This window comes from Aneurinibacillus sp. REN35, assembly GCF_041379945.2.
GTDB lineage: Bacteria > Bacillota > Bacilli > Aneurinibacillales > Aneurinibacillaceae > Aneurinibacillus.
Genome location: NZ_JBFTXJ020000001.1, coordinates 576,227 through 633,897 on the forward strand (window position 1 = coordinate 576,227; position 57,671 = coordinate 633,897).

At 47.4% G+C, this 57,671-nt stretch carries 54 protein-coding genes and 1 riboswitch (2 of these 55 running past the window's edge); of the genes, 38 read left to right on the forward strand and 16 right to left on the reverse strand.

Features of this window, described 5'->3' with window-relative positions; translation table 11 throughout:
• The 6 genes from AB3351_RS02780 to AB3351_RS02805 all read left to right on the forward strand — a co-directional run.
• Window positions 1-172 carry the 3' portion of a DUF3900 domain-containing protein gene (locus AB3351_RS02780; RefSeq protein WP_371145587.1) on the forward strand. It extends 929 nt beyond the left edge of the window, so only the last 172 of its 1,101 coding nucleotides appear in the window; its start codon lies beyond the left edge, outside the window; the stop codon is at window positions 170-172.
• Between the two features lie 132 nt (window positions 173-304).
• Window positions 305-661 carry a hypothetical protein gene (locus AB3351_RS02785; protein ID WP_371145588.1) on the forward strand — a complete coding sequence of 119 codons (357 nt, stop codon included), beginning with the start codon at window positions 305-307 and terminating at the stop codon, window positions 659-661.
• A 162-nt stretch (window positions 662-823) separates the two neighbouring features.
• On the forward strand, window positions 824-1,138 hold the full coding sequence (locus AB3351_RS02790) for a hypothetical protein (protein WP_371145589.1): 315 nt from the start codon (window positions 824-826) through the stop codon (window positions 1,136-1,138).
• Window positions 1,139-1,406: 268 nt separating this feature from the next.
• Window positions 1,407-3,005, forward strand: coding sequence for a flavin monoamine oxidase family protein (locus AB3351_RS02795; RefSeq protein ID WP_371145590.1), 1,599 nt, complete (start codon window positions 1,407-1,409; stop codon window positions 3,003-3,005).
• A gap of 15 nt (window positions 3,006-3,020) precedes the next feature.
• Window positions 3,021-3,191, forward strand: a complete 171-nt coding sequence (locus AB3351_RS02800; protein ID WP_371145591.1) for a twin-arginine translocase TatA/TatE family subunit — start codon at window positions 3,021-3,023, stop codon at window positions 3,189-3,191.
• 222 nt (window positions 3,192-3,413) lie between these two features.
• Window positions 3,414-5,813 carry a penicillin acylase family protein gene (locus tag AB3351_RS02805; RefSeq protein ID WP_371145592.1) on the forward strand — a complete coding sequence of 800 codons (2,400 nt, stop codon included), beginning with the start codon at window positions 3,414-3,416 and terminating at the stop codon, window positions 5,811-5,813.
• Window positions 5,814-5,883: 70 nt separating this feature from the next.
• Here AB3351_RS02805 and AB3351_RS02810 read toward each other — a convergent pair whose 3' ends face one another.
• The 3 genes from AB3351_RS02810 to AB3351_RS02820 form a co-directional block, all read right to left on the reverse strand.
• Window positions 5,884-6,063 carry a hypothetical protein gene (locus tag AB3351_RS02810; RefSeq protein WP_371145593.1) on the reverse strand — a complete coding sequence of 60 codons (180 nt, stop codon included), beginning with the start codon at window positions 6,061-6,063 and terminating at the stop codon, window positions 5,884-5,886.
• A 115-nt stretch (window positions 6,064-6,178) separates the two neighbouring features.
• On the reverse strand, window positions 6,179-7,015 hold the full coding sequence (locus tag AB3351_RS02815) for an aldo/keto reductase (protein ID WP_371145594.1): 837 nt from the start codon (window positions 7,013-7,015) through the stop codon (window positions 6,179-6,181).
• A 22-nt stretch (window positions 7,016-7,037) separates the two neighbouring features.
• A complete protein-coding gene (locus AB3351_RS02820) occupies window positions 7,038-8,699 on the reverse strand; it encodes an MDR family MFS transporter (RefSeq protein ID WP_371145595.1) in 1,662 nt (553 codons plus the stop codon).
• Between the two features lie 391 nt (window positions 8,700-9,090).
• Between AB3351_RS02820 and AB3351_RS02825 the strand changes: the two genes are divergently transcribed.
• From AB3351_RS02825 to AB3351_RS02835, 3 genes are all read left to right on the forward strand, one after another.
• Window positions 9,091-9,780, forward strand: a complete 690-nt coding sequence (locus AB3351_RS02825; protein ID WP_371145596.1) for a flagellar brake protein — start codon at window positions 9,091-9,093, stop codon at window positions 9,778-9,780.
• A gap of 142 nt (window positions 9,781-9,922) precedes the next feature.
• Window positions 9,923-10,096, forward strand: coding sequence for a hypothetical protein (locus AB3351_RS02830; protein ID WP_371145597.1), 174 nt, complete (start codon window positions 9,923-9,925; stop codon window positions 10,094-10,096).
• 139 nt (window positions 10,097-10,235) lie between these two features.
• A complete protein-coding gene (locus tag AB3351_RS02835; RefSeq protein WP_371145598.1) occupies window positions 10,236-11,081 on the forward strand; it encodes a patatin-like phospholipase family protein in 846 nt (281 codons plus the stop codon).
• Window positions 11,082-11,132: 51 nt separating this feature from the next.
• On the opposite strand, the gene AB3351_RS02840 is transcribed toward AB3351_RS02835, so the two are convergent.
• A complete protein-coding gene (locus AB3351_RS02840) occupies window positions 11,133-11,342 on the reverse strand; it encodes a YrzA family protein (protein WP_371145599.1) in 210 nt (69 codons plus the stop codon).
• A gap of 164 nt (window positions 11,343-11,506) precedes the next feature.
• Between AB3351_RS02840 and AB3351_RS02845 the strand changes: the two genes are divergently transcribed.
• The 6 genes from AB3351_RS02845 to proC all read left to right on the forward strand — a co-directional run bounded on the left by AB3351_RS02845 (window position 11,507) and on the right by proC (window position 21,756).
• Window positions 11,507-12,670, forward strand: coding sequence for an exonuclease SbcCD subunit D (locus AB3351_RS02845; RefSeq protein WP_371145600.1), 1,164 nt, complete (start codon window positions 11,507-11,509; stop codon window positions 12,668-12,670).
• On the forward strand, window positions 12,667-15,762 hold the full coding sequence (locus tag AB3351_RS02850; RefSeq protein ID WP_371145601.1) for an AAA family ATPase: 3,096 nt from the start codon (window positions 12,667-12,669) through the stop codon (window positions 15,760-15,762). The genes AB3351_RS02845 and AB3351_RS02850 overlap by 4 nt, the downstream gene beginning before the upstream one ends.
• A 25-nt stretch (window positions 15,763-15,787) precedes the next feature.
• A complete protein-coding gene (locus tag AB3351_RS02855; RefSeq protein WP_371145602.1) occupies window positions 15,788-17,476 on the forward strand; it encodes a formate--tetrahydrofolate ligase in 1,689 nt (562 codons plus the stop codon).
• Window positions 17,477-17,495: 19 nt separating this feature from the next.
• Window positions 17,496-19,457, forward strand: a complete 1,962-nt coding sequence (locus AB3351_RS02860) for an McrB family protein (RefSeq protein WP_371145603.1) — start codon at window positions 17,496-17,498, stop codon at window positions 19,455-19,457.
• A complete protein-coding gene (locus AB3351_RS02865; protein WP_371145604.1) occupies window positions 19,444-20,673 on the forward strand; it encodes an McrC family protein in 1,230 nt (409 codons plus the stop codon). Before AB3351_RS02860 ends, AB3351_RS02865 begins: the two co-directional genes overlap by 14 nt.
• Window positions 20,674-20,913: 240 nt before the next feature.
• On the forward strand, window positions 20,914-21,756 hold the full coding sequence (gene proC, locus AB3351_RS02870; protein ID WP_371145605.1) for a pyrroline-5-carboxylate reductase: 843 nt from the start codon (window positions 20,914-20,916) through the stop codon (window positions 21,754-21,756).
• 61 nt (window positions 21,757-21,817) lie between these two features.
• On the opposite strand, the gene putP is transcribed toward proC, so the two are convergent.
• Window positions 21,818-23,314: a sodium/proline symporter PutP gene (gene putP / locus AB3351_RS02875; RefSeq protein ID WP_371145606.1), complete on the reverse strand. Its 1,497-nt coding sequence runs from the start codon at window positions 23,312-23,314 to the stop codon at window positions 21,818-21,820.
• 290 nt (window positions 23,315-23,604) lie between these two features.
• Window positions 23,605-24,777, reverse strand: a complete 1,173-nt coding sequence (locus tag AB3351_RS02880) for an MFS transporter (protein WP_371145607.1) — start codon at window positions 24,775-24,777, stop codon at window positions 23,605-23,607.
• Between the two features lie 273 nt (window positions 24,778-25,050).
• Between AB3351_RS02880 and AB3351_RS02885 the strand changes: the two genes are divergently transcribed.
• The 6 genes from AB3351_RS02885 to AB3351_RS02910 all read left to right on the forward strand — a co-directional run bounded on the left by AB3351_RS02885 (window position 25,051) and on the right by AB3351_RS02910 (window position 32,856).
• On the forward strand, window positions 25,051-26,490 hold the full coding sequence (locus AB3351_RS02885) for an NAD-dependent succinate-semialdehyde dehydrogenase (RefSeq protein ID WP_371145608.1): 1,440 nt from the start codon (window positions 25,051-25,053) through the stop codon (window positions 26,488-26,490).
• 135 nt (window positions 26,491-26,625) lie between these two features.
• Window positions 26,626-27,774, forward strand: coding sequence for a zinc-dependent alcohol dehydrogenase (locus tag AB3351_RS02890; protein ID WP_371145678.1), 1,149 nt, complete (start codon window positions 26,626-26,628; stop codon window positions 27,772-27,774).
• A gap of 43 nt (window positions 27,775-27,817) precedes the next feature.
• Window positions 27,818-28,585: a glucosamine-6-phosphate deaminase gene (gene nagB / locus AB3351_RS02895; protein WP_371145609.1), complete on the forward strand. Its 768-nt coding sequence runs from the start codon at window positions 27,818-27,820 to the stop codon at window positions 28,583-28,585.
• Between the two features lie 119 nt (window positions 28,586-28,704).
• Complete coding sequence (locus AB3351_RS02900; protein ID WP_371145610.1) at window positions 28,705-29,433, forward strand: AlbA family DNA-binding domain-containing protein; 729 nt, start codon at window positions 28,705-28,707, stop codon at window positions 29,431-29,433.
• 101 nt (window positions 29,434-29,534) lie between these two features.
• Window positions 29,535-30,671 carry a CapA family protein gene (locus AB3351_RS02905; RefSeq protein ID WP_371145611.1) on the forward strand — a complete coding sequence of 379 codons (1,137 nt, stop codon included), beginning with the start codon at window positions 29,535-29,537 and terminating at the stop codon, window positions 30,669-30,671.
• A 214-nt stretch (window positions 30,672-30,885) separates the two neighbouring features.
• A complete protein-coding gene (locus AB3351_RS02910) occupies window positions 30,886-32,856 on the forward strand; it encodes a methyl-accepting chemotaxis protein (RefSeq protein ID WP_371145612.1) in 1,971 nt (656 codons plus the stop codon).
• Between the two features lie 69 nt (window positions 32,857-32,925).
• On the opposite strand, the gene AB3351_RS02915 is transcribed toward AB3351_RS02910, so the two are convergent.
• A complete protein-coding gene (locus tag AB3351_RS02915; RefSeq protein WP_371145613.1) occupies window positions 32,926-34,164 on the reverse strand; it encodes a dicarboxylate/amino acid:cation symporter in 1,239 nt (412 codons plus the stop codon).
• A 239-nt stretch (window positions 34,165-34,403) separates the two neighbouring features.
• Between AB3351_RS02915 and AB3351_RS02920 the strand changes: the two genes are divergently transcribed.
• Window positions 34,404-35,180 carry a YheC/YheD family protein gene (locus tag AB3351_RS02920; protein ID WP_371145614.1) on the forward strand — a complete coding sequence of 259 codons (777 nt, stop codon included), beginning with the start codon at window positions 34,404-34,406 and terminating at the stop codon, window positions 35,178-35,180.
• A 35-nt stretch (window positions 35,181-35,215) separates the two neighbouring features.
• On the opposite strand, the gene AB3351_RS02925 is transcribed toward AB3351_RS02920, so the two are convergent.
• Window positions 35,216-35,851: a uracil-DNA glycosylase gene (locus AB3351_RS02925; RefSeq protein WP_371145615.1), complete on the reverse strand. Its 636-nt coding sequence runs from the start codon at window positions 35,849-35,851 to the stop codon at window positions 35,216-35,218.
• Between the two features lie 169 nt (window positions 35,852-36,020).
• Here AB3351_RS02925 and AB3351_RS02930 point away from each other — a divergent pair, with 169 nt between their 5' ends.
• The 5 genes from AB3351_RS02930 (at window position 36,021) to AB3351_RS02950 (ending at window position 41,629) form a co-directional block, all read left to right on the forward strand.
• Window positions 36,021-36,152, forward strand: a complete 132-nt coding sequence (locus tag AB3351_RS02930) for a hypothetical protein (protein ID WP_371145616.1) — start codon at window positions 36,021-36,023, stop codon at window positions 36,150-36,152.
• 100 nt (window positions 36,153-36,252) lie between these two features.
• Complete coding sequence (locus AB3351_RS02935; RefSeq protein WP_371145617.1) at window positions 36,253-37,554, forward strand: FAD-binding oxidoreductase; 1,302 nt, start codon at window positions 36,253-36,255, stop codon at window positions 37,552-37,554.
• A gap of 2 nt (window positions 37,555-37,556) precedes the next feature.
• Window positions 37,557-38,891 (forward strand): (Fe-S)-binding protein, encoded by a 1,335-nt coding sequence (locus tag AB3351_RS02940; RefSeq protein WP_371145618.1) that lies wholly within the window; start codon window positions 37,557-37,559, stop codon window positions 38,889-38,891.
• Window positions 38,888-40,318, forward strand: a complete 1,431-nt coding sequence (locus AB3351_RS02945) for an FAD-linked oxidase C-terminal domain-containing protein (protein ID WP_371145619.1) — start codon at window positions 38,888-38,890, stop codon at window positions 40,316-40,318. Before AB3351_RS02940 ends, AB3351_RS02945 begins: the two co-directional genes overlap by 4 nt.
• A gap of 138 nt (window positions 40,319-40,456) precedes the next feature.
• A complete protein-coding gene (locus AB3351_RS02950; protein WP_371145620.1) occupies window positions 40,457-41,629 on the forward strand; it encodes a pyridoxal-phosphate-dependent aminotransferase family protein in 1,173 nt (390 codons plus the stop codon).
• A 506-nt stretch (window positions 41,630-42,135) separates the two neighbouring features.
• On the opposite strand, the gene AB3351_RS02955 is transcribed toward AB3351_RS02950, so the two are convergent.
• Window positions 42,136-42,486, reverse strand: coding sequence for a hypothetical protein (locus tag AB3351_RS02955; RefSeq protein WP_371145621.1), 351 nt, complete (start codon window positions 42,484-42,486; stop codon window positions 42,136-42,138).
• A 73-nt stretch (window positions 42,487-42,559) separates the two neighbouring features.
• Window positions 42,560-42,700: a hypothetical protein gene (locus AB3351_RS02960; RefSeq protein WP_371145622.1), complete on the reverse strand. Its 141-nt coding sequence runs from the start codon at window positions 42,698-42,700 to the stop codon at window positions 42,560-42,562.
• A gap of 178 nt (window positions 42,701-42,878) precedes the next feature.
• Between AB3351_RS02960 and AB3351_RS02965 the strand changes: the two genes are divergently transcribed.
• Window positions 42,879-43,952, forward strand: a complete 1,074-nt coding sequence (locus AB3351_RS02965; protein WP_371145623.1) for an NAD(P)H-dependent flavin oxidoreductase — start codon at window positions 42,879-42,881, stop codon at window positions 43,950-43,952.
• 70 nt (window positions 43,953-44,022) lie between these two features.
• Here AB3351_RS02965 and AB3351_RS02970 read toward each other — a convergent pair whose 3' ends face one another.
• A complete protein-coding gene (locus AB3351_RS02970) occupies window positions 44,023-45,312 on the reverse strand; it encodes an NCS2 family permease (RefSeq protein WP_371145624.1) in 1,290 nt (429 codons plus the stop codon).
• Between the two features lie 52 nt (window positions 45,313-45,364).
• A riboswitch (purine riboswitch) is annotated at window positions 45,365-45,464 on the reverse strand.
• A 163-nt stretch (window positions 45,465-45,627) separates the two neighbouring features.
• Here AB3351_RS02970 and AB3351_RS02975 point away from each other — a divergent pair.
• From AB3351_RS02975 to AB3351_RS02985, 3 genes are read left to right on the forward strand one after another with little or no spacing between them, the layout of a single operon-like run.
• The gene (locus AB3351_RS02975) at window positions 45,628-46,731 is read left to right on the forward strand and encodes a TIGR04053 family radical SAM/SPASM domain-containing protein (protein WP_371145625.1); all 1,104 of its coding nucleotides are present in this window, start codon (window positions 45,628-45,630) and stop codon (window positions 46,729-46,731) included.
• Between the two features lie 24 nt (window positions 46,732-46,755).
• Window positions 46,756-47,475 (forward strand): YwiC-like family protein, encoded by a 720-nt coding sequence (locus AB3351_RS02980; protein ID WP_371145626.1) that lies wholly within the window; start codon window positions 46,756-46,758, stop codon window positions 47,473-47,475.
• 40 nt (window positions 47,476-47,515) lie between these two features.
• Complete coding sequence (locus AB3351_RS02985; protein WP_371145627.1) at window positions 47,516-47,749, forward strand: hypothetical protein; 234 nt, start codon at window positions 47,516-47,518, stop codon at window positions 47,747-47,749.
• 53 nt (window positions 47,750-47,802) lie between these two features.
• On the opposite strand, the gene AB3351_RS02990 is transcribed toward AB3351_RS02985, so the two are convergent.
• The 4 genes from AB3351_RS02990 to AB3351_RS03005 all read right to left on the reverse strand — a co-directional run bounded on the left by AB3351_RS02990 (window position 47,803) and on the right by AB3351_RS03005 (window position 51,120).
• Window positions 47,803-49,155, reverse strand: coding sequence for a sensor histidine kinase (locus tag AB3351_RS02990; protein WP_371145628.1), 1,353 nt, complete (start codon window positions 49,153-49,155; stop codon window positions 47,803-47,805).
• Entirely contained in the window at window positions 49,152-49,835 is a 684-nt protein-coding gene (locus AB3351_RS02995) for a response regulator transcription factor (protein WP_371145629.1), read from the reverse strand. Before AB3351_RS02995 ends, AB3351_RS02990 begins: the two co-directional genes overlap by 4 nt.
• A gap of 106 nt (window positions 49,836-49,941) precedes the next feature.
• The gene (locus tag AB3351_RS03000) at window positions 49,942-50,415 is read right to left on the reverse strand and encodes a hypothetical protein (RefSeq protein WP_371145630.1); all 474 of its coding nucleotides are present in this window, start codon (window positions 50,413-50,415) and stop codon (window positions 49,942-49,944) included.
• Window positions 50,416-50,613: 198 nt separating this feature from the next.
• Window positions 50,614-51,120, reverse strand: coding sequence for a hypothetical protein (locus AB3351_RS03005; RefSeq protein WP_371145631.1), 507 nt, complete (start codon window positions 51,118-51,120; stop codon window positions 50,614-50,616).
• A gap of 422 nt (window positions 51,121-51,542) precedes the next feature.
• On the opposite strand from AB3351_RS03005, the gene AB3351_RS03010 reads away from it, so the two are divergent.
• The 3 genes from AB3351_RS03010 (at window position 51,543) to trhA (ending at window position 53,681) form a co-directional block, all read left to right on the forward strand.
• Entirely contained in the window at window positions 51,543-52,130 is a 588-nt protein-coding gene (locus AB3351_RS03010; RefSeq protein ID WP_371145632.1) for a DUF1641 domain-containing protein, read from the forward strand.
• Window positions 52,131-52,195: 65 nt separating this feature from the next.
• Window positions 52,196-52,939, forward strand: coding sequence for an AAA family ATPase (locus tag AB3351_RS03015; protein ID WP_371145633.1), 744 nt, complete (start codon window positions 52,196-52,198; stop codon window positions 52,937-52,939).
• Window positions 52,940-53,027: 88 nt separating this feature from the next.
• Window positions 53,028-53,681 carry a PAQR family membrane homeostasis protein TrhA gene (gene trhA / locus AB3351_RS03020; RefSeq protein ID WP_371145634.1) on the forward strand — a complete coding sequence of 218 codons (654 nt, stop codon included), beginning with the start codon at window positions 53,028-53,030 and terminating at the stop codon, window positions 53,679-53,681.
• 70 nt (window positions 53,682-53,751) lie between these two features.
• Here trhA and AB3351_RS03025 read toward each other — a convergent pair whose 3' ends face one another.
• A complete protein-coding gene (locus AB3351_RS03025; RefSeq protein ID WP_371145635.1) occupies window positions 53,752-54,033 on the reverse strand; it encodes a hypothetical protein in 282 nt (93 codons plus the stop codon).
• Between the two features lie 257 nt (window positions 54,034-54,290).
• On the opposite strand from AB3351_RS03025, the gene AB3351_RS03030 reads away from it, so the two are divergent.
• The 4 genes from AB3351_RS03030 to AB3351_RS03045 all read left to right on the forward strand — a co-directional run.
• Window positions 54,291-55,220 (forward strand): hypothetical protein, encoded by a 930-nt coding sequence (locus AB3351_RS03030; RefSeq protein ID WP_371145636.1) that lies wholly within the window; start codon window positions 54,291-54,293, stop codon window positions 55,218-55,220.
• Between the two features lie 173 nt (window positions 55,221-55,393).
• Window positions 55,394-56,431, forward strand: a complete 1,038-nt coding sequence (desA, locus tag AB3351_RS03035) for a Delta(5) desaturase DesA (protein WP_371145637.1) — start codon at window positions 55,394-55,396, stop codon at window positions 56,429-56,431.
• A gap of 71 nt (window positions 56,432-56,502) precedes the next feature.
• Window positions 56,503-57,639 carry a sensor histidine kinase gene (locus tag AB3351_RS03040; protein ID WP_371145638.1) on the forward strand — a complete coding sequence of 379 codons (1,137 nt, stop codon included), beginning with the start codon at window positions 56,503-56,505 and terminating at the stop codon, window positions 57,637-57,639.
• On the forward strand, window positions 57,636-57,671 hold the start of the coding sequence (locus AB3351_RS03045; protein WP_371145639.1) for a response regulator. It continues 564 nt past the right edge of the window; the window shows 36 of its 600 coding nt (coding positions 1-36); it begins with the start codon at window positions 57,636-57,638; its stop codon lies off the right edge, out of view. Before AB3351_RS03040 ends, AB3351_RS03045 begins: the two co-directional genes overlap by 4 nt.

Genomic DNA, 57,671 nt, shown 5'->3' on the forward strand with positions numbered 1-57,671 from the left:
GAATGATCGGTATGTTCTGTTGATTGAAGGAGACACCTTCGAATTTGAGAAGGGGGTCTCTCCGGTGGAATTGCTTCGACCAGATGAACTTGAGCATGTGCTTTCACGCATTGCACAAAAGCCGGCGAGCCGCACGCATTCTGTAGAAGACGATGACCAGCCCCCGTTTTAATTGATCGCTGTATGAAGAAGAGAGAGCTGTTTGGGAAAGTGCCGAACAGCTTTTTTGCATTTTCCCGTTACTTTTTCTATGAAGATGGGTAAAAAATAAACAATTACTTACAATAAAGGAGGGAAAAGCGGCATGGTTGCATTGCCATATACAGAAATTGTTGCCCATGATTATAATTATATGCATATTACCGCCGCATACTGCCAGGATCAGCACTCCCCTCTCTACCTTATACATACCCGTCGCAATGACATTGCTCAGCGTTATGAGCTATTGAAGCTGGAGAGATGGAATAATACCAAGCATACATACGAATGTGTAGCGGAACCGGTTGAGAATACCCCTTATGAATGGGAGGCATTTATCGCTTTTTATCTTGCGTTAGGTGAGGTGGAAGCAGATGAGCAGTTCTATGACATTATGCGCAGGTTGCGCATAAAACCTACGCAAGATGGACTGCCTATTTCGATGGCGCACGGACATAAATAAACAGGGACAGTATGGGCAGGAGGCACAGAAGAGCCTCCTGCCTATTTTGCTGCGCACCCAAATTTATTCTTTTGCCCGAATTGTCTGCAACAATTACCTGTCCTTTGCTTACCATACTAGTAAGGAAATTTGAAATGGTCATACAGGTAAGGGGATGGAGGTATGGAGCACTTTAGCGTAGGCGAATGGGTGAAATTTCCTTATAATGATAAGGGAAAGGCACTGCTTCTTACCGGTTATGTCAAGGAAATAAATAAAGCCCAGATGATGATGACAGTGTTCGTGCCGACAGTCAAAGATGGTTCTTCAGCTGCTGCGGCGCGCAGCGGTCATTTTCGTGTACCTCTCGATGTAGCAGAAAAGCTTATGGATGTTCAGTTAGAGGCCGAAGATTATGATGCACTTGTAGATATTGCGCTTGATAGTAAGGATGAAGATTGGTTTGAAAATCTTGTATGCAGGCGAAATAAAATGTAGCGGGGTGACTCGCTGCATTTTTAATTGGCTATGTATATAAAGGACTATGGTAGTATCATACAGAGATAGTCAGTGCTTTTTTATCGAGCGGGAAGAAATGTTTATGCTATTTTGCATCGGATATTCAATAATGCATAATATCTGAATTTATAAATCAGAATATTATAATATTTCTTGCGATTTTTACTTGGTATTTTTCTTGCTTGTATTACTTTTGACAGCAAGAATGTGCCTTCGATTCGATTACAAATAGGGAGCTGATGAAGACGTGGCGCGCACGCCATTATTGAACCGACTACAAGCAGCGGTTTCTGTCGTTAAAGAAGCATCTTCAAGGAATGTAACAGTCGAACAAGTCTTGCAGGAGAAAGAGGAGGCCGCCATATCTAGAAGGGAATTCTTGCAGCGTGCAGCTTTTGCAACGGCAGCGCTGGCAGTACCTCCGGCTGTATGGAGCCTTGGCACACGGATGGCGCAAGCTGCCCTGGCTCCTCGAATTGCTGTGGTAGGCGCAGGGCTCGCCGGTTTAACCTGTGCGTATCGCTTACAACAAGCAGGTATCAGGGCGGAAGTATATGAAGCTTCCAATAGGATAGGAGGCCGCTGCTTTAGTATTCGAAATGTATTCGATGAAGGACAGATTGCCGAGCATGGGGGTGAATTGATCGATACTGATCATACAGCCATTCTCCGGCTTGTTCAAGAATGTGGGCTGGAAGTCGATCATCTACTTACAGCAGAGAAGCCAGGCACCGAAGATTTTTATCACTTTTTTGGTGCGCCGTATACGTTTCGTGAGGCAACAGCAGCTTTTACAGAGATTTGGAACAAGCTTCATAACGATGTGACCCATGCGGGCTATCCTACTACATATAAGAAGCATACACCGCGCGGCCTGCAGTTGGATCAGATGGCGATTACGGACTGGATTAACGAGACCGTATCAGGTGGAACGCTCTCTCCATTCGGCAAATTGCTCGATATTGCCTATACGATTGAATACGGAGCGGAAGCGAGTGAACAGAGCGCTCTTAATCTATTGTATTTACTCGGCTACTCGGAGAAGAAGACATTCCAGATTTTCGGCCCTTCAGACGAAGCGTATCATGTGCGCGGGGGAAATGACCAGATCGTTACCCACTTGGCTGAATCACTTGCAGGTCAGATTCATATGCAGCATGCATTGACTGCGATTCAAAAAAATATGGATGATACGTATACCCTGCTTTTTGAGGGGGGAGGCGTTCATGAAGTAATAGCGGATTATGTAGTGCTTGCGCTGCCGTTTTCGATTCTGCGTGAGATTGATTACAGGCAGGCGGGCTTTAAGGGATTAAAAGAGACGGCCATCAAAGAACTTGGTATGGGAACCAATTCGAAGTTTGCTTTACAGTTTAAGGATCGCCACTGGGAAGCGCTTGGCTGTAACGGGGCTACGTATGCAGATACCGGCTATCAGAATACATGGGAAGTATCACGAGCACAGCCCGGTACATCGGGGATACTTGTTAATTTTACCGGCGGAGCCGTCGGAAGTTCATTCTCTCAAGGCAGTACCACAAGTCATGCCGCAGAGTTCTTGCGCGGAATTGAACCTGTGCTGCCCGGTTTAGGGACGAAGTGGAATGGGAAAGCCACGATTGACTATTGGCCAGGCTATCGCTGGACAAAAGGTTCGTATGCCTATTATAAAGTCGGGCAATATACGAGATTTGCCGGGGTTGAAGGTGAGGTAGAGGGGCGCTGCTATTTTGCGGGCGATCATGCATCTTTGGATTTTCAAGGGTATATGAACGGAGCGGTAGAGACCGGGGAAGCGGTCGCAAAGGCTCTGGCGAAGAGCGTGAAAGCAAAAGTACTTGTATAGCGGGGAGGTTGGGATATGCTGAGCAACATTGGAACACCTGGTGTCATTCTTATTTTCTTGCTTGCCTTGCTTGTTTTTGGACCAAAGAAGCTGCCGGAGATTGGGCGTGCATTCGGTCAGACGATTAAAGAAGTGAAGAAATCGGCCCGTGAATGGACGACAGACGATGAAAAACGAGAGTACTAATTATGCTAGACCACCGCATTTTCTGCATAGGCAGAGAGGCGGTGGTTTTTTATGTCTGAGAAAATAGATGGATTCTATCTGGTTTTATATTGGCAAAAAGATATATTTATTTTTGCTAAAACGTACTAAAGTAACAAAATTTAGAAAAATTAAATAATTAGCAGGGATTTGCTATTGTATGGTAAATAATTCAGTTATATACATAAGAAAGGGGAAGATCATTTGAGAAAAGCTGTGGTATCTGTTGTCATGAGTGCATTGCTTCTTGCCTCACCCGCTTTACCGGCTGTTTATGCAAAGGATGAGAAGACGAGTACATGGGATGTGGCCGGCTTACAAAAACCGGCGGAGATTCTGGTAGACAAGTGGGGGGTTCCGCATATTTATGCGTCCAGCCAGGAGGATGCTTTTTTTGTACAAGGGTTTAATGTAGCGCGGGATCGCCTGTGGCAGATGGATTTGTGGCGCAAGCGGGGGCTTGGGCAGCTTTCTGAGGTGCTGGGGCCTAACTATGCGGAGCAGGATCGGGCAGCCCGACTGTTTCTTTATCGGGGTGACATGAAGAAGGAGTGGGAGGCATATGGACCGGATACAAAGCAGATCGTGACCGCATTTGTAAACGGTATCAATGCCTATATTGAGAAGACGAGACAAAATTCGGAGCTGCTTCCAAAGGAATTCCAGATGCTGAAGTACAAGCCTGCTGCATGGACACCGGAAGACATTGTGCGGATTCGCAGCCACGGATTAACACGTAACATCAAAAATGAAGTGGCGCGTGCTAGAACGCTTGGCCAGTTTGGTGCAGAGACAGAGAAAATCAGGCAGCGCTTAGAGCCGCAGTGGACTCCGCAAATCCCGGAAGGCATCGATTATAAGGATATTCCACAGGATGTGCTGACCGTATATAATTTGGCTACCAAAGGTGTTGCCTTTGATCAAGTTGAACCTAAGCCGGATGAGAATGATCTGGCAGAAGAGATACACCGTCAGGCCAAAATCGGTAGCAACAACTGGGTGGTAGGCAAAGAACGAACAGAGACAGGGCGACCGATACTTGCCAACGATCCGCATCGCTCTCTGGCGACTCCGTCCTTACGTTACATTGCTCACCTTTCCGCTCCCGGTATGAATGTGATCGGAGGCGGCGAGCCGATTCTGCCGGGTATATCCATCGGTCACAACGGAAAGATAGCCTTTGGATTGACGATCTTCTCCATTGATCAGGAAGATTTATATGTCTACAAGACGAACCCTGATAATCCGTCCGAATACTGGTACAAAGGAAAATGGGTTCCGATGAAAAAAGAAACAGATGAGATTGCCATAAAGGATGGAGCAGCCAAGCAGGTAACGTATGAATATACGCAGCATGGCCCGGTTATTTATAAGGACACGGCAAAAAATCAAGCCTATGCAGTTCGTGCCGCTTGGCTTGAGCCGGGTATGGCGCCGTACCTTGGCAGTATTTCATATATGCGGGCATCCAATTGGAAAGAATTCTCGAATGCAATGAGCCGCTGGGGTTCCCCATCTGAGAATCAGGTGTATGCTGATACACAGGGGAATATCGGCTGGAAGCCGGGCGGGTTAACACCTGTGCGAAATAATTGGGACGGGCTTCTTCCGGTACCGGGCGATGGGCGTTATGAATGGGATGGCTTCTTAGATGCAGAGAAACTGCCTTCGGAATATAATCCGTCCCGTGGTTATATCGCTACCGCCAATGAAATGAATCTGCCCAAACAGTACCCGTCTCAGATGTATAAGCTGGGATTTGAATGGGCGACACCATTCCGTTCACAGCGTATTCATGAGGTATTAGAGAAGGACAAGAAAGTAAGCATTCAAGATTCGCTTCGACTGCAATCTGATTTTCAATCCGAGCCGGCCAAGCGTGTGCTGCCTCTGCTGAAGCACCTGAAGCCTTCAGATGAGAAGCAGAAACAGGCGCTTGCACTGCTGAAGAAGTGGGATGGGAATTTGTCTGCTGATTCGGCTGCAGGGGCGCTCTTTGAAGTATGGTATCAACAGCATGTACGACAAGCGATGGTAGAGAAGCTCGTTCCAGAAAAAGCAAAGTCATTGGTCGGTGATGGCGACCCGGTTGTTATCTTAGAGCTTGTTGAAAAGCCGGATCAGCGTCTTGGCAGCGATCCTGAAAAGGTGCGGGATGAATTATTGCTTCGCACACTCACCGAAGCGGTGCAGCATGTCGAAAAGCTTTTGGGACCGGATATGGAGAAGTGGAAATGGGGCGAGCTGCACCATGCGAAGCTGACGCATCCGCTCTCTGCCTTCGTAGATGAAAAAACAAAGGAGAAAATCGATACGCCTCGTCTTCCAAAAGGCGGAGCGGATGATACGGTAGGGGATGCAAGCTATGGAGACAAAGATTTCCGTCAGGTGAGCGGCTCCTCCTATCGAATGGTACTTGATGTAGGCAACTGGGATCAATCGGTTGCAGTAAATTCACCAGGACAATCCGGTGATTATAGAGACCCGCATTATCAGGATTTGTATGAGATGTGGGCCAAGGGAGAAGCCTTCCCGCTATTGTACAGCCGGGAGAAGGTCGAGCAGGCAACAGAGAAACGATTTGAGCTGCGCCCGCAAAAGTAAAGAACAATATACCTTACTGAAGGCCCGTAATCCGGCTGTGTCTGCCGGTTTACGGGCTTTTTTCTGCTGCTTAGAAGAGCCTCTCGAGCCGTTGGGTATACAGCTTGAACTGTGCAAGAGTAATCATGTCCTGCTGATAGAAGCGGCACAGCTCATCGAATTCTGTACTTTTGAGCATACGATAGAAAGATAAGCGAGGGATCTCGCTGTGCAGTTGTGTGCGCAGCTGCTTATGCAAAAAAGACGACAATGAATTCCACCTCATTTATAGTGTAGTAGTATTCATTATTTCAAAAATCTGCTTGTCCTAACCCCTTCAACTAGATGGCACAAAAAAGACGCCGAAGTATATCCGGCGCCATGTATTATACGTCGAAGTGGAAGTGATCCGGGTCTTGCCCGCTGCGTTCGTTGCGGTTCAAGGCATCAATCCGCTCCATTTCTTCACTCGTTAGCACGAAATCAAAAATATCAGCGTTGGCCGCAATTCGCTCTTCATGCACCGATTTTGGTATGGTCACAACCCCGTGCTGCAGATCCCAACGCAGAATGACCTGCGCGGCTGTCTTGTTGTAGTTGCGTCCGATTTCGGTAAGCACAGGATCATCGAGCAGTCGGCCGCGCATCAGCGGACTCCATGCTTCAAGCTGAATACCCTTATCTTTGCAGAAATGCAGCAGATCCTTTTGGGTAAGGCGCGGATGGAATTCTACTTGATTAACCATAGGTACGATCCGCGCATCCGACAGCAAGTCTTCGAGATGGTGCACATGGAAGTTGCACACACCAATAGCGCGTATCGCTCCGTTTTCATAGAGTGTCTCTAGTGCACGCCATGTATCCTTGTATTTTTCCTTTACCGGCCAGTGGATTAAGTATAGATCAAGGTAGTCAAGGCCAAGCTTTTGGCGGCTCTCTTCAAAGGCCCGCAGTGTAGAATCATACCCTTGGTCTGTGTTCCATACTTTGGTGGTGATGAACAATTCTTCGCGAGAAACACCGCACGCCTGTACGGCCCGACCTACGCCTGCCTCATTATAGTAGAGTGCAGCGGTGTCGATGCTGCGGTAGCCGACCTTGACGGCTGCCTGTACAGCCCTCTCCACTTCCTCACCATCTTGAGACTTATATACACCAAGGCCAAACCAAGGCATCCGAACACCATTATGCAGCGTTGTACAGTCAAAAATACTGGTAATCATGGGCTTCATCTCCTTGTCATGTTTATTTTAGCACATTATGATTGTGTGCATCATCCATCTCTCTCTGCTGTTCATCTATCATCTTTTCGGCTGTAAGCGAGGTAGCCGTCTCGGTTTTTGGAGCCGCAGAGCGAAGCGGTATTTCCTCTAGGAAAAATGTGAGCAGAAAGCCGATTCCAACCGCTATCGCCGCCGATAGAAATACGCCGATCAGCGAATAGGAAAGCGCTTCTCTAAGCACCTGAACGAGCTGGTCAAACAGCGGTTGAATGGAAGCCGGGATATTGGATTGAATCGCCTCTAGCTTGGCAGGGTCCATAAGCACCTGAGGGTTCTGGAGTGCAGCGAGCTTGCTTGCGAGCGCAGGATTGTCTGCGATCTGTCCCATACTCCCTTCGGCAGCCGTCCTCTGCATGCCATCCATCATGCGCTGGCTCATCACGGTTCCCATAACCGAGACGCCTACGGTTCCGCCCAACTGGCGAAATAGTTGGGTGGAAGCGGTAGCGACACCGAGCAGGCGCTGCTCCACCGCATTTTGTACCGTTAGAGTAAAGATAGGGAACGCGGTACCAAGTCCAAGTCCCACCACAATCATATAAAGTACGGCTATTGTATTTGTCGTATGGCTATCCATACGTGACATGAGAAAAAGTCCTGCAATCATGATAAACAGGCCGAATAGGGCCATTGTTTTATACTTTCCTGTCTTCGTAATGAGCTGGCCGCAGACGGAGCTTGCGAGCACCATACTAAGCGACATGGGCATCATCACAAAGCCTGATGCAGTTGCAGAGGTTCCGATTACGCCTTGAACGAAGATAGGCATATACATAATCGCGCCGAACATTCCAACTCCTATCATAAAGCCGATCATGTTCGACAGTGTGAAGATGCTATTTTTAAATAAAAACAGCGGCAATACCGGGCTTTTTACTTTGCGCTCGATCAGGAGGAAGATAGTGAGCGCAGCAAGTGAAATAGCAAACAGGCTGAGAATTTCGCTAGAACCCCAAGCGAATTTTGAACCGGCCCAGGAAAAGGCGAGCAGCATCGGAATGAGCGTCGCTGTCAAAAACACGGAACCGAAATAATCAACCGCCTCCCCTTCTTTACGCGGAACGGAAGGGAACATATAGAAGATCAGCGCAAAAGCGACAATACCGAAGGGCAGGAAAATCCAGAAGATCCAGTGCCAGTCGGCATTGTCAACGATGTAGCCGCCAAGCGTTGGGCCGAAGACACTGGCAAGCCCGAATACACCACTCATGACTCCCTGCCAACGGCCACGCTCTCTGGGGGCAAACAAATCACCGATCGCCGTGAACGCTGTTGACATGATCAAGCCCCCGCCAAGCCCCTGTAGAGCCCGATATAAAATTAACTGGATGATTGTCTCGGCCAAACCACAGAGAAGAGAAGCGATAATGAAAACGCCTAAGCCAAGCAAGATAAATGGTTTACGACCGTAAATATCTGATAATTTACCTGCAAGAATGGCAGTAACACTAGAAGCGAGCATATAAATAGTAAAAATCCAGCTATAGTATTCCATTCCGCCAAGCTCAGCGATAATACGGGGAAGGGCGGTTCCCACAATGGTTTGGTTGAGAGCCGCAAACAGCATGGCGGCGATGATGGCAATCATAATCGTCACCTTTTGCTTATGTTCTAAGTGTTCCATGTCTTTATGCTCAACTCCTTTTTGTTTCTGGTTTTTATGCACGCCAAGCAAAACATGAGCATGCTAGAAGAACTATAGCGTTTTTTGAATTGTTAGTTTTTCTAACGAATAGCGATTATATAGTTTTACCTACACAATGTCAATCAGACAACAGGCAGGCTAGTCGCAAGTAAAATGGTAGAGAAATGTATGAAAAAATATAATAAATTCACAAAAAGTAGGGGGAAGTAAAAATTTTGTCTGGAATTCCAATGATAATGTAGTAATATTTTCTTATATACATTTTGTTAAAGGTGAATAAAGTTCCGGATATTGGAGTCTGTATAACAAAATGCACACATAATAGCAAAGGAAAACAACGTGGTGAATAGGAATAAAGGAGTGAGTATCCGTGTTTCCTTCAGTGAATCAAGTGGTTCGGCTTGTTTCTTATGATGAAAGAAATGAAGAAAAAAAATATAAAGCGATTGTGGCTGATATAACGGATGAATTCATTATGATTACGTATCCGATTGATGAGCAGAACGGACATACGGCGCTGCTTGTAGATGGAAGCTCACTGTACGTAAGCTACATTCAATCTGACGGAGCGCAGTACGAGTTTCTTACCGTCATTGTCCGCCGAAAGCGTGAGAACATTCCCATGCTGGTGCTTATTAAGCCTGCAGCAGACACAATCCGGCGTATTCAACGCAGGGATTATCTTCGCGTACCAACAAAATTAAAGCTCGATTTCTTCTGGGATACAGAAGGTGAACCAAAAACGTATGCCGGTCTTACAGTTGATGTAAGCGGTGGAGGCATTAAATTCATGTGCAGTGCCAAAACGCCTTGGCCTGATGGCATTCATATTCTCGCATGTAAATTGTATGTCCCAGAAATCGGTCCGCAGAACATAAAAACAAAGCAGGAGTTATGCATTCCGCTAAAAGCGAAAATCATCCGCCGTTCTGCACCTGATGTGAACGGTCTGCAAACGGTCGCCCTTACGTATGATGAAATTGCGGAAGTGCATAGAGAAAAAATCATTCGCTATTGCTTTGCCAGACAGTTGGAGATCAAAAACAAAGCACTGCCGTAATGTTGAATGATTCTGTCAATGATCACATCGCGTTCATGAAATGTTTACTGAAACGTCAACAAGTGCCAATATTTCCTTACCATTCCTATAATACAATAAACACGAGAAGAAGAAGCACATACCTTAAGGAGGGTATAAGAAAATGAAAGAGCATTGTGTCGTTTGCGGTACACGTACAGAAGAAATGCATGTTTGCCAAAGCTGCATGGATATTGAGGATTTCGGTTATCCGTCGTTTCCGGCGTATGCGTTGATGGAGAAGGTACAGACGAAGACGGCAGAAGAGAAAGTGAACGTGCTGCAATTAGTAGGATAACTACATTGAAATATACGACGATCAATAGAGATGAAGCGCCCGGTGATTGCAATAATCACTTCATGGGCGCTTTTTGCGTTTTGCCTTTTAATAATTTATAGTAAGGGATAGAGGAAAATAAAGTAAAGAAGGTGAAACGATGGAGCGGACTGGATTGGTGCTTGAAGGAGGCGGAATGCGAGGCGTCTATTCGGGTGGAGTGCTCGATTTCTTTATTGAACATAGCCTATACTTTCCGTATGTGATTGGCGTATCGGCAGGCGCTTGTCACGGCTCATCCTATGTTGCGAAGCAAAAAGGCCGAAATAAGAAAGTGACCATTGATTATATTAATCATCCGCAATATCTTAGCTATCGGAATTTATTCCGTGAAAAAAGTTTATTTGGTATGAACCTTATTTTTGACGAACTTCCCAATCGGCTGGTGCCGTTTGATTTTGATACATTTTACTCGTCTTCTCAGAGTTTTATGGTGGGTACGACGGATTGCATAACCGGGGAGCCTGTCTATTTCTCAAAAGATTCAGCGGACATGTTAACGGTGCTGCGCGCATCATGCAGTTTGCCGTTTGTATCTCCGGCTGTGACGATTAACGGAAAGGAATTGCTAGATGGCGGAGTCTCAGATCCGATCCCGATTCGCAAAGCGATCGCAGATGGCAATGAGAAGAATGTGATCATTCTTACACGTAATAAAGGATATCAAAAAGAAGCGTTCAAGCTAAAATGGCTTGCTGGAAAAGTATATAAAAAGTATCCGGGTCTTGTGAGTAGTCTCATCCGTCGCCATATAGTATACAATGAGACGCTTGCATACATCGAACAATTAGAGCGTGAGGGACGGGTTTTTGTTATCCGGCCTACGCGTCCTATTGAAGTTGATCGGATGGAGAAGAACAAAGAGAAGTTGGGCAGATTGTATGATCAAGGATACGAGGATGCAAAGCGGACAGCCGATGCACTTGCACAGTGGCTGGCTGTGTAACAAAAAAGCGAAGCGCAGATAGAGTTATATTTGCGCTTCGCTTTTTGCGTGTTATGCTTTCGCTTTAAAATGGACAACTGCAGTATATAAGGGGCGTGCCGCATCCGGTGCAAAGGCTACGTGATGCGTAACGGAATGCACTTCAAGCATGAGCACTTTGTTGTTTTCGATTTGCTCGTCGATTTTTCTCTCTAGTGTCTTTAGATCGTGCGCTTCAAAAAACTCTACTTTGTCATGAATGCGTTCGAGTTTGAAATCCATAGGTTCTCTCCTTTTTTTACGGTGCTTTTGTATGCTGTCTCTTTTATTATAGAGGGAGGAAGCGATAGGGGAAAGTTCGTCTTTTCACGAGTCAGGACTTCGTTCACCTAGCAGTTTTTGATAGAATAGAGAAAAATAGTGAATCGAATCGGGGGAGTGTAGGCGTGAAATTTTTTCATACAGCCGATTGGCACTTAGGAAAGATCATTCAGTCCGTATACATGACGGAAGATCAGGAATATATCTTGCACCAGTTTATTGATGCAGTACGGGAAGAGAAGCCCGATGCTATATTGATTGCGGGCGATTTATATGATCGGGCCGTACCGCCTACAGAAGCGGTAGAGCTATTAAATCGAACGCTGCATGAGCTTGTAGTGAATCAGAAGACACCGGTGCTTGCCATCGCAGGCAATCATGACAGTCCGGACCGCATTGCCTTTGCCAGCAGCATTATGCAGGGACAGGGCCTGTATCTTTCGGGACGGCTTGATGGCGATTTTGCGCCGGTGGTGCTTCATGATGAATACGGACCGGTACATGTGTACCTTGTGCCGTATGCAGACCCAAGCCGCGTACGTACAGTGCTTGGGGATGAAGAGATTCGCACCCATGATGATGCTGCCCGTGCGATTACAAATCGTATTCTTGAAGCTCGTATCCCTGGTGTGCGCTGTGTGCTCGTTGGTCATGCATTCGTTACTCCGTCAGGCGAGAAGGAAGACATGGAGAATGCGAGTGATGCGGAACGACCGCTTTCCATCGGTGGTGCAGAATATGTTCATGCCCGTTATTTTAAGCCATTTCAGTATACGGCGCTCGGTCATCTGCATCAAGCCCATCATGTTGGAGATGAGACGATTCGTTATGCGGGTTCACCGCTTAAGTACTCCATTTCGGAAGAGAAGCACAAGAAGGGCTTCTATATTGTAGAGATGGACGGGGAGGGTCAGGTTCGTGTGGACAAGCGTCTGCTTGCCCCGCGCCGGGATATGCGTACGGTGCGTGCTACCATGGAAGAGTTGGAGCGGCATGAGCGAAGTGATGATTACGTGTTCGTACAGCTAACGGATGAGAACCCGGTACTCTCAGCAATGGAGCGCATCCGCTCGGTCTATCCTTATGCGATGCATGTTACACAGCAGTTGATGATTCCGCAGGCTGAAGAGCTAACGGCGGAGCGCATAGAGCCTGCAGAGAAGGATGATGTGGCGTTATTTCGTGCATTTTATAAGGAAGTAAAAGGAGCGGAGTTGAGCGCGGAGAAGGAAGAAGTATTCCGCTCGGTGCTTGAAGAAGTATTCGCCAAAGAAGGGGAGCGCGTATGAAGCCGATTCGTGTGATCATGTCTGCTTTTGGTCCGTATAAATATAAGGAAGAGATCGATTTTACACAGCTTGGTGAGCATCGCCTGTTTGCTATTTCCGGAACGACAGGAGCCGGAAAGACGACAATTTTTGATGCGATCTGCTTTGCCCTGTATGGCGAAGCAAGCGGTGAAGAACGCAGTGACCCACGCTTTCTGCGCAGTCACTTCGCGGAGGATGATCATCATACGTCTGTCGACCTGTTGTTTGAACTAAAAGGTCGCCGCTATCGGGTGTTCCGGCAGCTAAGCCATGTAAAAGCGGGAAATAAGACGGCGACAGGAGCACAGATCGAACTGTATGAAGTGGACGGGGATGGAGAGCAGCCTTGTGTCGACCGGTTTACAGTCCAAGATGTCAATGGAAAAATTGAGGATTTACTTGGTCTGACGAAGCAGCAGTTCAGTCAGATCGTGATGCTGCCGCAGGGTGAATTCCGTAAGCTACTCACTTCCGATACGGAGAATAAGGAAGAAATCCTGCGCCGTATCTTTAAGACGGAACGATATCAATCCGTAGTAGATGCACTTAACCGCCGCCGCAGGGAAGCGGAAGAGAAGTGTCGAGGCGGAGAGAAGGAGCAGGAGAAATACATAAGTCAGATTCATGCTGTTCTGCCGGAGCGCGAGGGCTCTCTTTTATTTGACACACTCAAGCAACCGTACCGCAATATTGAACAGATTCTCAAAGGGCTCGATGCGGAATATGTCCATCATGATACACAGACAACGATCCATCAGATCGCTAAATCCCAAGCGGAAGAGATGTATAAAGCAAAAAATGAAGCATATCACCGCGCACGGATGGTGAATGAGCGGTTTGAGGAACTAGAGCAGAAGCGCGCACGTGACGTGCTGCTAAAGCATAAAGCTCAGGAAATGAAAGAAATAGAGAAAATAGTAGCGCTTGCCGAACAAGCGAGTCGGATGGAACTTCATGAGGAGCAGCGAAGCAGTACCCGCCTAGATGAGGAGCGGAAGCGGCAGCAGGTAGCGGAGGCAGAGCGGACGGAAGCGGAAGTGAAGAAAGCCCTTCGTATAGCGGAGACGGCGTATCGCAAGGAAGAAGCGGGCGAAGAAGAACGGCAGGCTGCATTTCGTGAAGCCGATCATCTGCGGGAATTACTTCCGCTGGTGGAGTCGTTACACAAAAAGGAAAGCACGCTTGTCGCATATAAGCGGCAGGCAGAAACACTTCAGGCACAGTTGACACAGACTGAACAGGCGTGGCAGACCGGGAAAGAAAAGAAGGCCGCCATCCTGCAGGAAATAAAGCAGATGGAGCTGCGGGTAGGGAAGTTGAGCGAAAAGCGAGTACTTCTCACAGAGATGCGGGCGCAGGGTGCTGTATTGAAGCGGTATGTCGGGATGGTAGAACAGATTCAACATTGGGAGCGCAACACAACAGCCAAGCGGAATAGCTATGAAGCGTCGCGGATAGAGTATGAAGCGATCGAGCGCCGATTTCTAGATGGACAGGCCGCTGTTCTTGCCCAGCACTTGCATGACGGAATGCCGTGTCCGGTCTGCGGCAGTACTGAACATCCACAGAAAGCCGATACAGGAGAGGCTGGAGTAACCAAGGAGCTTGTACAGGAGAAGCGGCAGGAGAAAGAGGAAAAAGAAGCGGCGTTTAGGGAAGCCGATGCAAGGTGGCAGGCAGAGCAGGCGGCACTTGGGAAGCTGTCACAAGATATCGTAGAGTACGGATTTGATATAGAGACAGCGATCGAGCGATATCCGGCTTTTCTGGAGGAAGGGAAGGCTTTGCGGCAGGAAGTGGAGCAGCTTGAGGAAGAGGAGCGGCAGCTTGCTGTACAGAAGCAGGAACATGAAGCAATAGAGAAACACCTGGAGATACAAGCAGAGGAAAAGGAGCGCAAGACAGCAGCCCTTCATGCTGTGCGTATGGACTATGAGAAGGAGCGGGCCGTATATAAGGCCGATCTGCATAAAATACCAGAAGCATTGCGTTCCCTTGCGCGCTTGCAGATACAGCTTACAGAAGCTGAACAGCGCCGGGATATGCTTGCGACGCGTTGGAAGCAGACTCAGCAGCACTACCACAATGTTTCAGAAGAAGCAATCAAAGCGTCGAGCAGCGTGCAGCATGCCCAACAGCAGGTCACAGAAGCTGTACAACGGCGGGCTGCGGCGGAGCAACGCTTTGTTCTCGCGCTCGGTGAAGCGGGATTTGCAGATGAGGCGGCTTATCATCTAGCGAAGCGGTCTGAGGCGGAGCGCAGACAATATCAAGCAGAAATCGAGCGTTTTACCGAAGAGCGAGCTACGATACGTGCGCAACTGGCTGCCCTTGAAGAAGAGCTTGCAGGCAAAGAGCGTGCGGATCTGGCTATACTCTTGGCTGAAGTGGAACGGTTGGATGCGGAGTGCGAATGGGCAAGAGAAGCACATGCAGCAGCTCTAACTTGCCGTGAGCGGGCGCGCGAACTTGCCGAACGGATAAAAGAGGCAGGCCAAGCTTTCAAAGAGCTTGATCAGGAACGGGCGCGTATCGTCGATTTATACAATATTGTGCGCGGCGAAAACCAATACAAAATCTCGTTTGAGCGCTACCTGCAAATCGAATTTCTTGAGAAAATTATTTATATGGCTAATCAGCGTCTGCATCGATTATCGAACGGCCAATTTCAACTGCGCAGAAGCGATCGTTTAGAGAAGCGAGGACGACAGAGCGGGCTTGGGCTTGATGTGTATGATGGCTATACAGGACTGACCCGGGATGTTAAAACCTTATCAGGCGGTGAAAAGTTCAACGCCTCCCTCTGCCTTGCGCTTGGCATGGCCGATGTGATCCAAGCCTATCAGGGTGGTATTTCCATTGAGACGATGTTTATTGATGAGGGATTTGGTTCGCTCGACGATGAAACTCTGCAAAAAGCGATTGATACCTTAATTGAGCTGCAGAGTTCAGGTCGAATGATCGGGGTTATCTCACATGTACAGGAATTAAAAAATGCAATGCCGGCTACGCTCGATGTGCATAAAACAAAAGAAGGCTATAGCCGGACGCGCTTTGTGTTAAAGGAATAGAATCGCAAAGGAGTCTTGACTGCATATGAAAACGACCATTCCGATAAAAACAGATATTGAAATCGCCCAGGAGGTAGCGATCCAACCGATCGAGAAGATCGCTCAGCAACTTGGTTTAACAGAGGCCGAATGGGAGCCATACGGCCGCACGAAAGCCAAGCTATCCCTCTCTATGATGGAGAAGCTGCGTACGAGAATGGATGGGAAGCTTGTACTCGTCACAGCGGTTAGTCCGACGCCTGCGGGTGAAGGGAAGACGACGGTTACGGTTGGTCTGGGCCAGGCACTCAATCGGCTCGGCAAAAAGGCGATTGTAGCGGTGAGGGAACCATCGCTTGGCCCGAATTTTGGTTTGAAGGGCGGAGCTGCGGGTGGCGGTTATGCCCAGGTGATTCCGATGGAAGATATTAACCTGCATTTTACTGGGGATTTTCATGCCATTACGACAGCGCATAATCTGTTAGCGGCTCTTGTGGACAATCACATCTACCAAGGGAATGAGCTGCATATAGATCCGCGGCGCATCGTATGGAAGCGGGTCGTAGATATGAATGATCGGGCATTGCGTGAGATTGTGATCGGTCTTGGGGGCAAGGTCAATGGGGTTCCGCGCGAAGCTGGATTCGATATTACCGTAGCCTCTGAGATCATGGCGATTCTTTGTCTGGTTGAGAATCTGAGCGAGTTAAAAGAAGCGCTCGGCCGCATGCTGATCGCTTATACATATGAAGGAATGCCCGTATATGTAAAGGATCTTGATGCACAGGGGGCAATGACGCTCGTTCTCAAAGAAGCCATCAAGCCAAACCTTGTCCAAACCCTTGAGCATACGCCTGCACTGATTCATGGCGGTCCGTTTGCCAATATTGCCCACGGTTGCAGCAGTCTCATCGCAACGAAGATGGCATTAAAGCTTGGCGAATATACGATTACCGAAGCGGGATTCGGCTCTGATCTTGGCGCTGAGAAGTTCATGCATATTAAATGCCGTCGCGGCGGGTTAAAGCCGGACGCGGTGGTGCTGGTGGCGACCATTCGTGCACTGAAGATGCATGGCGGGGTCGCAAAGGAAAAGCTGGCCGTCGAAGATGTTGAAGCACTGCGGCGCGGTGCGGTGAATTTGGAGAAACACATGGATACGATCCGACAGTTCGGTCTGCCGCTTGTGGTCGCTTTAAATCGGTTTCCAACTGATACAGAACGGGAGAGACAAGCTCTTCAGATGATATGTGAGCAGCAGGGCGTCCCGTTTTCTCTCACAGAGGTATGGGAGCATGGGGGCGCGGGGGGTGAAGCCTTGGCACGTACTGTCATAGAGACAGTGGAGCGTGCGGACAATCATTTCCGCTTCCTTTATGAAGTGGATGCACCGCTTGCGGAGAAGATCGAGGCAGTAGCAACCAAAGTATACGGTGCGGATGGTGTCAGGTTCACCGAACAGGCCAGGAAGCAGCTTGCAGAATATGACCGGTATGGCTGGTCCAAGCTGCCGGTTTGTATGGCAAAGACCCCGTATTCTTTCTCCGATAACCCTGCGCGCATTGGTCGTCCAAGCGGATTCATGATTACGGTGCGTGAGCTTCGTCCTTCGCTTGGTGCGGGATTCATCGTCGCCTTGACCGGAGATGTCATGACGATGCCTGGCTTGCCGAAGCAGCCGGCCGCGCTGCGGATGGATGTAGATAAGAAGGGACGGATTTCCGGGTTATTCTAAGGAAGAGAGGGGGAGCCCCTTGCCAGAAGAACAGCTTACCGCATGGCTGCAGGCGTATCAAGCAGATGAGGTGAACCGCCTGCAGAATCACAGCATTGATGAGGCGCGCGCAGCGTTCCTCTCGCACTTTCATGAGCTAGAGAAGCTATGCCTAGGTGATCTGACGCTTGCACAGTTTAAGAAGGTGCTGGATCATAAAACAAAAAGCAAACATATGATTGACGGCAAGAAGATAAACATTTGGGGGTTCAGCGGTTTTTCCGGTCAAATGTTTTTTAATCAGATATACAATCAGACTGAGTATGCAGGAATGCTGGATGAGCTGACAGAAGCCCTGTGCAAGGCGGTTCAGATCCCAGCGCATGAAGAGAATGAATATGAATGGACCATTAAGAAATACAGCGATTTTGCATCAGTTATCTATCGGACACAAAAAGCAGCAATTGCCGGCGGGTACCCACCGCAAAAATGCGCATCCGTAAAATTTGCAACGTTTTTCCTCAGTTTTTTCTGGGGCCTGCAGGATTTGCGACGCTATCCTATCTTCTATAAAGCGGACCGGGATGCATTAAACTACTTCGGGTATGAGACATGTGATCGGGAGAAGCCGTTCGATAGTGCTGCCTATGTACGATTTGTCCGATGCCTCTGTGCGCTGCGTGGCAAGCTTGAAAAGATCAGCGGAGTTGCCTGGAGCCTGCCGGAAGTACAGCATTTTCTCTTTTATGTGTCGCGCCGTATGACAGAAGGGGAACAGGTTGAAGAGAATAGGGAAGGGACGCTGGAGGAATCTCGAACGGCGCAGCGCTTGATGCATCTTTTGCAAACCCATAATTTTATCGTATCGCATGCGCAAGAAGTAGATGCTGTGCAATACGGTCTATCCGAAGAATACAAGTCCAAAGTGATCTGGCGATTTGCTGGTACGCAGGGGGATCGTACGTATGCGTATGTATTCATTTGGGACGTGCCATCTGAATACATCTGTACCATTTATGAAGAGAATGAAGAGGGCTTTCTACGTAAGCTCTATACGATTGAAGTAGAGGATGAACGCACCTTCCTCTCCGCCCTTGATGCCCATCTCGGACGTAGGGAAGTCGAACATCGCTCTTATACGCTTGAGGATGCGGCAGCAGATACGTACCTTGATACAAAGACGCTTGCAGAGTGGCTTGATGTGCTGTATGAGAAGAAGCAGATGATCTTATACGGACCACCTGGTACAGGGAAAACCTACACGGCCAAGCGGCTTGCCAAAGTCATGGCACAAAGTGACAGCCGTATTTGCCTCGTTCAGTTTCATCCGTCGTACACGTATGAAGAATTCATTGAAGGGATGCGGCCTGAGATTGTAGAGGGAGAAGATGGAACTTCACACATGAAGGTGAACGTAAAGCCCGGTCTGTTTCTTGAACTATGCCAAGAAGCACTTAAGCAAGAGAATCGGGACCGCGCGTACGTACTCATTATCGATGAATTCAACCGTGCGAATACAGCCAAAGTATTCGGGGAATTGCTGTATGCGCTTGAATACCGCAATTCTTCCATCCCGCTGCCATATTCAAGGGATAAAATGATTGTGCCGGATAATGTGTATTTAATTGGTACGATGAATACGACGGACCGCTCGCTGGCTCAGCTTGATTTTGCGCTGCGCCGCAGATTTCCGGCTGTATATGTATCGGTGCGTGAAACGGAGCGAATTCTGCGCGCATATCTTCTTGAACACCATCCGGATATGATATGGATCGCAGAGTTGGTTCATCGGGCAAATAAGCAGATAAATCATCCGGATTTTTTCCTCGGTCATAGCTTTTTCATGAACAGAGGACTAACGGATGAGAAGTTTGCGCGCATCTGGAAATATGAGGTTCTTCCATATCTTGAAGAGTATTTTGCCTATGAGCCGGAGCGTCTTCGTGAGTACACACTCGATGCGCTGCTGGAGAGGGAGGGAGATACAGGTGAAGGACAGTAAGCCAATCTATCGTTTAAAGGAATATGAGACAGTAAGCGGACTTTCCTTATCTCCTGAGAGTGTGGCGATATTGCGTACGGAATTTCATCATGTCGTTACACTCCGCTCTGCTCCTATGGAGACATGGGATGTGATGGCATCGTCTTATATTGGCCGCATCGAACTTTCTGATGCGGCGATTTATATTATGCCTAAGGTTACAAGTGATACGGTATGGCATTGGCTTTCGGTCGCTTATGATATCTCTTCGCTTAGACTCCATCCCCCTTCTACACAGCTTGGGGAGTGGAGAGGAGATGTGGAATGGTTGGTTAAGGCCTTTATGAAGGAATGCGCCTCCATCGTTCGCAGTGGGCTGCGCAGCGGGTATGAGACACGCGTAGACTCTATGGAGAATGTGCGCGGCGCACTGCGCATCGCTCCAACTCTTGGCCATTGGATGAAGCAGGAGTACCACTTTGTTTGTGCATATGATGAGCCGACACGTTCTGTACCGGTGAATCGCCTGCTTTATGCCGGGCTGTACCACATGGCGCAGCGGGATTATCATGATGCAAGAGTTCGCCTAGAACTCTTGCGGCTTTGTGCTGCCTTTGCTCCAGAGAAGGGAGAGGAGCGGGACGTGGCAGAGAGAACCACGCCATCCGAGCAGCTTACGGCGCTTGCCCATCTTTCACGCACACACTTTACCAGATCCTATACCCAAGCATGTGCTTGGCTTGCCCTATACTGGCGTTCATGCGGGTTGTCTATGCATAAAGGAGAGGTACTGTATGACAGTTTTGTGCTGGATATGAACGAGCTTTTTGAGCGCTATGTTGCACTCCGCCTTCAGACCGCACTCTTGCAGCATGATATTGAAGTGATTGTGCAGCCGCATCATTGGCTCGGTGAAGAAGGACAGATTCGTATCGTGCCTGATTTGGTGCTGCGTCATCAATCAGGCGAAGAGATCGTGGTGGATACAAAGTATAAGCTTCGCACAGGGCAGGGTGAGAATGCGGATGTGTTTCAAATGCTTGCCTATTTGACCGCCCGCAGCTCCCGCTCCGGCGTTCTTGTCTACGCTGCAAGAGAGGAGAGGGTAGACAGGATTTTACATACGGATAAGACAATATACCGATGGAGTTTGGGGCTTGATGTACCCATGAATATAGAGGAACAGGAAGCGCATATGCGGCGGATGATCCAACGTTTGCTTGCGCTGTTTGTCTAAGATTCGAATACTGATTGCCGAGGACGAAAAAGAATGATATGAGTTAGTTGTAACGATAGATGGAGAGAAGGCATATGTTTTGTCATGTTCCTCTTCTCTTTTTTATTTGTAAAATTATAAAATGATTGATTTTTCACTAAAAGGCACAGAACGGTTGAAGTCTCTGCTCATCGTGGTACCATGAAAAGAGTAGCTCTACAGAAGGTAGTGAGGCTACTGTAACAAAAAAGGAGGCATTTGATGCTCAAAGACAAAACCATCATCTTTATCGGAGCGGGTTCGATGGCCGAGGCCATGATCGCCGGGATGGTGGCGCAGCAGAAGTTGATACCGCAACAGATTACAGCCGTCAATCGCAGCAACACAGACAGAAGGAAAAACCTCGCTGAGCAATATGGAATTCGTACGGCAGCGTTAGAAGATGCGAAGATCGCGGAAGCCGATGTTATCGTCCTGGCTGTCAAGCCGAAGGACGCGGAGAGTGTGCTTGAGGCAATCAAAGCGGACGTGCATTCTAAGCAATTGATCCTCTCGGTGCTCGCCGGCATCTCTTCAGCCTATATTGCTGAGATATTGACAGCTGAGCAGCCGGTAATCCGCGTGATGCCGAATACGTCAAGTACAATCGGTGAATCAGCTACAGCTATTGCGAAGGGCCAACATGCGGCGGCGGAACATATGGCGCTTGCTGAAGCGCTGCTTGATTCGATCGGTTCAGTAAACCGTATTGAAGAAGAACAGATGGATGTTTTTACAGGAATTGCAGGGAGCGGTCCAGCGTATATCTACTATCTTGTCGAACAGATGGAGAAAGCAGGGCAGGAGAACGGACTAGACGCCCGTCTTGCACGCGAGATTGCTGTGCAGACGATCTTCGGTGCAAGTCGAATGCTAATGGAGACCGATGAGTCCCCTGAAGCCTTGCGCAAAAAGGTGACATCGCCGAACGGCACGACTGCTGCGGGCCTTACCGCGCTTCAAGAAAATGGAGGCGGAGCAGCCATCAAGGCAGCTATTGAAAGTGCAGCAGCACGGTCGCGGGAACTCAGTGAAGAATTTGAGAAGCTTCCTGTTCGTTCGTAATTTATATACACGTAAAAAAAAGGAGGATTCCCAGCTATAGGGAATCCTCTTTTTTCTGATTTTATACGTTTGCGGAAGTACCGTTTTTCATTTCTTCAACCATGGTTTCTTCCATCTCTTCAAATGTATCTTGTACGGAAGCCTTCGGTTCTTTGGTCAGCAGGCTAACGATAATGACTGCGATTAGGCTGCTGAAGAAGCCGGGGATCATCTCATATAATGTATCAGACAGATCCATTTGTACCCATGTAATAACCGTGATGGCACCGACAATCATACCGGCAAGTGCGCCCCATTTCGTCATGCGCTTCCAATACAGACTTAGAAGAATGGCCGGTCCAAATGCCGAACCAAAGCCTGCCCATGCATACCCGACAAGTCCAAGAATGGTTTCACTGGCATTGAAGGCAAGTGAAATAGCAATGACTGCAATAAGCAGGACAGAGAGTCGTCCGATGAATACAAGCTCTTTATCGGTTGCGTTGCGGCGGAAGAACGCTTTATAGAAATCTTCTGTAACTGCGCTAGATGTGACCAAAAGCTGCGAAGAAATCGTACTCATAATCGCAGCGAGAATCGCCGCCAATAGAAATCCTGTAATTAACGGATGAAACAGAATATTGGAGAACTGGATAAAGACTGTCTCTGGATCAGTCAATTTCATATTATTTTTTGAATAGTAAGCGATACCAACCAGACCGGTGAACATCGCGCCAAGAATCGAGACAGCCATCCAGCCGATTCCAATCCGACGAGCTGGCTTTAATTCATTGACCGATGTAATAGCCATAAAGCGTACAATAATATGAGGTTGTCCAAAGTAGCCGAGTCCCCAGGCGAGGAACGAAATCACGCCGATAACGGATGTTCCTTTGAATAAATCAAGCAATGTTGGGTCAATGTTGCGAACTTCGCTAAACGTCGCCTGGAAACCGCCTACGTCTGTAAGCGCAACGATGGGAACGAGAATGAGGGCGATAAACATGATGCACCCTTGCACAAAGTCTGTCCAGCTTACCGCGAGAAAGCCGCCAAATAGTGTATAAGCGACAACGACGCCTGCTGTGACAAATAAGCCGATTTTATAATCAAGGCCGAATGAGCTTTCAAATAAGCGTCCGCCGGATACCATTCCTGCTGTACAGTAAAGCGTAAAGAACACAAGAATGACAGCGGCGGAAGTAAAACGGATGATTTTCGTACGGTCTTTGAAGCGATTTTCTAGAAAGTCAGGAATTGTAATGGAGTCATTAGCCACTTCGGTATACGTACGCAGACGTGGCGCGACTACAAGATAATTCACATACGCACCGATAAGCAGTCCTACTGCGATCCATGCGCTTGATAAACCTGTCGCATACATTGCGCCAGGAAGTCCCATCAGCATCCAACCACTCATATCAGAAGCACCGGCAGAAAGCGCGGTAACGCCAGGGCCTAAACCGCGCCCACCGAGCATGTAATCGGATAAATCCGATGTGCGGCGGTATGCCCAGTACCCGATAAAGAGCATAAGAGCCATGTAAACTGTAATTGAAATTAGTACTTGTACTTGCAAAATAAGCGTCTCTCCTTACATCAATGATTTAAGTGTATGGTGCATATCCGTTCTCACTCGATTTTGCTTACGAGTTACTACACTACCAGACGTTACCCGTGCATTCAAGGCGATCAAACTTGAATTTTCAGGCAATATAGTTAGCAGAACGATTGATATAACAAAGATGTAAGCGCTTACTAAAAATAGAAGAAGTAAAACTAATATGAATTTTCGTTCATGAATCAACCTACAGATATGGATAGAAAAGGAAGACCGCGACTCAGAAGAGAGCGCGGTCAGTGTAAAGCTCATATGGCTATAGTATTTTTTTGTTCTCGTTTCACATACAGCCTATACAGAATAAAGGCTAACGCTGAGATGATAAGACCTGATACGTACGGCAGCCCTATCTGCATTGAATAAAGCATACCGCCGATTGGAGGTCCGGCGATACGGCCCAATGAATCAAACGAGGACAACAGCCCGGTGGCGCTTCCCTGCCCGACTTCTGTCCGCTTCGTTATCAGAGCCGATACACTTGGGCGGATGACGCCATTTCCAAGGCCGAAGATCGTCAGGAAAATCGCAGCCGTCGTAAAGCTATTTGTAAAAAGAATGAGACCAAAGCCAATGGCTGATACGACAAGCCCCATCTGTATTACTGCGCCTTCCCCGAATTTTTTGGTTAGCCGGCCGACGAGTCCTCCCTGGACTACTGCTCCGGCAAGCCCCATAATCATAAAAATATACCCAAGATTGGTAGTGCCAATCCCCGCCCGATCGAATGCAAAATAAGCGAAGGTTGCTTCTAAGCCTGCAAGTGAGAAGGAAACAAACAATTGCAGAACATACAGAACAGAGGTCGGACCGCTGAACGCTTTCCAGCGCGATTCCTTCGTCTTGCTAGAAGATTGGATGCGCTTCTCTTTCGGCAGCGATTCCTTAAGAACAAATAAGACGAAGAACACTGTAATCGCTGATACGATCCCAGCAATAAGAAAAGGTGTACTTAGGCTGTTCTTGGAAAATATACCGCCAATAGCCGGACCAAAAATAAATCCAAGTCCAACAGCTGCGCCGATGATGCCCATTCCTTTTCCCCGATCTTCCGGGGTTGTAATGTCGGCTACATACGCCATAGTTGTCGGCATATTGGCCGATGAAAGAAACCCAGCAAGAATGCGGGCTGCAAAAAGCATCCACAACTCATCTGAGAATGCGAATAGGAAAAAGGACAGTGAAAGTCCTGTAATACCAATTAGCATAACGGGCTTGCGACCGATCCGATCCGAGATACTGCCCCACATCGGAGCGAATAATAGCTGCATAAGCGAATATACCGCCATTAGCCATCCAAGCTGCGCCGGCGTAGCGCCCACTTGTTCAGCGAAGAAAGGAAGAACCGGAATGATGATGCCAAAACCTACCATGACAAGAAACATTACAGCAAATAAAACAGGGAGTGCTTTCTTATTCTCCATATAATACACCTCATTATCTATCCGTCCGTAAACGCGTAAGTTTTAATCAATCTGACTGTGATTATACGACTTTCCTACTTGAATAGTCAAGTGTGACTAAGGTAGAAAAGATGTGTTTATTCCCATTATTTTGATGCTGTATGCATGTCTGATGTGCTGCTTCTGAGGAAAAAATTGAAAATGCGGCAGGAAGCAAGCTATAGGATAGAGAAGGTTGAAGTTGGGATAAGCCCGGATTCCGGCTTATGAAATCTAGTAGTGGGGTGAATCAGAATGCAAAAGTATCAACTGTTTATTAACGGAGAATGGCAAGATGCAATCTCAGGTGATGTATACGATGTCGTAAACCCAGGTACAGGTGAAGTAGTAAGCGTAGCACCGTATGGAGACGAACGCGATACGGCCAAAGCAATTGAGGCAAGTCATACGGCCTTTAAAGAGTGGGCTGCTACACCTGCGCCAGAGCGGGCAGCCATTATGGTTCGCATGTATGAGTTGATGCAGAAGCAGCAAGAAGAACTGGCTCGAATGATTTCGCTGGAGATGGGCAAGCCGATTCGGGAATCGCGCGGTGAGGTAAAGATTGCCGCTGACTATGTGTTGTGGAATGCCGAAGAAGCTAAGCGTGTATATGGCACGACAATCCCGGCGGGTATGAAGAATAAGCGTCTGCAGGCAATCCGTCAGCCGGTGGGACCAGTGGGGGCCATTACCCCTTGGAATTTCCCGTTGTCAATGGTGACGAGGAAGATTGCACCTGCGCTTGCCGCCGGATGCACAGTTGTATTCAAGCCGGCCAGCCAAACGCCCGGAAGCGCGGTACAGTTCTTCAAAATTGCGGAAGAGGCAGGAATGCCAAAAGGTGTCATCAATCTTGTGATTGGAAGTTCGAGCAAAATTGGTCATGCACTGCTTACCGATAAGCGTATCCGTAAAATTACCTTTACCGGCTCTACAGAAATCGGTAAAGAATTGATGAAGCAGGCGGCGGATCAGGTGAAGCGTGTCTCGATGGAGCTTGGCGGTCATGCTCCGCTCATCGTATTTGAGGATGCGGATCTTGATAGGGCGGTAGATGGAGCGATTGCGAGCAAATTCCGCAATAGTGGACAAACATGCATTTGCGCCAACCGCATTTATGTTCATGAGTCGATTGAAGAAGAATTTACGAAGCGCTTTACACAAAAAGTAGAGGCGATGAAAATCGGCAACGGACTAGAAGAAGATGTGGAGCTTGGGCCGGTGATCGACCAATCTGCGGTGGAGAAGGTTAAAAGCCATGTAGAGGACGCGGTAAGGAAGGGTGCGCTTGTTGCAACAGGCGGACGCGAGTATACGCCAGAGGGTGGGGAGAAAGGCTTCTTCTATGCGCCGACCATCCTGACAAATGTAAATGATGCGATGTTGATTTCGCATGAAGAAACCTTTGGGCCAGTCGCTCCGGTATTTACATTCCGCACAGACGAAGAAGCGATCGAGAAAGCCAATAATACGTTGTATGGCCTGGCTGCATACTTCTTTACAAAGGACCTGTCACGGGCGACACGCGTAGCCGAAGCGCTTGAATACGGGATTGTTGGTGTTAATGACGCGGTACCGACCACTGTCCAGGGGCCGTTTGGCGGTATGAAAGAAAGCGGGATGGGACGTGAAGGTGGTCCAGACGGATTAGCTGACTTCCTTGAAACGAAGTTTATCTCCACTGTTATTTAATCATTATTAGGATAAGAAGAAAAGCGCCTCCGGAATGGGGCGCTTTTCTTACTTTGCAAGAATGGGGTTTAGAGGAGGAGGGGAAACGGGAAGATAAAAGCGTGTGCTTCCAATTTTGGAAAAGGAGAGGATATGATGAAAGCAGTAACATACAATGGTGTGCAGGATATGAAAGTACGGGACGTGCCGGATGCGTATTTGAAGAATACAGACGATATTCTTGTACGTATTACAACGACAGCCATTTGCGGCTCGGATCTTCACCTCTACCACGGACGTATTCCGGGACTGCCGGAAGGTTCGGTTATTGGACATGAACCGATGGGGATCGTAGAAGAGGTCGGTCCGGATGTAACCCGTGTTAAAAAAGGCGATCGGGTCGTTATTCCGTTTAATATCTCTTGTGGTCAATGCTTCTTCTGCCAAAATCATATGGAAAGCCAGTGCGATAATTCGAATGAGAATAATAATGGAGACACAGGTGCGTATTTTGGTTATTCGGAGACATTTGGCGGCTATCCCGGCGGTCAAGCAGAGATGCTGCGTGTGCCGTATGGTAACTTCATGCCGTTTGTCATCCCGGAAGACTGTGAGCTTGAAGACGAGAAGCTTTTGTTTCTATCTGATGTCATCCCTACCGCATACTGGGGAGTTAAGAATGCAGGTGTAAAACCGGGGGACACGGTCATTGTGCTCGGTTCCGGACCTGTGGGACTGCTCACGCAAAAATTCGCTTGGATGGAAGGGGCAGAGCGGGTGATTGCTGTAGATCCGGTAGAATACCGTCTGGTTCATGCCAAGCGTGTCAATGATATTGAGCCCGTTATCTTTGATACGACGAATGAAAAAGCGGTCGGCATGTATCTTAAAGAGATGACAAAGGGTGGAGCCGATGTGGTGATTGACTGTGTCGGCATGGATGGCAAGATGTCCACAGTAGAAAAAGTAAGCTCGGCACTCAAACTGCAAGGCGGTAGTTTAGGTCCGATTACGGTTGCCAGCCAAGCGGTGCGCAAGTTTGGTACGGTGCAGCTTATCGGTGTCTACGGTTCAATAATGAACATGTTCCCGCTTGGAGACTTTTTCTCTCGCAATATATCAGTGAAGATGGGACAAGCGCCTGTTATCCACTATATGCCGGAGTTGTATGAGAAAATAAAAAAGGAAGAATTTGATCCTTCACACATTATTACGCATACGCTGCCGCTTGCGGAAGCGGAGCACGGCTATCGCGTGTTTGACCAAAAAGAGGAGGATTGTATTAAAGTAATCCTCAAGCCATAATCTCCTTTGCATATATGCAATGAGGTGAATGAGGTGATAGAAGATGATAGGTAGAATAGAAGAAGATTATACGACGCTCAGTCAAGCGGCTGCGCGGCATGTATATGAACGGATTCAGAAGAGAAGCCGTATCACGCTTGGTCTTGCTACGGGTGATACGCCGCTTGGGCTGTACCGTGAACTTCTGCGCCTGCATCAAGAGCACCCAATCAATACAGGGATGCTTACAACTTTTAATTTGGATGAATACGTCGGTGAAGCGCCGGGTTCGCCACACAGTTACCGCTACTATATGAATAAGCATCTATTTGTTCCCCTTGGCATCCCGCTTGCACAGACGCATGTGCCAAATGGGCTTGCACCTAATATTGAAGCTGAATGTGAGCGATATGAGGTAAGTATTGAGACGTGCGGAGGTGTGGACCTGCAGATTCTTGGCGTCGGCCGGAATGGGCATATTGGGTTCAATGAGCCGGGAACATCACTTGACAGTTATACGCATGAAGTGGCGCTATCACCATCAACGCGTGAGGCGAATGCCAAGCATTTCGGCTCCATTGCGAATGTACCGCACAGTGCCATCACAATGGGGATCGCCAGCATTTTGCGCGCGCGTGAGATTCTTTTGCTGGCAAGCGGTCGACAAAAGGCGGAAGCTATGCGCCACTTGTTTGAAGGTGACACAGTTACAAACGACTGGCCGGTCACGGTGCTCAAGAAGCACCCGGCTGTATATGTGCTGATGGATAAGGATGCCATAGCGATGCTCTCAGATGAAACGATTGAAAACCTTATCTCCTATTCTCGTTAAAACCGCCGGTTGATCTGGCGGTTTTTTCTTTGGGTGAAGGAGTTGACGAGACAAAATAGAATAGATGAAGAGGTATGAAAAATAATAGAGAACCGACAAGGAAGAGGGATTTGTAACCGATGTTCTATGAAGAAATACAGCCGCAGAAGCTAAAAGACTTTCTTAATGATCCAACGCATGAAACATTCCGGGATCTTCTTTTGCATAATACGGGAGAAACCGATTTTTTAGATTTTAAGATGAAATGGATTGATCTGACAAAGCTGGCCAAGCATATTCTTGCCATCGCGAATTCCGGGGGAGGCTGTATCATTGTCGGCGTCAGTCAAAAAAGTGATGGAAGCACTTCGGCTGATGGGTTAGCGCCGAATGATTTTCTTGATAAGGCAGATGTAGATAATAAGCTAGATAACTATCTGCCTAACTGGCTTACGTATCGTACGGAGGACTTTATTTATGATCATAAGGAAAAGGGTGTGCTCTCAGGGAAAAGGTTTCAAGTTCTATTGATTGACTATGATCCGAAATATGTTCCATATACATCAATTATCAGCCGTGGCGAGCTTCGCTATGGGGCTATCTATATTCGGCAGGGTACGAAATCGCTGGAGGCATCAAATGAGAATCTGGTAGAGATGATTCTGCGCAAAGTTAAATCCGGCGGCTCTTATACGACAGAACTTAGTCTTCAGGAACATTTGACACAGCTTAAGCAATTGTACTATGAGCGAAGCAAGCAGTCGGATGAAGATTATGAGCGGTTTATTGAAGATATGATTTGGCGCAAACAGCAGCGGATTGAGCAAATTCTTGATATTGCCCGGCTGAAAGAGGATATGCTGCTGTAATCCATGCATGTCGAAATATCACGGAAAAAAAAGGTTGTGTTCTTCGTCATCCTTCCATACCATCTATAGAGGGAAAAAATAGATCGGTATGGGGGAACATAGTGAAAAAATTACAGCGGATGTCGCTTTTGATTATGATATCCATCACGATATGCACGGTAGCGTTGTATGCTGCTTCGGCTTCGATTATGAAGACATCAAAACCAGTACTTTCGCAAAACATAGAGGTGGCGGCACCAAAGAAGCAAACTGCTGTACAGCCGAATGTAGCAGCGGCATCACCCATAACGCTAAAAAAATCGTCGGCTGATATTACCGTAAGTGCTGTGGGAGATGTCACAATCGGTACCGATGAGAGCTTTGCTTATGCGGGAAGCTTTCCGCAGGAAGTGGAGAAAAACGGCTATGCCTATTTTGGTAAGCATATCAAAACGATCTTTACACAAGATGACCTTACGATTGCGAATTTGGAGACGACGCTGACGACGGCGAAAGCGAAAGCAGCTAAAAAATTCCGTTTTAAAGGTGCGCCGGAATATGCGCGTATCCTTACTCTATCGGGAATTGATACAGTCAATCTAGCGAACAATCATACGCATGATTATCTGCAGAGAGGATATGAGGATACACGGCGAACGCTTAAGCAATATGGCATTGGTTATTTTGGTTATACGACGATGTATGTGAAGGAAATAAAAGGGGTATCCGTTGGGATGCTTGGGTATGAAGGATGGGAGAATACGGTGAAGCTGCGGCGCACCATTGCCACAGATATTGAGAAGCTGCGTCAAAAGGGTGCGCACATCGTCATTGTTAGTTTTCACTGGGGAGTGGAGCGAAGCAATCATCCGAATGCGGCACAGAGAGGGTTGGGCAGGCATGCGATTCAGGCGGGAGCTGATCTTGTATTGGGGCATCATCCGCACGTCATACAGGGGATTGAACAATATAACGGCAAATATATTGTATATAGTCTAGGTAACTTTATGTTTGGGGGAAATCGCAATCCTTCGGATAAAGATACGTTTATCTTCCAGCAAACCTTTCATGTACGGGAAGGAAAGCTTGCCGATATAAGAGAGATTCGGCTGATCCCGGCGTCCATTTCTTCGGTAAAGGAGCGGAACAACTATCAGCCGCTGCCGCTTTCCGGTGCGGAAGGGAAGCGAGTGCTCGCCCGCTTGAAGAAATATACGAACCATGTAGGCGCCTTTGATTGGCGTGCTGTACGGGAGTAGTGAAATATACGCTTTTTCGTTAATGCGCAGCGGCATTTTAGATGCTTCTGCGCATTTTGTATTGTAAAGGTTATGAATACAGTAATAATGACTCCTTATTGTAATCGACGCAATGCTAATTTGCATTGTGTTTACACAGTTTTCCAGTGAATACCTTGGCATGGAGATTGCTAAGTAAAAAGTCTGACAAAAAGATAAACAAGGGAGTTTGATTATGAGGAAATGGTTGCATCTATCCATTAAAAAACGTTTGAACCTTGCTTTTTTGATTCTGCTTCTCATTCCGAGCTTGGCAATCGGTATGTTTTCATATAATACCGCCCGGCAAAAAGTACAGGATCAGGTGCTTGGACAGACACAGGGGAACATAGAACTGCTAAATCAACTGGTCACAAGGTTGGTAGAGCCTCATCTGGAAAACGTTTCCCTTCTCGCAGAAAATATACATGCAGGGATGTATCAAGGGCGACAAAGTCCGCAGATAATGGCGATCGTCCATCAATTTCAACGCCTTCACCCGGAAGTAGAGGCTGCCTATGTTGGCACGGAAGCTGGCTTTCTTATTATGGACGGTTCAGAGAAACTTCCGGCTGATTATGATACGAGGAAACGCTCATGGTATCAGCAGGGGAGAAGCGGAGGAGATAAGCCTGTAATTACTGATCCGTATGTAGACATGACCACAGGTAAAATTGTTGTCAGCCTGCTTAAGAAGACAAAGGATGGCTCCGGTGTTGTCGGGATTGATTTAAGCCTAGGGAAACTTGGCGAGATTACAGGTTCCGTCAAAATTGGTAAACAGGGCTATGCGTTCATTGTAGACCGGCAGAAAAAGGTGCTTGTTCATCCGTACGTAAAGCATGGTGCTGATGCACCAAAAGACATTGTACAGCACTTATTCAGTACATCGGCCGGAAGGTATGATATGGGAAGCGGCGAACAGCTTACAAAGAACTTTTTTATTACAAATGAAACAACGGGCTGGAAAATCGGCGGAACGATCGGCATGGAAGAGGTGGATACAGAAGCCCGTCCGATTTTTCTAACAACAATGATTGTGATTGCTGTCGCGCTGTTCCTGGGCGGAATTATGGTATATTTTGTGATCCGTTCCATTACCCGTCCTCTGCGCCTGCTGGATCATGCGTCTGAGGTTATTAGCAGCGGTAACTTGACAGAGCGTGTATCTCTTGCGTCTACTGATGAGCTTGGTCACTTAGGTAAGCGTTTTAATCAGATGGGAGAATCTCTACAGCATGTATTACACGATGTAAGAGAAAAGGCTGAGCTTCTTGCCGCATCTTCTGAAGAACTCATGCAGGGGGCGCAGGAAACGAGTCATGCTGTTGGGCATGTATCGACTACGATACAGGAAATTGCGGCAGGATCTGAACAGCAGGTGCAAAGTGTAGAAGATACCTCGGCTACAGTTACTCGCATGTCAGAATCCATGCAGCAAATCGCACAGCATGCGCAGCAGACATCCGCAACCGTAGCGGAGGCATCGACAACTGCCTCGCATGGGAACGAGGCGATCCAACTGGCGATTCAGCAGATGCAGCTGATCCATGAAAAAATCAGCGGATTGTCTGATACGATTAAAAATCTAGATGGACGCTCGCGAGAGATTGAGAATTTCGTAGACATTATCACAGGCATTGCCAGTCAGACGAATCTATTGTCGTTAAATGCCGCAATTGAAGCGGCTCGGGCAGGAGAGCAGGGCCGGGGATTTGCCGTCGTTGCAGATGAGGTGCGTCAGCTAGCTGACCAATCCTCCCAATCTGCGCGTCACATTACTGCACTTATTCAGACGGTGCAGCAGGAAACAAGAATGGCGGTTGCTTCTATGGAGGATGGAGTGCAGGAAGTGAAAAAAGGGATGGATGCGGTACATGCAGCCGGGCAATCATTCCAGACCATTCATGAATCGATTGACCATGCAGCCGAACAGGTATATGAGGTCTCCGCTTCCGTTCAGACGATAACTGCCGGCGCAGAAGTCATTACAGCCTCGATCCATACAATTTCAGAGATTGCGGAAACATCTGCAGCCAGCATGCAGGGAGTCTCCGCTACAACGGAGGAACAACTTGCTTCGATGGAAGAAATATCGACTTCGGCTGAAGCACTTGCCCGGATGGCCGAGGAACTTGAAGGCATGCTAAAACGATTTACATTATAGTAGAGCACAAAAAAACGGCATTCCTTGCAATGATTCGCATAGGAAATGCCGTTTTTTCTTTGTTTGCTTTTATACGGAAAGCTTCTCTGTCTGCTTGGCGATCCACTGCCGTCCCTCTGTCATGCGTGCAACGAGCATGCTGCATACATTATCTCCTGTTGCATTCAGCATGGTTGCGGGCGGGTCAATAATCGTACTGATCGCTGCGATAATGGGCAGTGCTTCTGGTGGAAAGCCGTACAGGGAGATAATGAGCATCTCGCCGATCATGCCCCCGCTTGGGATTGCTCCCATAACCGTGCCGCAGAGAATCGCTACCAGTACGGCGCTTGCCAGTGTGCCGAACCCGGAGAAGTCCATCTCGAACACACCGAACAGGAAGGCGATCTTCAAAATACCACCAAGCACCGAGCCATCCTTATGAATGGCTGCCCCAAGAGGCACCACCGTCTCGCGTATGTCGGCAGGCACGCCCATCGCCCGGGTTGCTTCCAAATTGGCCGGGATAGAGGCAGCGCTACTGCAGGTTGCAAGAGAAGTCGCTGTCGGTGATAGCATATTGCGCCAGAATATAGAGACACCGCGTCGCTTGCCTGCCATATATGCATATAGCGTAAAGGCCGCTGCAAAATAAATAAAGGCTGCCGGATAATAAATGGCTGCGGCACGGAAATAATCACCGAGCAGGGTGGGACCGAATTCTCCGATCAACGACGCGAAATAAGCGCCAAGTCCAATAGGTGCATAGAGCATAATAAGCGAGACAAGCTTCATCATTACCTCTGCACCGGAAGCAAGAAAAGCGGCGAACGGCTTGGCCTTTTCACCTGTAAAGGAAGCTGCGAGGCCAACGAGAACGGAAAAGAAAATCAGTGCGAGCATATTTTGGCGGGAGAGCAGTTCTCCGAAGTCGGGAACAGACAGCATCTGAACCACCTGATCACCGAGTGAGACGTGCTCGATTGCCTGATCCGGCTTGATGAGCGGGATTGTAACACCTTGTGCAGGCGGAATAACCTTTACAATAACAATCATGACAACGGCAGCAATAGCGCCTGTAAATAGAAATGTCATAAGCATCGATGACATAATTTTGCTAAGACGCTTCACCCCATTCATCGCCGCAATGGATGAAGCAATCGTAAAGAATACGAGCGGAACGACCACCGTAAACATCAGATTCAAAAAAATATCACCGAGCGGCTTTAGTACGACGGCATCCTTCCCAAGCACATATCCGATTATACCTCCGATAAGAATCGAAGCAAGCAGAATGAGCGGAAAGCGATATGCTTTTAGCACATGCATAAGTAGATCCTCCTTATAGGGTATGTCCGTATAAACAGACACGAAAAAATGCCGTCCTATCAGACGGCAGGTCTTCCTGGAAAGATTTATGTACAAACAAAAATATTATAGTCAATGCAGAGAAAATAGGCAATACCACAAAGACGATAGAGTAGAAGGGAGCTGCCCGCTCTTTTACTAGCGGCTTGGCATAAGATAGAGAGAAACGAAGTATTTATTTTAGTAGAGTGGGTGAGGAGATGAGAAAGAGACACGCAGGACAGCTAAAGATGGGAAAATGGGAGTTGTGGAACTTTTTTGCTGAAGAAGAAATGATCCGTCCCTATTTGCCATTAACCGCGATTTTCTCTATGCAGACACTACGTTCGTATCTTACGATGTATGCGCTGGTATTTGTGAAGCCGGATAGGGGGCGCGGCGGGCGTGGAGTCGTGAAGATATGGCGGGGGAAGAACGGCGAGTATGCTTTCGTTCGAGAGAGGGGCAGTATAACGCGCTGTAAAACGATAGAGACGCTATACCGAAGACTTACGCAGGGAATCCATCCAGGTGCGCGTTATATCATTCAGCAGGGCATACGCCTGCCTACATTAAGAGGCAGGCCCTTCGATATTCGTCTAACGATGATGCGGGTGAATGGCTGTTGGAAATACGTCGGTGCACTAGCAAGAGTGGCGGGACCTGACAGTGCGATTACGAATATTGCCCGCGGCAGGGGTAATGTCGCTGAAGTACGGCAGACGCTTAAGAAATCGCTTGGGATACGTGATCATGCGCTTGTCGCGTTAGAAGACGAGATGAAAGAGTTAGGACATAAAGTATGCGAAAGATACGATGAGCTTCATACGTATTGGCAGGTCGGGCTTGATCTAGCGGTCGATATACATCAGAAAATATGGATAATCGAAGAGAATACAGTAGTTGATCAATCTTTATTTGCCCGGTTAAAAGATCAATCCATGTACCGTGATATGCAGCGTATTACAAGAGCGCGAACGCTGAATGAAGGACGGTGATAGAAGTGCAAGAGCCTTCCGATGAACCGGAAGGCTTACTTGTGTAGAATCGTACGAAGTGTGGCAAGGTCTTCATAAATCTCAGACCGAAGCTTGTGATTGTAGAAGATAGAGGCAGGATGATAGGTTGGAAACACATCATAGGAGCGATTGGTATACGAATATGTCGTTGTCTCCATATCGTCAAGCATAAGAATCGGTGAATGGAGCAGTGTGCCATGAACAGCGGAGATCTTATCGTGTTTTCCAAGTAGCCGCTGCAGAGCAATGTTTCCCATCGTTACAATCAATTTCGGTTGAATGGTCTTGATTTGATAATCGAGCAGCGGAGCATGGGCGAGAATCTCCTTTTGATTGGGTGTGCGGTTAGCCTTGCGGCGAATAATGCTTCCATCCTTCGCTGTTTTTACTTCGAACTTATACGGGCGGCTGCGAACGGCGCTTGTAATGAAGATCTCATCCCGACGCACGTCAAGATAAGCAAGGAATTCATCAAGCACAGCACCGGCACGGCCTGTAAAAGGCTTGCCATTCTCGATCTCGGTTGCCCCTGGTGCTTCGCCTATCAGCATAAAAAGTGGATCGTCTGGTCCCATTCCCCATACGAAACCCTCGCAGGCGTATGGCTCTATTCTTTTCATACATTGTTCAATCAACCATTCACGATGCATAAGCCCCTCCTTTTTCTATCAGGCATACATAGGTATCATACCCAAAATATGCACGTATATTATGGAGTAAAATGACATAACGTTTACTTTTTTCCTTTCCTTTGCTATAATAAAAATAATTATTTGATAATATAAAATTTTCTGTTTTGTATGAAGGGAGACGTTTACCGTGAGTGAAACGTACAGACACATTGTCATCAAGAAAGAAGGCAAGGTCGTCGAGTCGTACATTCAGAGGGTAGAGAGTACACATAAAGACAGAGAAGAAGAGCGGAAGAAGCAGGCGGAGACACATAAATAATTTGCATGGCAGCATGCACATACAGAAAGGCCGTTGGCATCCCACCGACAGCCTTTTGTTGTTGTATGCCTCTTAGATGATCCAAAAAAGGGGGAGCGAAATGGTAGATAAAGGACTCATCCTTGAAGAGTGTTTGATCGAAACACCACACACTGCTCATCCGCTTGGGAATAGCGGCCGTTATACGGTGTTTCCTCATAGTGAAGATGAGATCATCCAGATTCTTCAGCATGCCAAGCGACAGGGGATGACGGTCATTCCAATAGGAGGTGGGACAAAGCGCGGCTGGGGTGGCGTGGAGGAGACAGCGGATATCATGCTTTCTCTTGCGAACTACACGGGAATTGTTGATTACTCTTCCGGGGATATGGTTGTTACCGCGCGAGCCGGTACCAAGCTGGCGGTGCTGCAGGAGCATGCAGCTAAATACGGACAGAAGCTCCCGCTTGATCCGGCATGGCCAGCGTATGCTACGATGGGTGGGATTGTGGCAGCAGCAGACAGCGGACCGAAGCGGCTGCGCTACGGTTCAGCCCGGGACCATGTGATTGCAATGCGGGTCATCTATCCGGAGGGCACCGTGATGCGCACCGGAGCAAAGGTTGTTAAGAATGTAGCCGGATACGATATGAATAAGCTTTTTATCGGCTCGATGGGAACATTAGGTGTGATCAGCGAAGTGTCATGTAAACTGCGTCCGTTTCCGAAAGCAGAGAGTTTACTTTTGCTCTCCTTTTCCGAAGAGAAATGGCAGGAGATGAAGGAGTTGCTCCGTCTTTTGCTAGATTCGATGCTAGAGCCGGTCGCCCTTGAACTGCTTACGCCAGCGCTCACCCAACGTTTAGGAAGAGAGCCTTCCTATATGTTGGCGCTTGCCTTTGAAGATGTGCCGAGTGCTGTACATTATCAGGAAAGGTGGGTGTGTGATCGGCTCTCGCAAGCAGGCGATGTAGATATCCTGCGTGATGAAGCGGCACAAGCATGGTGGGAAGCATTCGCTTGTCTCTCCCCGCACGGAGCGGAAGATGTAGGATCTGAGGTGCGGATCGCAGTGAAAATCGCAAGCAAAAACACAGTGATTCCTGAGATGATAAAGGCGTGTCATATCATGGGACAGCAGATGAATGTTCGCCTTGAAGCGCATGGAGGATTGGGTCATGGCTTATCACAGGTATATCTTGAAGGAAGAGAAGAGGATATGCTTGCCTGTGTGCTAGAAATTCGCCGCCTAACTCATAAGATGGGCGGTCACGCGATTGTTCGCCATGCTCCGCTTTCTTTTCGCCGCCGTCTGGATGTATGGGGGGATGCGCCTGCATATATGCCGCTGCTTGAAGGGATTAAGCGTACGATAGACCCGGACCGTATGATAAATCCAGGCCGATTTATAGGAGGAATTTAAATATGAAAGCGCATACGGGAGAAATGGAATCATCTGCTGTGGCTGCGTGGGGAGCGGATAAATTCTCCGCTTGTGTACACTGTGGTATGTGTTTAGAGTCGTGTCCGACATACGATGAATTAGGGCATGAGCAGCAATCGCCACGCGGTCGGGTACATCTGATGAAAGCGGTAGCACAGGGGAAGATGCCGATTACGGAGGCTTTTGCTGATCCGGTTTTTACTTGCCTGGACTGTCGGGCATGTGAGACAGCCTGTCCATCCGGTGTACAGGTCGGGGCCTTAATCGAAGAAGCGCGCGGCCTAATTCGTGAAGCGATTCCGCTAACGGGATGGAAGAAGACGGTTAGCCGTACGTTTCTGCGCCGTTTATTCCCGCATCCGACACGTCTTCGTGCACTCGGTCGTACCCTTGGCGTATATCAGCGCAGCGGTCTACAGAAGTTCGTACGTAAAACGGGCTTAATCAATATTGCACCACCGCATTTGCGCAGTATGGAAGCGATTATGCCGACAATCACCGAATCCGTACGCACCAAGTATCCGGAAGGGATGAAGGTAGAAGCGGAGGCGAAGATGCAGGTGGCCTTGTTTACCGGGTGCGTAATGGATATGATGTTCAGCGACATCCATGAAGCGACGATGCGGGTGCTTACACGCAATGGTTACGAAGTAGTGCTGCCGCAAGCGCAGCGATGCTGCGGTGCGCTGCACGTGCATGCCGGAGACCGTGAAGAAGGGAAGCGGCTTGCGCGGCAGAATATCGATGCCTTCTTGGCTTCCGATGCGAAGAAAGTGATCGTAAATGCGGCAGGCTGCGGTTGTGCGCTCAAAGAATATCCCGAGCTTCTGCAAGATGATCCGCTCTATCATAAGCGGGCCGAGATTTTTGCAGAAAGGGTGGAAGATGTAACCAAATTCCTGTATGACTACGGATATGAGGCACCAACAGGAAAGGTGGATACGCGGGTTACATATCATGATGCATGCCACCTTGCGCATGGACAAGGCATTCGGGCAGAACCTCGCGCGCTTCTTGCCTGTATTCCAGGCGTTCAGCTAGTACCGCTGCCTGCTGCGGACCGCTGCTGCGGCAGTGCGGGTATATATAATCTCACGCACCCTAAGATGGCGGATCGTATTCTTGAACGCAAGATGGAGAATATCCCTGAGGATGCGGAGTTGATCTCTATGGGCAATCCGGGATGCATGCTGCAGATTGCAATGGGAGTTGCCAAGAATGGCCGCAAGCAGCGGGTGGTACATACGGTACAACTGTTGGACTGGTCGTATCAACGAGCGGAAGCGTCATGGGTCGTACAGGGGGATAGCGTATGAGAATAGAGGAGACGTTGATTCGAGATCTGCAGCATCTTGTTGGAGAAGAGGCAGTGCTCTATCGCGCAGAAGACCTGCTGGCTTATGAATGTGATGCGTATACGATTCATAGAGGAATGCCGCGGGCCGTTGTATTTCCAAAAAATACGGATGAGGTGGCGGCTGTTGTTAGGCATTTGCATGAACGCGGGATTCCATTTTTACCACGCGGGGCTGGCACAGGGTTAAGCGGGGGCGCTATTCCGCTGAACGGAGAAGTGATTATTAGCTTAGTTCGGATGAAAAAACTGCTTCATGTGGATATGGAAAACAGGCTGGCTGTTGTACAGCCGGGTTTTGTGAATCTGAAGCTAACTCATTCCATTTCTGATAAAGGCTATTATTATGCACCCGATCCATCAAGTCAATATGCCTGTACAATTGGAGGGAATGTAGCCGAGAATGCGGGAGGAGCCCACTGCCTGAAGTATGGAGTTACCACCAATCATATTCTTGGCATGGAGGTTGTTCTGCCGAATGGAGAGGTGATAGAACTTGGTGGCGTACCTGATGCACCAGGGTATGACCTTATGGGATTGATGACAGGATCAGAAGGTACGCTTGGCATTGTTACGAAGATTACTGTGCGAATCTTAAAAAATCCGGAAGAGAAGAAAACGGTGCTTGCCTACTTTAATCAGGTAGAAGATGCAAGCTATGCGGTCTCTGATATTATTGCAGCAGGCATTGTGCCTGCCGCGCTAGAGATGATGGATACGGTGGCGATTGAAGGTGTGGAGTGCGGAACATATCCGGTCGGTCATCCCCGTGGATTGAAGGCGCTATTGTTAATCGAGGTGGATGGCATTGCAGCAGGCATTGATGAGCAGATTGCTGAAATTATGGATGTATGCAGGCGAAGAGATGTACGGGAGGTAAGAGTGGCAGTTGATGAGGCAGAACGTGGACGGTGGTGGGCCAATCGAAAAACCGCATTTGCTGCGATGGGAACGATCTCGCCGGATTATCTCGTGCAGGATGGTGTGATTCCGCGCAGCCGTCTGCCAGAAGTGCTTGATCGCATTCGACAAATCAGTGAGACATCGGGATTGCGTATCGCCAACGTATTTCATGCAGGGGATGGGAATTTGCATCCGCTTATTTTATTTGATGGCGGAAAGCCTGGGGAGACAAGGCTTGCTTCTTCGGTCGGGTCCGCCGTATTAAAAGCTTGCGCAGATGTTGGCGGAACGATTACAGGCGAGCACGGGGTAGGGATCGAGAAGCGAGAGGAGATGCGGTATGTGTTCACGGAAGAAGAGATTGAGGCACAGACCCGCATCCGAGATGTATTTAATCCAAGCAATTTATTGAATCCAGATAAGCTATTTCCTAAGCCTGGCCGCTGTGCGGAGATGCGTAACATCGAGAAGGGGTTGCTTTCGTAGACAATTTTTAGCAGAAATGTGTATTCGGTATTTTTTTGTGAGTAATTATCTGATATTTTTAAATAGTACGCGCAATCTATGCTGATAAGGAAGAGGAGAAGCATGGATCATTACTCGAATGGAGAAAGGATGAGAGATATGTTTAAAGAATTAAATCCACCAAGCCGTGTATTGATGGGACCAGGACCGAGCGATGTGCATCCCCGTGTCCTAAAAGCAATGGCTACCCCGCTCATCGGGCATTTAGATCCGAGCTTCCTGCAGATTATGAATGAAACAATGGAATTAATGCGTACCGTATTCGAGACGAAAAATGAACTGACGCTTGCGATGTCTGGCACGGGCAGTTCCGGCATGGAGACGGTCTTTGTTAATTTAGTAGAACCGGGTGATAAGGTTGTCATTGGAGTAAATGGTTTGTTTGGTGAGCGGATGGTAGATGTGGCAGAGCGCTGCGGAGCTGAGGTCATTCGTATCGAAGCGCCGTGGGGGGAGACTATTCAACCGGATCAGATTGAGACGGTGTTGAAGAATCATTCCGATATTAAAGCGGTAGCTGTCGTACATGCTGAGACATCCACAGGGGCTCTCCAGCCACTTACCGAAATCTCTCAACTTGTGCATGCCCATGATGCCCTGTTGATTGTGGATGCGGTTACATCGCTTGGCGGTGTGCAGGTAGGGATTGATGTCAACGAAGTAGATGCGTGCTATAGCGGTACACAAAAGTGTATTAGTGCGCCGCCGGGATTATCGCCGGTTACATTCAGCAAGCGGGCTGCCGAGGCAATGGTGAAGCGCAAATCTAAAGTGCAGAGCTGGTACCTTGATCTATCCATGATCCAGAATTACTGGGGGCAGGAGCGATTCTATCATCATACCGCACCCATTACGATGAACTATGCGCTGCGAGAAGCGCTGCGTATTGTAGTGGAGGAAGGAGTGGAGAATACGTGGGATCGTCATTGGAAGCTAGGACGTGCCTTGCAGTCCGGTCTTGAAGCAATGGGGCTTGCTTTGCATGTAGCAGAAGATATTCGTCTGCCTCAGCTTACATCGGTCTGCATTCCAGAGGGTGTGGAAGACGCGCAGGTTCGCAAGCAGTTGCTAGAGCAGTTCGGCATTGAGATCGGCGGCGGGCTTGGTACGTTGAAAGGAAAAGTATGGCGTATCGGATTAATGGGTTACTCATGCCAGCCGCGCAATGTGCTGCTGTTCCTCTCGGCGCTTGAGCAAATTCTGCTTCAGCAGGGCGTGCGAATCCATACAGGAGAAGGACGCAGCGCTGCTGTGGCGGCAATGCAGAAGTAAACACGGCAAAATAAAATATAAAAAATGAAGAAATATGTTTTACTTCCATCTGTTGGGGTAATATATAAATACATCCCACTAAGGAGGACTGATAAGCAATATGAAATACTTGTCAGAAACTTTCGATGCGGGCACGGGACAAGCGTTAGAGGGAGGGTCATCTGCGCTGGCGGTAGGAACGCACGTCAGAAACCGTTACACTACCGTAAGACGTTAGCAATTCCGGGTTGCTAATGAAATAAAAGATTGCAAGTAAAACGATGTATCGATATATCACCAACAAAGTCATAACAATGAGGCAGCTGGGCTGAATGAATAGTCCAGCTGCTTTTTGTTGTGAATTTTACGATAAGCCGAAAGAGAAGCATAGCAGAGAAAAGGTAGAGACGATGATTCCGAATTGGGAACCGAAGCAATGAGCGGAAACAAAAAGGAAAAGGCACCTGCTAGTATACTAGAGTAGGTGCCTTTTGCCTGTCTTATACTTGTCCATGGAGTGAATGTTCCTAGCGGCAGGTAATATGATACGAAGCGCGTTCCGTTTGAATATGTACCGCTTCGGTGTCCGGGTGACTGTTGATCGGCTCTTCGAGCGGAATATCGTAGCTTTCATACGGGATTGGGATTTGTTCTCCGTCTTCATTTTGTATCGTACCACTGCCTTCTAGCTTGACTGTACAGGATGGAAGATATTCATCTCCTGTATGCGGTCGATCTTCCACATGAACCTGATGAAGTAGAAGGGTAATAATATCTGTATCCCCATCCTCTTCTTTTGTGATCTGAAGCGTTTTGCCCTGCCACCTGCTAAGCAATTGCTTAATTTGACGTGCCTGCTCTGTTTGTTTGCTATCCATTATGTTCACCTCGTTACCATCTTTCCCGATTAAGGGAGGAAATGAAACGTGGGAGATTGTAAACGGTAATAAATTATTGTACCATCATATCCACTTGTTCGGGTGAGAGACGTTTGACGAACTCAATGAAATCAATCGTCGTCTCGATGCCATAGCGCCGGCAGGAAGTTAAGTAACGCTCCCAGGCCATGTTATATTTTTCTGTGCGACTCATATGTGTGTCCCCCTTAGCTAACCGTATCGTTTTTATTATTATATAACAGATATAAAAATGAAAACAACTGTTATATAAGAGATTCTTGATAAATATAGAAGCTTTATAAGAAAAAGAGGAAAAAATGAAAAAATATCGAAATGTACGTAGGAACTTTATATAAGTGGAGGGAGAAGAGATGAATCAACGTCTTCAAACAGACATATGTCAAACATTACATATTACTTATCCAATTATTCAAGCAGGCATGGCCGGGGGACCGACTACTGCAGAGTTGGTGGCAGGTGTCTCTCGTGCTGGCGGTCTGGGGACGCTTGGTGCAGCTTATATGGAGCCTGAGGCAATCCGTGAGACAATCCGTGCGATTCGCACGATGACGGATCGTCCTTTCGGCGTTAATCTATTTGCTGCGGATATGACTGATGATACGACTCGCGCACACGAAGTACAGAAGATGCTTGATCCGCTGCGAGAGGTGCTGGATCTAGAAGCTGGAACGAAGAAACTCGTAACGCCGAATTGGTTTGCTGAGCAGTTTGACGTATTGCTTGAAGAAGGAGTGCCTGTTATCAGCACTGCCTTTGGTGTGCTTCCATCGGATGCAATGCGGGAGGCCAAAGCGGCCAAACGTACGGTGATGACAATGATCACAACTGTAGAAGAGGCGAAGCGGGCGGAAGAAAAGGGCGTCGATATTGTTGTAGCCCAAGGGAGTGATGCCGGAGGCCACCGGGGAACGTTCGATGTGTCCGTGCATCCGTCTGGCGCCAATATCGGCACCTTCTCATTAGTACCGCAGGTGGTTGATCATGTGCGTATTCCTGTAGTAGCTGCAGGCGGCATTATGGATGGCCGCGGATTGGCTGCCGCGCTGATGCTGGGCGCACAGGGGGTGCAGATGGGTACACGCTTCTTGACGGCAGCAGAATCCGGTGCGCATCCGGCGTACCGCAAGGCACTGCTTCAAAGTACCGAAGAGGATACGGTAATTACGACTGCATTTTCAGGGCGCCCGGCACGCGGCATTCGCAATGCCTTCATTGACCATGTGGAGCGCTCCGGTGTGGCGCCACTTCCGTTCCCAACACAAAATACAGCAACAGGTGACATTCGTAAAGCCGCTGCCCGACAGAACGATTCACGCTATTTATCGCTGTGGGCAGGGCAGGCGACTCGACTGCTGACGGATGGAGAGGCGGCGGAAGCGATTGTTGCCCAGATTGTACAAGAAGCGAGAGAGCGGCTTGAATAGACAAGCCATTCTCTATTATGACGAGAGCCTTCTTCCCCTAAAGGGAGGAAGGCTCTTATTTGAGTGCTTGTTAGTGTGCTGGAAAATAAATCATTTGCAGAATGAAAATGACACCAAATATATACAGGAGCGGATGTACTTCCTTTCCCTTACCGCTGACCAGCTTCATAAGCGGATAGGTGATAAAGCCGATGGCAATTCCCGTAGCGATACTTGACGTAAGCGGCATGCTGAGAATAATGGCAAATGCCGGAAAGGCTTCATCGAATGTCTTCCAATCAATTCGGGCCAGCCCTTCCATCATGAAACATCCAACGATGATCAAGACAGGAGCTGTAATCGCCGGAAGAGCGGAGATGGCCGAAATAACCGGTGAGAAGAAAAGGGATGCCAGAAAAAGAAGAGCGACAACCAGCGAAGTCAAGCCGGTTCGTCCGCCAGCAGCAACACCGGTAGACGATTCGATATATGCGCTTGACGGGCTTGTACCAAGCGCGGCTCCTGCCGTTGTAGCCAATGCATCAGCCATGAGCGCCGATTTGACCCGTGGAAGCTTTCCATCCTTGAGTATCCCCGCCTGCTCAGCTACCCCAATCATCGTTCCGGTTGTATCAAAGATCGTTACGAGTAAAAAAGCAAAAACAATCGTATACAGTCCGTGGGAGAATACCCCGCCGATATCCATATCGAAGAAAACTGGTGCAGGTGGAGCGGATACAATTCCATCAAATTTCAAAAGTCCGATAGCATATCCAATGATAGCGGTGATGACCATTCCGATAAATAGCGCACCGCGAACATTTCTAGCAATGAGTATAAGCGTAATGAACAGACCGCCAAGCGACAGCAGGGTAACAGGCTGATGCAGATCTCCGAATGAGACCAGTGTTGCCGGATTAGAGACAACAATCCCGGACATTTTCAGGCCAATAAATGCAATAAACAATCCAATACCTGATGTAATGCCGTATTTTAGCGGAGCGGGAATGGACTGAATCAACGTTTCCCGCAAAGATGTAAAGGTAAGTAAGAGAAAAAGCAGACCGGCCAAAAATACCGCGCCAAATACCGCTTGATATGAAATACCATGAGTCGCAACAACGCTTGCAAAGTAGGCATTCATCCCCATTCCAGGTGCAATAGCGATTGGATAATTGGCGAATAGCGCCATGCAAAGCGTACCGATAACGGCTGCGATGACAGTTGCCATAAATACCTGATTAAATGGAACGCCGGCCGAAGATAAAATGGCAGGGTTTACAACGACGATATATACCATCGTAAGAAAGGTGGTGATCCCGGCCATCCATTCTGTTCTGGCATTGGTACCGTTTTCTTTGAGTCTAAATAATTTTTCCATAATACCCTCCGATGATAATTGTAGATCAAAAAATTCCCAACCGAAAATAGGCAGCACGAAACTACCCATTCGTAGTCAGGAATTCACGGTTCCTTGTAGAGACCCTCAACCCATATTATTGAGGATATACGAACGTTTCAAATGTAAAATATCATATTACTGAAACATCTTGTATATTAAAGCAGACAATACAAGAAGTCAATGTTTTATTGTTCGGTTTTTTATTATTTTCGATAGGTGTGATGAATGCTACAGCTTTGCAACCTATGTTACGGTACGATAGAGCCGTGATTATAGAATCGGGAGGATATAAAGATGAAGACAGGGATGTTTGATCAAGCGCCGTTTATCGTAATCTGGGAGGTGACCCGTGCATGCGAGCTAAAATGTCTGCACTGCCGGGCTGAGGCACAGCCGCTGCCTGACCCGCGTCAATTGTCGACGGAAGAAGGGTTTCGGTTGCTTGATGAAATCAAATCGTTCGGAAATCCGGTCGTCGTATTCACTGGAGGCGATCCGCTCATGCGCACGGATATATTTGAGCTAATTCGCTACGGTGTCAGCATTGGGCTGAGAGTCTCGATGACACCGAGCGCTACACCGCATGTAACAAAAGAGAATATGCGTCGTGCACGAGAAGCGGGGTTGTCTCGTTGGGCTTTTTCGATAGATGGATCGACAGCCGCCATCCATGATGCGTTCCGCGGCTTCGCCGGTTCCTACGAGGTGACCCGGCGGGCCATCAGTTATTTGCACGAATTGGGGCTTCCGGTACAGATTAATACGACGGTAAGCCGCTATAACCTGCATGATATAGAGCAGTTGGCAGAGCTTGTCCATGAGTTAAAAGCGGTATTGTGGAGCGTATTCTTCCTTGTGCCAACAGGACGTGGACGAATGGATGATATGATCTCCCCAGAAGAGCATGAACGGGTATTTCACTGGTTATATGAAATGTCGAAGACGGCTCCGTTTGATATTAAAACGACAGCAGCCCAGCACTATCGACGGGTCATCCTGCAGCAGCGAAAAGAGGAAGGGGCAGATGCTTCGCGCAGCCGTATGATCGGTGTGCCAGGCATATCACAGGCGCAGGATGGAATTGGCCGCGCATTTGCCGGTGTCAACGATGGTAATGGATTCATTTTCATCTCTCATTTGGGTGATGTGCAGCCAAGCGGCTTTCTTCCTTTAAAGGTAGGCAATATACGCGAAGCCTCCCTCGTCGATCTATATCGTAATTCTCCAGTACTTCAGGCATTGCGCAATCCGGATGGGTACGGCGGTAAGTGTGGTATGTGTCCTTACCGGCGTGTCTGCGGCGGTTCCCGTGCGCGAGCCTATGCAGTCACCGGCGATTATCTAGCAAGTGAGCCGTTCTGCACATTCATACCGCCGGGCTATGCGGCGAATGCCTAAAAAAAGAGAGGAAGAAAAAAGTAAATGATAAAACCGTTACTTCCTAAACAGCATGGTGCATGGGCGATGCTGCTTGTCCCATTCTGGCTTGGCGTGGCTGCGTCTGACTTCCGCTTCGGGCATGTGCCTCTTTTTATTGGCTGGTTTTTTCTATATCTGGCCTCCTATGCCGGATTAATGCTGGCAAAGGGAAAGCAGCGGAAAAAGTATGCTGGCTGGACAGCCATTTACTTTGGACTGGCTGCCTTATGTCTGGCAACTCCGGTTCTAGAGGAGCCGCGCCTTATATGGTTTGGCGTCTCCTTGATACCTCTGTTTGCAATAAGCATGTATTATTCGGTACAAAACAAAGACCGCGCTCTTGCTAATGATATAAGCGCCATTCTTGTATTCTCGCTAGCGGGCGCGGCCAGTTATTTTTATGGAGTGCATCGGGTAGACGCCCTTGCCGGGTTCATAGTGCTTGTAAGCTTTCTTTTTTTCCTTGGCAGTACGTTCTATGTGAAGACAATGATCAGGGAGAAGACAAGCCTGCTGTACCGCAATGTATCGTGGAGTTATCATAGTATACTTGTTCTGCTGTGGGTGCTGCTTGGTGAATGGTGGATCGGGCTTGCCTTTGTGCCGAGCTTGTTTCGGGCCATTGTCTTCTATGGCAGGAAGCTATCGATCCTCAAGGTAGGGGTATATGAGATCGGGAATGCGGTCGCTTTCTTTGTCATTACGCTGATAGCGGTTTTATGATAAGCATAAAACGGTAAGACATAGAAGAGGAGGCGATCTGATGCTGATGCTTACGTATTCGAGAAGCGGTGTAGTGGGCAAATCCGGTGACGGTACCGTGATATACAACAGTGATACATTTGAGGAACCGCCGCGCTCAGGTGATGAGAAAGAGATCAATGGACAAACGTATCAAGTGGTGCAGGTAGAACAACGTGCAGATTTTACGTTTCGAGTGCTACTTCAGGAAAAAGGTGAGCAGGAGAGCATTACCCGGCTAAAAAACGATAAGTAGAAAGAAAATGGAACGGGATATTGGCAGTGAATGCTGACGTCCCGTTCCTTTTTTTATATGTCATGCGAAGGGAAATCCAAGTAAAAGGCAGGCCCTGTCTTTTCATTGACGACATGGACGCTGCCGTGGTGGAGCAGCATGATCCGCTTTACAATGGCAAGACCAAGTCCGAATTGACCGTTTGTCCCTTTGCGATACGGTTCAAATATTGTATCAATGTATGCCTGTGGGATTGGCGGCCCATCATTGGCCAGACGAAGCGTAAGGGAGTGAGCAGGTTCTTCCTGTGCCTCCGCTGTCACATGGATGCTTCGTTTAGCATAACGAATCTGGTTATCGAGTACGTTTTCTAGCGCAGTACGAATCTGCTCCTCATCCCCTGGAATCAAAAGATCGGGAACATTGATCACCCATTCCAAATCAGAGCGGCGCCAGCGTAGGCGCTGTGCTGTCTCCTCTACTATATTTTTGATATGAACCGGACGTACAGATCGCTCCTGTGTTGCCAAATAGTCTAATCTTGTTAGGTAAAGGAGCTGTTTGATCTGGCTTTCCAGCCGCTCGGCTTCTTTTTCAATCACATCTACCGTCTGTGTCAGGTCTCCGGACGGATAGATTCCGTCTTTGACTGCCTGCGCATAGCTGCGGATGACCATAACAGGAGTTTTCAATTCGTGTGATACGTTTTGCAAAAGTGCGCGCTGTGTCTCATCCTGTGTTATCAGCCGCTTTCGCATTTGTTCTACCGAGGCGGCCAGCCGTCCGATTTCATCTTTTCGATCCAGTAGAAGCGGCCTGTGCCATTCACGTTCTGCTAAGCGCTGTACGTGCTTTTCGATATGAACGAGCGGCCGGGATAAATACTTAGAAAGCGCATAAGAAAATGGAAAGCTCGCAATCAGAATGAGTGCGGCCATCATAAATAACTGCCGGATAAAAGATGAAATAAAGTCCTTATGATACGTATCCCAAGTATAGGATAGCAGTAAAAATTGTCTGCCATCCGCCTCTGCGTTGCGGATAACATAGTAAAGCGTTCGTTTATCGATTTTTTGTTTGTATTCTTTGCTAGGCTCTGTCTGAAGCAGCGCCTGTTTTTCAGCCTTGGCCAAAAACGCTGATGGAAGCTGGGTCATGGCCATAGAAGAGGCGTACCATTGTCCGTTTACAATCAGCAGGTGATTAACAATCCCGTTCTCTTTTTGGCGAAAGCGCTTAGGTGAGTCGAACCCGTCGTCAGGCTTGCTGACGAGAAGCATCTGCGCTTCGTTAATGCGATTATACGTATCTTGTACGAGAAATGGACGTACAAGCAGAGGCGTCAATAGAATAACAATGCACAAAATTAGTGCCAAAGCTCCGGTGAATACAAGCCAAATCTGAACGGCAAGCGGTTTATTTTTCATATATTCGTCATCCTATAGCCATACCCGTATAACGTTTCGATATGCAGGTCTGTCATTTTCTTGCGCAGTCGCCGTACTAAGTCGTCTACAGCCCGGTCCGTACCGAAATAATCCACTCCCCATACATGCGCAAGGATTTGCTCGCGGGAGAGTGCTTGTCCGGGATGTGCGATAAAGAGCAGCAGTAAATCAAGCTCCTTTGATGTAAGTTCAATTGCTTCTTCACCCTGCCATACTCTTCGCTCCTTTTCCCATATAGTATAGGAGCAGACGGTTAGCACGTTTTGCGCCGGCGCGGTTTGTCGCTTAGCTTTCCCGTATACACGCTCAAGCAGCTTACGGGCGCGGACAACGAGTTCGCGCGGCAGGAAGGGCTTAGCAAGATAGTCATCGCTGCCCATCTCCAGACCAAGAATTCGATCCAGATCGGCATCACGTGCGGAAATAAAAATGACAGGAAGGGCAGGGTTATCGTGTTTAATGTGGCGCAATAGCTCAAAGCCGTCCATATCCGGCAGCATAATATCAAGAATCCAAATATGCGGCTGCTGAGGAATGGCCGCTTTTGCGTCCTCACCATTAAGAAATGACGTGACATGCCAGCCTTCATTTTGCAGATAGGAGGTCAGAAGACGATTGAGATTCGCTTCATCTTCGACCAGATATACATGGTAGGACATACGCTTCTTCCCCCGATAGATTGTTTTCCGTTCTTCTATAAGCATAAAGAAAGGGACATGCGGAAGCAACATGTCCCTTGGAGCGGAGCGTTGAAGGATGCGGCAGCTATTCGATATCCGGCAGCTGCTTCTTCAATTCATCGACAGTCATGCCCTTTTCTTTTGCTATCTCGGCAAGCTTTGCATCACGCTTTTCCTGCATTTTCTTTTTCAATTCATCGACAGTGATCCCTTTTTCTTTTGCGCGTTCAGCAAGTCTAGCTTCGCGTTCCTGCTGCATTTTCTTTTTCAATTCATCAACAGTGATGCCTTTTTGCTTCGCCAATTCTTCGAGCTTCGCTTCGCGCTCTTTGTGCATTTCCTCCTTCAGCTCATCAACGGTAATCCCTTTTTGCTTTGCTAACTCTTCAAGCTTCGCTTTCGGCATTTTACCTCCCTTGCCAAAGCCGTGACCATGTGCAACGTATGCAGCAGGTTCTAGCGTTGGCGTGGCTGGTGCTGTTTCGGCAGCAAATACTGATCCCATGGAAGCGAGTGCGAACCCCGTTCCTAGCATTGCGGCATACCATTTTTTCTTCATACTGTGACTCCTCCTCATTGTTACGTAGTGTTGTTTCTTGTACGATTGTCTTGTACATAGAGTAGGATAGACAGACAATACGGAAGCAATATCGAAAAAGTGTGGGAAATTGTCAAAATGGAAAGGAAGGAAAGAATATGCATATCACTTCATTTGATCATCTTGTGTTGGAACCCGGACCATAACGTATATAGACGCCTACATATGAGGAAAGCGAAATCGTTCTGTGTGCACCGATTTTGAGGAAGGATGGGGTATGTGCTCATCCTCCCATGAGACAATAATTTGCACGTCCCGTATTTTTTCGAAGACAGGAAGCATAAGGCGGGCCTGTATTTCTTCATTTGCATGCAGGCTCGATTGTGGTTGCATAGGCAGAGATAGCGGTGTACCGTCGTGGACCCGATACGCTTTGATATGAACACGGGCCGCTGTTTGGCCTGTATTCTTAATGAGAAGGTTATATATATCATACGGTGCGTCAGGGGATTTCAATGTATCGGGGCGTTTCTTGCCGGCAGGCTTTTTGATTTCGACGAGCCACTGCTGAGATGCTTGCTGCATGGGAAGGCTTGAGTGTGTGCGGTTGTATAACGCAGAGAGCTGAGACGGCTCTTGGAGTTCTATAGTAAGCGGAAAAACGACAAGCAAGCAGAAAGCGCCAACAATACAGTACGCCATCCATGTATGATGTTTAAAGAACATCGGCGTTCGCCCCCTTTGTATGCTAAGGATACATGTAGTGTGTCCAGAATACGGGAATAAACCTCTTACATTTGAGCGTATGGTTGTGCAAAATGGCAGCAAACTAAACAGAGCAACTCCAAGCATGATGATGCCCATCTTTTGTGCATTTTATTAGCAAAAATCAAAAAAAGTCAAAGCGTTGTTTGCAATGTAGGCATAATTCTAATATATTTATTAGGGAAGAGGCTGAAAACGATCTACCGTTGTCTTGCAAATGGCGCTACAATAGTACAGGAGATTGTACGGATCAAGTACAGCATATTCTCTTAGATGATATTGTGAACGTATCATTGTGAAAGTCATCACGAGCTATACTTATTTTGGAAGCAGACAGCGAGAAGGTTTATGCAAAATGTTTCTTAATGAAAGGAAGTAGACAAATGGATGCAGAAATGAACAACCAACCTGCCAAGCAAGACACGGCCCTGTGGGCGAATGAACTATCCAATCCGGAAGTACAGGAAGCGCTGGCTACGCTGATCCACAAATTGCCGCAAATTAAAGATGCAGTAGAAAAGGCGGAGCAAGGCATTGCGGCCGTTTCTACATTTGCGACCGATATGGATTCGCTAAACTATATCGCAGAAGGCGTAGATAAGTTCTCTAAAGTGGCACTTAACAAAGAAAACTTGGAAGCTTTGACTGTGCTAATTGAAAGCCTGCCGCGTCTGGCCAAGATGGTGACATTGCTTGATAAAGTTGCAACCACGGTAGAGCCGCTTGTAACGGATAAGAACTCGCTGGCCTATCTGTTCGATACAGCAAAGGTTGTCACTTCGCCGGTAACAGATCGTGTGGAAGAAGGCGTATCCATCGTGAAGGAAGCGCAGGCACGGGCGGAGCAGAATCGGGAAACCATCTCGATCTTTGGCCTGATGAAAATGCTGAAGGACCCTGCTGTTCAGAAGGGACTCAAATTCACGCAGGCATTCCTTGATATTTTATCGGAAAAGAAAATTGTAAAATAAGCAGCGAAAAAGCACCCACAGCCGGGTGCTTTTTTGTAATCAACTGGATAAGGGGGAGGGACGGTATGTATTTGCGAAGCGTAAAGTTATTGCGAGAGACAATTTCTTCGCATCAGTGGAAGCAATATCCTTTGTCTATTCCTACAATAAATGCATTAGATGAGATTGAACTGGACACACGGATTACTTTTTTTGTCGGTGAAAATGGGTCTGGAAAATCCACGCTGCTTGAGGCAATAGCAGATCGGTGCGGATTTAATACAGGCGGCGGCTCAAGGCATAATTCTTATGAACTGGAGGCGGCAGAATCAGCGCTCGGACAATATATTCGTTTGTCCTGGATGCCGAAAATGACTGCAGGTTTTTTCCTGCGTGCGGAAAGTTTCTATTCATTTGCAACCTATATTGATCGTCTGGCAAAAGAGGCGCCTGGATATGATGTGTACGGAGATTACGGCGGAAAATCGCTGCACGAGCAGTCACATGGTGAGTCGTTTTTCTCTTTGTTCACCGAACGCTTTAAGCAGAAGGGAATCTATTTGCTTGATGAACCGGAAGCCGCATTGTCACCGTCCCGTCAGCTTTCTTTTTTACGGCTGTTATACGAGATGGAGCAAGAGGGCATGGCACAATTTATTATTGCCACACATTCACCCATACTATTAGCTTATCCTGGCGCAAAGATTTTTACTTTTGACACGGCGCCGATTGCCCCGATCTCATACGAAGAGACTTCACATTATTTTATTACACGTCGTTTTTTGGAGCGGAGGGAGGATGTGCTACGGGATTTATTCGCCCATGAATAAAGCGGTACTAGTTGAAACCAGAAAATAAAATAGGATAGTATTAAAAAGGTTGAACCCGAATACTAGCATACTAGTGGAGGCTGCTACGATGAATTTTTTGAAGATGAAGGAACCGGTAAACACATGGACACACTTCGTACCCTTTCTTGCAGGCATTGTCGGCCTGGTCTTTCTTATTCTTGAATCAAAAAGCAATCCGTCGAAATTGGTCACCATGACGATTTTCGGAGTGAGCGTTATTCTATTGTACGGAGCAAGTTCTGTATATCACTGGGTACGAACCACCCCCGAAAAAGAGCTATGGCTTCGCAAAATAGATCATATGGCCATTTTCATTCTCATTGCGGGTTCCTATACGCCTGTTCTTTATTATGGATTGGAAGGGGCATGGAGATGGGCTATGCTATTGGGTGTGTGGGGGCTTTCTTTTATTGGTATCGCCATGAAGCTGTTTTTCATGAAACTACCGCGCTCGGTTTCCACCGTATTCTATGTGGCGCTTGGTTGGATTGCGGTCATTCCTTTTGCCAAGCTGATTGAAAGCTTGCCAACGGAAGCCATGATTTTGATGGTGCTGGGTGGACTTGCCTACACGGTCGGCGGCATTATTTACGGAACGAAAAAACTCAATTTTATTCCCAATAAATTCGGATTCCACGAGATTTTTCATATCTTTATTGCGGTCGGTACGCTGCTGCATTATTTTATGATCTTTTTCTATGTTATGCCCATTCAAGTATAGGAGACGGTATACGAAAAGGACGGCTTCATCTGTGAGCCGTCCTTTTTTTACATTCTTATTGCTTGTTGCCTTATGTTTTGCTGATATATTGAATAAACGTCTCGAAGTGTCGATCAAAGTCTTTTATTGTATACGGCTCCGAGATGTGCTTGCCGGTTAATTGTATATCGTATGGCGTCACCCATATATCCGTATCCTCTTCTGGAATGCGTACCAAATATTTATAAATATCATGTGTGTTCGGTTCGTATCGGACGATAAAGCCGCACTTTCCGATAGGCAGCTTATGCTGTAATACGTCGGCGACGAAAATGACCTGCGAACCAATGAGTCGATGAGCTTTTCCTTCCATATACGGGCCTCCTTTCGATGTACAAGCAGTATATGATATATGCAGGAAAAATATTCCCACCGATTGGCAGAGCGTTGTTGTAGTTCTTAAGTATTTATATTTCTTGGCTTTTCTATTTTTTTGAATAAAAGGTGCTATAAGCAGCCTGTTTTATAGTCATTAAATGTAGGATTTAGGAAACTTTTCATTTTTATCCAGCTATTTTATGATGAGAAGGCAACGATATAGGCGAGTAATAAAAGGAGGAATGCATACGGATGAAGAAGACATACATATTGCTATTCTTGTGCCTAAGTCTCGTACTGGGGAGCTTTACCTTTGCCGCTCCAAGCCAGGCAAGCGAAGCGGCATACAAAGCTTTTCTAAGTCGTACGGTAGCTGGGGCGAACTTAAATGAATTAAAAAACGGGTATATTCCGCAGGGGATAACCTACTATGCTGCAAAAAACTGGGTCATTGTTTCCTACTATCATGCAAAACAGCCAAGTATTCTTACTGTCATTGATAATAAGACAGGCAAGCAGCTGAAAAAAGTAAGTCTGCGCAATACGAGCGGGACAAACTATATGGGTCATGCGGGCGGTATTACCGTGAGCGGCTCCAATCTATGGGTATCCTCGGATAAGAAAGTACATCGCATCGCACTGTCTGAGCTTGCGTCCGCTAAAAACAACGGTGCCGTAAAGTTTAAAAAATCGGTTCCGGTGCATGTGCAGGGTTCGTATGTGCTGTACAAAAACAATGTGTTGTGGGTTGGGGAGTTTGTTAAGAAGGGCGGTACAGGCAAAATCGCAGGGTATAAGATGAAAAATGGTGATTTTACTTCTTCTAAGCCTGTGCCGGATTATATGATGGATACGCCGGATCGTGTACAGGGAATGGAAATCATTGGCTCATCCATCGTCTTCAGCCGCTCCTACGGACGCAGCAATGACAGCTACCTTAGCTACTATAAGAATCCGGTCGGCAGCAAAGCGGATGGATATGTTGGCGCAGCAGGCAAGAGAATTCCATATTGGGACTTAAACAAAAACAAGCGATTCCAGAAAACCATTACAATGCCGTCCATGTCTGAAGGAATGGTCGTAGTAGGCAGCCGCCTGTACATCGTTTTTGAATCGGGTGCCAATGCCTATCCGGATAGTAAACCTCCTCGGATCAAACACATTAAGAAATACGCTTATTAATCCAGAAATGTTATAAAATAGCCAGGAAGCCGGTTCAACACATTCGTTGGGCCGGCTTCTTTGTGCAGCATACATGACATTTATCATGTCTTGTATATGACGCGTATGACTTCAAAGGTTTATGATATTCCTTCATAATCTAAAATAATAAATGATGAAGGGATACAACCGAAATGACAAGACAAAATGATTTGAGAAAGCATATTGCTCCCTATGAAAAAGCGAATACAAAAAGCAGCATATGGCAGATTATGAATACGCTCCTTCCTTTTTTTGCGTTATGGTTTCTTGCCTATGAGAGCTTATCCGTTTCCTATGCCCTTACGCTGGGGCTGAGTGCGGTTGCTGCCGGATTCTTGGTGCGTATTTTTATCATTTTTCATGACTGCTGCCATCAATCCTTCTTCAAAAACCAGACAGCCAATAAAATTCTTGGAACGATTACAGGGGTATTAACCTTTTGTCCATATGAGCAGTGGAAGCGTAGTCACTCCATTCATCATGCCACCAGCAGCAATCTGAACAAGCGCGGAACAGGAGATGTCTGGGTGTTGACAGTGGAGGAATATGCATCCTCATCGTTTTGGGTTCGACTAGCCTATCGGATGTATCGTAATCCGCTTGTTATGTTTGGCTTAGGTCCCATCTATATTTTTCTTATCTCTTATCGGTTTAACGTGAAGGGTGCCAGACGTAAAGAGCGTATAAACACGTATATCACGAATCTTTCCATCATCGCTTTGGTCGGCTTATTGTGCTGGACAATTGGGTGGGAGTCATTCTTGATGATTCAGATCCCCATCTTCTTTATTTCAAGCTCTCTTGGTATTTGGCTGTTTTATGTACAGCATCAATTTGAGAATTCGTATTTTGAAAAAGAGGAAGAGTGGGACTACGTAAAGGCTGCTTTGGAAGGAAGTTCATATTACAAGCTTCCAAAGGTTCTGCAATGGCTTACAGGCAATATTGGTTTTCATCATGTTCACCATTTAAGTCCGAGAGTGCCGAATTATTATCTTGAGACTGTTCACAATACGCACCTCTCGAGTAAGGACGTACGGACAATTACTCTGGCTACAAGCTTGTGTTCCCTTCGCTTTCGCTTATGGGATGAACAGAACAAGAAGTTTGTAGGGTTTAAGGAAGTCAGAAACTTCGCTTTGACGCATCAAAAAAACAGTGTGCCTGTACAAATTAAGTCTGAGCTGTAGCGGAATATGTAAAGCCATATAGAATTCTTCTATGGTAAAATAGCAGTACCATGATAAAAGAGGTTCTACTCATGCCAAAAAGGTATCTTAAATCCCTGAAAAACACAGGGATTTCTCCTTATATATGGAGCGTTTTTAGCATTTTACCGTTTTACTTTATTTTCGAGACTTCCTCCAATAAAGAAGTTATTGTAGGAATCTCATTGACGATTTTATTCTTTATTGCGTATCGCTTTGCTTTTATTTCAAAGGGATGGCTCGTTTACTTGTGGACGTGTATCCTCATTAGTATCTCTATAACGATGACCATCCTTTTTCAATATGTGTATTTTGCTTTTTATATTGCGTACTATAACGGAAATATTAAAGATCGGATTGCTTTTATTACGTTATACATTCTTCATTTGGTCTGTGCTACCGTATCGATCAATTATAACGTGGTCTTGCAGGAGAGCTTATTTTTAAAGCAGCTGCCTTTTATTGTGATCATTTGGATTAGCATTATCCTTCTGCCGTTCAATATTTATAATCGAAAAAAACAGGGGCAGCTCGAAGAACAGCTTGAGGATGCGAACAAAAGAATCGCGGAGCTGGTTAAGCACGAAGAGCGTCAACGGATTGCTAGAGATTTGCATGATACATTAGGCCAGAAACTCTCGCTGATCGGGTTAAAAAGTGACCTGGCGAGAAAATTAATCTACAAGGACCCGGAGCGAGCACGCTCTGAACTAAAAGATGTGCAGCAGACGGCAAGAACCGCATTGAATGAAGTAAGAAAAATGGTATCGCAAATGCGTGGCATTAAATTAAAAGAAGAATTGATTCGCATCAGACAAATCCTGAAAGCCGCTCAAATTGATGTCGTCATTGAGCAAGAAACGCCCTTAACGAATGTGTCTCTTTTTCTTGAAAACATTTTAAGCATGTGTGTTAAGGAAGCGGTGAACAATGTTGTAAAGCATAGCGGGGCTTCCTCCTGCCATATTACGATCGAACAGTCGTGGAATGAGATCACGATTATAGTACGAGATGATGGATGCGGCATCGTGGTAGATGATGATGTCGGGAAAGGACATGGCCTGCTCGGCATGAAAGAGCGCTTGGAGTTTGTTAACGGAAGGCTGGAGATTATTACACAAGAAGGGACAATGATCATCATACGGGTACCGAATGTGATCAAACAGCCGGATAAGGAGGAGCTTACATGATTCGCATTGTCATTGCAGAAGACCAACGAATG

Excerpts from the sequence above, each read along its gene's own strand:
- AB3351_RS02785 (WP_371145588.1), top strand. The coding sequence starts at position 305 with ATGGTTGCATTGCCATATACAGAAATTGTTGCCCATGATTATAATTAT.
- AB3351_RS02790 (WP_371145589.1), top strand. The coding sequence starts at position 824 with ATGGAGCACTTTAGCGTAGGCGAATGGGTGAAATTTCCTTATAATGAT.
- AB3351_RS02800 (WP_371145591.1), top strand. The coding sequence starts at position 3,021 with ATGCTGAGCAACATTGGAACACCTGGTGTCATTCTTATTTTCTTGCTT.
- AB3351_RS02815 (WP_371145594.1), bottom strand. The coding sequence starts at position 7,015 with ATGATTACCAGTATTTTTGACTGTACAACGCTGCATAATGGTGTTCGG.
- AB3351_RS02820 (WP_371145595.1), bottom strand. The coding sequence starts at position 8,699 with ATGGAACACTTAGAACATAAGCAAAAGGTGACGATTATGATTGCCATC.
- AB3351_RS02830 (WP_371145597.1), top strand. The coding sequence starts at position 9,923 with ATGAAAGAGCATTGTGTCGTTTGCGGTACACGTACAGAAGAAATGCAT.
- AB3351_RS02835 (WP_371145598.1), top strand. The coding sequence starts at position 10,236 with ATGGAGCGGACTGGATTGGTGCTTGAAGGAGGCGGAATGCGAGGCGTC.
- AB3351_RS02840 (WP_371145599.1), bottom strand. The coding sequence starts at position 11,342 with ATGGATTTCAAACTCGAACGCATTCATGACAAAGTAGAGTTTTTTGAA.
- AB3351_RS02850 (WP_371145601.1), top strand. The coding sequence starts at position 12,667 with ATGAAGCCGATTCGTGTGATCATGTCTGCTTTTGGTCCGTATAAATAT.
- AB3351_RS02855 (WP_371145602.1), top strand. The coding sequence starts at position 15,788 with ATGAAAACGACCATTCCGATAAAAACAGATATTGAAATCGCCCAGGAG.
- proC (WP_371145605.1), top strand. The coding sequence starts at position 20,914 with ATGCTCAAAGACAAAACCATCATCTTTATCGGAGCGGGTTCGATGGCC.
- AB3351_RS02880 (WP_371145607.1), bottom strand. The coding sequence starts at position 24,777 with ATGGAGAATAAGAAAGCACTCCCTGTTTTATTTGCTGTAATGTTTCTT.
- AB3351_RS02885 (WP_371145608.1), top strand. The coding sequence starts at position 25,051 with ATGCAAAAGTATCAACTGTTTATTAACGGAGAATGGCAAGATGCAATC.
- AB3351_RS02890 (WP_371145678.1), top strand. The coding sequence starts at position 26,626 with ATGAAAGCAGTAACATACAATGGTGTGCAGGATATGAAAGTACGGGAC.
- nagB (WP_371145609.1), top strand. The coding sequence starts at position 27,818 with ATGATAGGTAGAATAGAAGAAGATTATACGACGCTCAGTCAAGCGGCT.
- AB3351_RS02900 (WP_371145610.1), top strand. The coding sequence starts at position 28,705 with ATGTTCTATGAAGAAATACAGCCGCAGAAGCTAAAAGACTTTCTTAAT.
- AB3351_RS02910 (WP_371145612.1), top strand. The coding sequence starts at position 30,886 with ATGAGGAAATGGTTGCATCTATCCATTAAAAAACGTTTGAACCTTGCT.
- AB3351_RS02915 (WP_371145613.1), bottom strand. The coding sequence starts at position 34,164 with ATGCATGTGCTAAAAGCATATCGCTTTCCGCTCATTCTGCTTGCTTCG.
- AB3351_RS02920 (WP_371145614.1), top strand. The coding sequence starts at position 34,404 with ATGAGAAAGAGACACGCAGGACAGCTAAAGATGGGAAAATGGGAGTTG.
- AB3351_RS02925 (WP_371145615.1), bottom strand. The coding sequence starts at position 35,851 with ATGCATCGTGAATGGTTGATTGAACAATGTATGAAAAGAATAGAGCCA.
- AB3351_RS02935 (WP_371145617.1), top strand. The coding sequence starts at position 36,253 with ATGGTAGATAAAGGACTCATCCTTGAAGAGTGTTTGATCGAAACACCA.
- AB3351_RS02940 (WP_371145618.1), top strand. The coding sequence starts at position 37,557 with ATGAAAGCGCATACGGGAGAAATGGAATCATCTGCTGTGGCTGCGTGG.
- AB3351_RS02945 (WP_371145619.1), top strand. The coding sequence starts at position 38,888 with ATGAGAATAGAGGAGACGTTGATTCGAGATCTGCAGCATCTTGTTGGA.
- AB3351_RS02950 (WP_371145620.1), top strand. The coding sequence starts at position 40,457 with ATGTTTAAAGAATTAAATCCACCAAGCCGTGTATTGATGGGACCAGGA.
- AB3351_RS02955 (WP_371145621.1), bottom strand. The coding sequence starts at position 42,486 with ATGGATAGCAAACAAACAGAGCAGGCACGTCAAATTAAGCAATTGCTT.
- AB3351_RS02960 (WP_371145622.1), bottom strand. The coding sequence starts at position 42,700 with ATGAGTCGCACAGAAAAATATAACATGGCCTGGGAGCGTTACTTAACT.
- AB3351_RS02965 (WP_371145623.1), top strand. The coding sequence starts at position 42,879 with ATGAATCAACGTCTTCAAACAGACATATGTCAAACATTACATATTACT.
- AB3351_RS02970 (WP_371145624.1), bottom strand. The coding sequence starts at position 45,312 with ATGGAAAAATTATTTAGACTCAAAGAAAACGGTACCAATGCCAGAACA.
- AB3351_RS02975 (WP_371145625.1), top strand. The coding sequence starts at position 45,628 with ATGAAGACAGGGATGTTTGATCAAGCGCCGTTTATCGTAATCTGGGAG.
- AB3351_RS02980 (WP_371145626.1), top strand. The coding sequence starts at position 46,756 with ATGATAAAACCGTTACTTCCTAAACAGCATGGTGCATGGGCGATGCTG.
- AB3351_RS02985 (WP_371145627.1), top strand. The coding sequence starts at position 47,516 with ATGCTGATGCTTACGTATTCGAGAAGCGGTGTAGTGGGCAAATCCGGT.
- AB3351_RS02990 (WP_371145628.1), bottom strand. The coding sequence starts at position 49,155 with ATGAAAAATAAACCGCTTGCCGTTCAGATTTGGCTTGTATTCACCGGA.
- AB3351_RS02995 (WP_371145629.1), bottom strand. The coding sequence starts at position 49,835 with ATGTCCTACCATGTATATCTGGTCGAAGATGAAGCGAATCTCAATCGT.
- AB3351_RS03000 (WP_371145630.1), bottom strand. The coding sequence starts at position 50,415 with ATGAAGAAAAAATGGTATGCCGCAATGCTAGGAACGGGGTTCGCACTC.
- AB3351_RS03005 (WP_371145631.1), bottom strand. The coding sequence starts at position 51,120 with ATGTTCTTTAAACATCATACATGGATGGCGTACTGTATTGTTGGCGCT.
- AB3351_RS03010 (WP_371145632.1), top strand. The coding sequence starts at position 51,543 with ATGGATGCAGAAATGAACAACCAACCTGCCAAGCAAGACACGGCCCTG.
- AB3351_RS03015 (WP_371145633.1), top strand. The coding sequence starts at position 52,196 with ATGTATTTGCGAAGCGTAAAGTTATTGCGAGAGACAATTTCTTCGCAT.
- trhA (WP_371145634.1), top strand. The coding sequence starts at position 53,028 with ATGAATTTTTTGAAGATGAAGGAACCGGTAAACACATGGACACACTTC.
- AB3351_RS03025 (WP_371145635.1), bottom strand. The coding sequence starts at position 54,033 with ATGGAAGGAAAAGCTCATCGACTCATTGGTTCGCAGGTCATTTTCGTC.
- AB3351_RS03030 (WP_371145636.1), top strand. The coding sequence starts at position 54,291 with ATGAAGAAGACATACATATTGCTATTCTTGTGCCTAAGTCTCGTACTG.
- desA (WP_371145637.1), top strand. The coding sequence starts at position 55,394 with ATGACAAGACAAAATGATTTGAGAAAGCATATTGCTCCCTATGAAAAA.
- AB3351_RS03040 (WP_371145638.1), top strand. The coding sequence starts at position 56,503 with ATGCCAAAAAGGTATCTTAAATCCCTGAAAAACACAGGGATTTCTCCT.